This is a genomic window from Mycoplana azooxidifex (assembly GCF_014196765.1).
GTDB classification, from domain to species: domain Bacteria; phylum Pseudomonadota; class Alphaproteobacteria; order Rhizobiales; family Rhizobiaceae; genus Mycoplana; species Mycoplana azooxidifex.
The window spans coordinates 441,015-498,685 of sequence record NZ_JACIEE010000004.1 but is presented as its reverse complement, the minus strand read 5'-3'; the positions used below and the strand labels follow the sequence as shown (position 1 = coordinate 498,685).

51 protein-coding genes and 1 tRNA gene (2 of these 52 cut by a window edge) are annotated in these 57,671 nt (G+C 64.3%); 33 read left to right on the top strand and 19 right to left on the bottom strand.

The genetic code is table 11. The features are described from left to right. The 5 genes from mnmE to GGQ64_RS11495 form a co-directional block, all read left to right on the top strand. Positions 1-852: the 3' portion of a tRNA uridine-5-carboxymethylaminomethyl(34) synthesis GTPase MnmE gene (gene mnmE, locus GGQ64_RS11515; protein WP_183803982.1), read on the top strand. 468 nt of this gene lie to the left of the window's left edge; the window shows 852 of its 1,320 coding nt (coding positions 469-1,320); its start codon lies off the left edge, out of view; its stop codon occupies positions 850-852. 81 nt (positions 853-933) lie between these two features. Next, positions 934-2,814 (top strand): tRNA uridine-5-carboxymethylaminomethyl(34) synthesis enzyme MnmG, encoded by a 1,881-nt coding sequence (gene mnmG, locus GGQ64_RS11510; protein WP_425488507.1) that lies wholly within the window; start codon positions 934-936, stop codon positions 2,812-2,814. 11 nt (positions 2,815-2,825) lie between these two features. After that, positions 2,826-3,446 carry a 16S rRNA (guanine(527)-N(7))-methyltransferase RsmG gene (locus tag GGQ64_RS11505; RefSeq protein ID WP_183804299.1) on the top strand — a complete coding sequence of 207 codons (621 nt, stop codon included), beginning with the start codon at positions 2,826-2,828 and terminating at the stop codon, positions 3,444-3,446. A gap of 13 nt (positions 3,447-3,459) precedes the next feature. Further along, positions 3,460-4,254, top strand: coding sequence for a ParA family protein (locus tag GGQ64_RS11500; protein WP_183803979.1), 795 nt, complete (start codon positions 3,460-3,462; stop codon positions 4,252-4,254). A gap of 21 nt (positions 4,255-4,275) precedes the next feature. Beyond that, on the top strand, positions 4,276-5,169 hold the full coding sequence (locus GGQ64_RS11495; protein ID WP_183803976.1) for a ParB/RepB/Spo0J family partition protein: 894 nt from the start codon (positions 4,276-4,278) through the stop codon (positions 5,167-5,169). A gap of 153 nt (positions 5,170-5,322) precedes the next feature. On the opposite strand, the gene holA is transcribed toward GGQ64_RS11495, so the two are convergent. Genes holA through leuS form a run of 3 tightly spaced genes read right to left on the bottom strand, consistent with a single transcriptional unit; the run spans position 5,323 to position 9,505 of the window. Beyond that, entirely contained in the window at positions 5,323-6,357 is a 1,035-nt protein-coding gene (holA, locus tag GGQ64_RS11490; RefSeq protein WP_183803972.1) for a DNA polymerase III subunit delta, read from the bottom strand. 6 nt (positions 6,358-6,363) lie between these two features. Then, entirely contained in the window at positions 6,364-6,888 is a 525-nt protein-coding gene (lptE, locus tag GGQ64_RS11485; protein WP_183803968.1) for an LPS assembly lipoprotein LptE, read from the bottom strand. Beyond that, positions 6,875-9,505 (bottom strand): leucine--tRNA ligase, encoded by a 2,631-nt coding sequence (gene leuS / locus GGQ64_RS11480; protein ID WP_183803965.1) that lies wholly within the window; start codon positions 9,503-9,505, stop codon positions 6,875-6,877. The genes lptE and leuS overlap by 14 nt, the downstream gene beginning before the upstream one ends. Before the next feature lie 211 nt (positions 9,506-9,716). On the opposite strand from leuS, the gene GGQ64_RS11475 reads away from it, so the two are divergent. After that, positions 9,717-10,376 carry a YggS family pyridoxal phosphate-dependent enzyme gene (locus tag GGQ64_RS11475; protein ID WP_183803949.1) on the top strand — a complete coding sequence of 220 codons (660 nt, stop codon included), beginning with the start codon at positions 9,717-9,719 and terminating at the stop codon, positions 10,374-10,376. A gap of 154 nt (positions 10,377-10,530) precedes the next feature. Then, positions 10,531-12,438: a propionyl-CoA synthetase gene (locus GGQ64_RS11470; RefSeq protein ID WP_183803946.1), complete on the top strand. Its 1,908-nt coding sequence runs from the start codon at positions 10,531-10,533 to the stop codon at positions 12,436-12,438. An 80-nt stretch (positions 12,439-12,518) separates the two neighbouring features. Here the strand turns inward: GGQ64_RS11470 and GGQ64_RS11465 are convergent, their stop codons facing one another. Then, positions 12,519-13,226, bottom strand: a complete 708-nt coding sequence (locus GGQ64_RS11465; RefSeq protein WP_183803942.1) for a DUF1013 domain-containing protein — start codon at positions 13,224-13,226, stop codon at positions 12,519-12,521. A 224-nt stretch (positions 13,227-13,450) separates the two neighbouring features. Here GGQ64_RS11465 and acs point away from each other — a divergent pair, with 224 nt between their 5' ends. Continuing rightward, positions 13,451-15,406 (top strand): acetate--CoA ligase, encoded by a 1,956-nt coding sequence (acs, locus tag GGQ64_RS11460; RefSeq protein WP_183803938.1) that lies wholly within the window; start codon positions 13,451-13,453, stop codon positions 15,404-15,406. 65 nt (positions 15,407-15,471) lie between these two features. On the opposite strand, the gene GGQ64_RS11455 is transcribed toward acs, so the two are convergent. Further along, positions 15,472-15,939, bottom strand: a complete 468-nt coding sequence (locus tag GGQ64_RS11455) for a thermonuclease family protein (protein WP_183803935.1) — start codon at positions 15,937-15,939, stop codon at positions 15,472-15,474. A gap of 48 nt (positions 15,940-15,987) precedes the next feature. Next, positions 15,988-16,185, bottom strand: a complete 198-nt coding sequence (locus GGQ64_RS11450; RefSeq protein WP_183804296.1) for a DUF1674 domain-containing protein — start codon at positions 16,183-16,185, stop codon at positions 15,988-15,990. A 131-nt stretch (positions 16,186-16,316) separates the two neighbouring features. Between GGQ64_RS11450 and htpX the strand changes: the two genes are divergently transcribed. The 4 genes from htpX to purH all read left to right on the top strand — a co-directional run bounded on the left by htpX (position 16,317) and on the right by purH (position 22,218). Then, on the top strand, positions 16,317-17,294 hold the full coding sequence (htpX, locus tag GGQ64_RS11445) for a zinc metalloprotease HtpX (protein ID WP_183803932.1): 978 nt from the start codon (positions 16,317-16,319) through the stop codon (positions 17,292-17,294). Further along, a complete protein-coding gene (locus GGQ64_RS11440; RefSeq protein ID WP_425488506.1) occupies positions 17,285-18,691 on the top strand; it encodes an RsmB/NOP family class I SAM-dependent RNA methyltransferase in 1,407 nt (468 codons plus the stop codon). Before htpX ends, GGQ64_RS11440 begins: the two co-directional genes overlap by 10 nt. A gap of 114 nt (positions 18,692-18,805) precedes the next feature. Continuing rightward, entirely contained in the window at positions 18,806-20,491 is a 1,686-nt protein-coding gene (locus GGQ64_RS11435) for a heparinase II/III family protein (protein ID WP_183803926.1), read from the top strand. Between the two features lie 116 nt (positions 20,492-20,607). Continuing rightward, the gene (purH, locus tag GGQ64_RS11430; RefSeq protein ID WP_183803923.1) at positions 20,608-22,218 is read left to right on the top strand and encodes a bifunctional phosphoribosylaminoimidazolecarboxamide formyltransferase/IMP cyclohydrolase; all 1,611 of its coding nucleotides are present in this window, start codon (positions 20,608-20,610) and stop codon (positions 22,216-22,218) included. Positions 22,219-22,276: 58 nt separating this feature from the next. On the opposite strand, the gene GGQ64_RS11425 is transcribed toward purH, so the two are convergent. Then, positions 22,277-22,474, bottom strand: coding sequence for a hypothetical protein (locus GGQ64_RS11425; RefSeq protein ID WP_183803920.1), 198 nt, complete (start codon positions 22,472-22,474; stop codon positions 22,277-22,279). Positions 22,475-22,770: 296 nt separating this feature from the next. Between GGQ64_RS11425 and GGQ64_RS11420 the strand changes: the two genes are divergently transcribed. The 6 genes from GGQ64_RS11420 to GGQ64_RS11395 all read left to right on the top strand — a co-directional run bounded on the left by GGQ64_RS11420 (position 22,771) and on the right by GGQ64_RS11395 (position 28,301). Continuing rightward, positions 22,771-24,174, top strand: a complete 1,404-nt coding sequence (locus tag GGQ64_RS11420) for an aminotransferase-like domain-containing protein (protein ID WP_183803917.1) — start codon at positions 22,771-22,773, stop codon at positions 24,172-24,174. A 156-nt stretch (positions 24,175-24,330) separates the two neighbouring features. Next, entirely contained in the window at positions 24,331-24,792 is a 462-nt protein-coding gene (locus tag GGQ64_RS11415) for a cupin domain-containing protein (protein ID WP_183803914.1), read from the top strand. Positions 24,793-24,942: 150 nt separating this feature from the next. Then, positions 24,943-25,554, top strand: coding sequence for a TetR/AcrR family transcriptional regulator (locus tag GGQ64_RS11410; protein ID WP_183803911.1), 612 nt, complete (start codon positions 24,943-24,945; stop codon positions 25,552-25,554). After that, positions 25,551-26,084 (top strand): nuclear transport factor 2 family protein, encoded by a 534-nt coding sequence (locus GGQ64_RS11405; protein ID WP_183803908.1) that lies wholly within the window; start codon positions 25,551-25,553, stop codon positions 26,082-26,084. Before GGQ64_RS11410 ends, GGQ64_RS11405 begins: the two co-directional genes overlap by 4 nt. A 274-nt stretch (positions 26,085-26,358) precedes the next feature. Beyond that, a complete protein-coding gene (locus tag GGQ64_RS11400) occupies positions 26,359-26,850 on the top strand; it encodes a hypothetical protein (RefSeq protein ID WP_183803905.1) in 492 nt (163 codons plus the stop codon). Between the two features lie 209 nt (positions 26,851-27,059). Beyond that, positions 27,060-28,301 carry an SAM-dependent methyltransferase gene (locus GGQ64_RS11395; protein ID WP_183803902.1) on the top strand — a complete coding sequence of 414 codons (1,242 nt, stop codon included), beginning with the start codon at positions 27,060-27,062 and terminating at the stop codon, positions 28,299-28,301. A gap of 63 nt (positions 28,302-28,364) precedes the next feature. On the opposite strand, the gene GGQ64_RS11390 is transcribed toward GGQ64_RS11395, so the two are convergent. After that, positions 28,365-29,039, bottom strand: a complete 675-nt coding sequence (locus GGQ64_RS11390; RefSeq protein ID WP_183803899.1) for a spermidine synthase — start codon at positions 29,037-29,039, stop codon at positions 28,365-28,367. 225 nt (positions 29,040-29,264) lie between these two features. Between GGQ64_RS11390 and GGQ64_RS11385 the strand changes: the two genes are divergently transcribed. Next, the gene (locus tag GGQ64_RS11385) at positions 29,265-30,704 is read left to right on the top strand and encodes a DUF6880 family protein (RefSeq protein WP_183803896.1); all 1,440 of its coding nucleotides are present in this window, start codon (positions 29,265-29,267) and stop codon (positions 30,702-30,704) included. 25 nt (positions 30,705-30,729) lie between these two features. Here the strand turns inward: GGQ64_RS11385 and GGQ64_RS11380 are convergent, their stop codons facing one another. The 3 genes from GGQ64_RS11380 to GGQ64_RS11370 form a co-directional block, all read right to left on the bottom strand. After that, positions 30,730-30,945: a hypothetical protein gene (locus GGQ64_RS11380; protein WP_183803893.1), complete on the bottom strand. Its 216-nt coding sequence runs from the start codon at positions 30,943-30,945 to the stop codon at positions 30,730-30,732. Positions 30,946-31,073: 128 nt separating this feature from the next. After that, positions 31,074-32,273, bottom strand: coding sequence for a GGDEF domain-containing protein (locus GGQ64_RS11375; protein ID WP_183803890.1), 1,200 nt, complete (start codon positions 32,271-32,273; stop codon positions 31,074-31,076). A 264-nt stretch (positions 32,274-32,537) separates the two neighbouring features. After that, a tRNA-Ser gene (locus tag GGQ64_RS11370) sits at positions 32,538-32,627 on the bottom strand. A gap of 325 nt (positions 32,628-32,952) precedes the next feature. On the opposite strand from GGQ64_RS11370, the gene rplU reads away from it, so the two are divergent. From rplU to GGQ64_RS11350, 4 genes are all read left to right on the top strand, one after another. Beyond that, positions 32,953-33,327, top strand: a complete 375-nt coding sequence (gene rplU / locus GGQ64_RS11365; protein WP_183803887.1) for a 50S ribosomal protein L21 — start codon at positions 32,953-32,955, stop codon at positions 33,325-33,327. A 29-nt stretch (positions 33,328-33,356) separates the two neighbouring features. Further along, positions 33,357-33,626: a 50S ribosomal protein L27 gene (rpmA, locus tag GGQ64_RS11360; protein ID WP_034802646.1), complete on the top strand. Its 270-nt coding sequence runs from the start codon at positions 33,357-33,359 to the stop codon at positions 33,624-33,626. A 127-nt stretch (positions 33,627-33,753) separates the two neighbouring features. Continuing rightward, positions 33,754-34,386 (top strand): GNAT family N-acetyltransferase, encoded by a 633-nt coding sequence (locus GGQ64_RS11355; RefSeq protein WP_183803884.1) that lies wholly within the window; start codon positions 33,754-33,756, stop codon positions 34,384-34,386. Further along, entirely contained in the window at positions 34,383-34,973 is a 591-nt protein-coding gene (locus tag GGQ64_RS11350; RefSeq protein ID WP_183803881.1) for a GNAT family N-acetyltransferase, read from the top strand. Before GGQ64_RS11355 ends, GGQ64_RS11350 begins: the two co-directional genes overlap by 4 nt. Positions 34,974-35,053: 80 nt before the next feature. On the opposite strand, the gene GGQ64_RS11345 is transcribed toward GGQ64_RS11350, so the two are convergent. Then, complete coding sequence (locus tag GGQ64_RS11345; protein ID WP_183803878.1) at positions 35,054-35,914, bottom strand: endonuclease/exonuclease/phosphatase family protein; 861 nt, start codon at positions 35,912-35,914, stop codon at positions 35,054-35,056. An 84-nt stretch (positions 35,915-35,998) separates the two neighbouring features. On the opposite strand from GGQ64_RS11345, the gene obgE reads away from it, so the two are divergent. The 10 genes from obgE (at position 35,999) to GGQ64_RS11295 (ending at position 45,886) form a co-directional block, all read left to right on the top strand. Continuing rightward, entirely contained in the window at positions 35,999-37,012 is a 1,014-nt protein-coding gene (gene obgE, locus GGQ64_RS11340) for a GTPase ObgE (protein ID WP_183803875.1), read from the top strand. A gap of 1 nt (position 37,013) precedes the next feature. Next, positions 37,014-38,189, top strand: a complete 1,176-nt coding sequence (gene proB, locus GGQ64_RS11335) for a glutamate 5-kinase (protein WP_183803872.1) — start codon at positions 37,014-37,016, stop codon at positions 38,187-38,189. After that, positions 38,182-39,465 (top strand): glutamate-5-semialdehyde dehydrogenase, encoded by a 1,284-nt coding sequence (locus GGQ64_RS11330; RefSeq protein ID WP_183803869.1) that lies wholly within the window; start codon positions 38,182-38,184, stop codon positions 39,463-39,465. Before proB ends, GGQ64_RS11330 begins: the two co-directional genes overlap by 8 nt. Positions 39,466-39,480: 15 nt before the next feature. Further along, complete coding sequence (locus GGQ64_RS11325) at positions 39,481-40,110, top strand: nicotinate-nucleotide adenylyltransferase (RefSeq protein ID WP_183804292.1); 630 nt, start codon at positions 39,481-39,483, stop codon at positions 40,108-40,110. A gap of 103 nt (positions 40,111-40,213) precedes the next feature. Continuing rightward, a complete protein-coding gene (rsfS, locus tag GGQ64_RS11320; protein WP_210300233.1) occupies positions 40,214-40,627 on the top strand; it encodes a ribosome silencing factor in 414 nt (137 codons plus the stop codon). Between the two features lie 99 nt (positions 40,628-40,726). Continuing rightward, the gene (rlmH, locus tag GGQ64_RS11315; protein WP_183803866.1) at positions 40,727-41,209 is read left to right on the top strand and encodes a 23S rRNA (pseudouridine(1915)-N(3))-methyltransferase RlmH; all 483 of its coding nucleotides are present in this window, start codon (positions 40,727-40,729) and stop codon (positions 41,207-41,209) included. A 90-nt stretch (positions 41,210-41,299) separates the two neighbouring features. Next, positions 41,300-42,757 (top strand): murein hydrolase activator EnvC family protein, encoded by a 1,458-nt coding sequence (locus GGQ64_RS11310; RefSeq protein WP_183803863.1) that lies wholly within the window; start codon positions 41,300-41,302, stop codon positions 42,755-42,757. Beyond that, positions 42,747-44,069, top strand: a complete 1,323-nt coding sequence (locus GGQ64_RS11305) for a S41 family peptidase (protein WP_183803860.1) — start codon at positions 42,747-42,749, stop codon at positions 44,067-44,069. The genes GGQ64_RS11310 and GGQ64_RS11305 overlap by 11 nt, the downstream gene beginning before the upstream one ends. Positions 44,070-44,135: 66 nt before the next feature. Next, positions 44,136-45,350: a divergent polysaccharide deacetylase family protein gene (locus GGQ64_RS11300; protein ID WP_183803857.1), complete on the top strand. Its 1,215-nt coding sequence runs from the start codon at positions 44,136-44,138 to the stop codon at positions 45,348-45,350. Between the two features lie 8 nt (positions 45,351-45,358). Beyond that, positions 45,359-45,886, top strand: coding sequence for an RNA pyrophosphohydrolase (locus GGQ64_RS11295; protein ID WP_183803854.1), 528 nt, complete (start codon positions 45,359-45,361; stop codon positions 45,884-45,886). 87 nt (positions 45,887-45,973) lie between these two features. Here the strand turns inward: GGQ64_RS11295 and GGQ64_RS11290 are convergent, their stop codons facing one another. The 7 genes from GGQ64_RS11290 to GGQ64_RS11265 form a co-directional block, all read right to left on the bottom strand. After that, complete coding sequence (locus GGQ64_RS11290; RefSeq protein WP_183803851.1) at positions 45,974-49,000, bottom strand: calcium-binding protein; 3,027 nt, start codon at positions 48,998-49,000, stop codon at positions 45,974-45,976. A gap of 815 nt (positions 49,001-49,815) precedes the next feature. Then, entirely contained in the window at positions 49,816-50,301 is a 486-nt protein-coding gene (gene bfr, locus GGQ64_RS11285; RefSeq protein ID WP_183803848.1) for a bacterioferritin, read from the bottom strand. Further along, positions 50,267-50,578 carry a (2Fe-2S)-binding protein gene (locus GGQ64_RS11280; protein ID WP_183803845.1) on the bottom strand — a complete coding sequence of 104 codons (312 nt, stop codon included), beginning with the start codon at positions 50,576-50,578 and terminating at the stop codon, positions 50,267-50,269. The genes bfr and GGQ64_RS11280 overlap by 35 nt, the downstream gene beginning before the upstream one ends. A gap of 295 nt (positions 50,579-50,873) precedes the next feature. After that, on the bottom strand, positions 50,874-54,224 hold the full coding sequence (locus GGQ64_RS11275; RefSeq protein ID WP_183803842.1) for an error-prone DNA polymerase: 3,351 nt from the start codon (positions 54,222-54,224) through the stop codon (positions 50,874-50,876). Beyond that, the gene (locus GGQ64_RS11270) at positions 54,221-55,690 is read right to left on the bottom strand and encodes a Y-family DNA polymerase (protein WP_343059458.1); all 1,470 of its coding nucleotides are present in this window, start codon (positions 55,688-55,690) and stop codon (positions 54,221-54,223) included. Before GGQ64_RS11270 ends, GGQ64_RS11275 begins: the two co-directional genes overlap by 4 nt. A 10-nt stretch (positions 55,691-55,700) precedes the next feature. Beyond that, positions 55,701-56,675 carry an ImuA family protein gene (locus GGQ64_RS28195; protein ID WP_343059457.1) on the bottom strand — a complete coding sequence of 325 codons (975 nt, stop codon included), beginning with the start codon at positions 56,673-56,675 and terminating at the stop codon, positions 55,701-55,703. A 275-nt stretch (positions 56,676-56,950) separates the two neighbouring features. Next, positions 56,951-57,671 carry the 3' portion of an FAD/NAD(P)-binding protein gene (locus tag GGQ64_RS11265; RefSeq protein ID WP_183803836.1) on the bottom strand. The gene runs 650 nt beyond the window's last position, so only the last 721 of its 1,371 coding nucleotides appear in the window; its start codon lies off the right edge, out of view — the gene reads right to left on this strand; it ends in the stop codon at positions 56,951-56,953.

The following is a 57,671-nucleotide window of genomic DNA, read 5'->3' as shown; positions in this document are numbered from 1 at the left end:
GACGATTGGGCCCGGAGGCTGACCTACGCGCGGGCAATGATAGAAGCGGAACTCGACTTCGCCGATGAGGAAGATGTGCCTGGTGCGGTCGGTCAGACGGTTCGTGACGATCTTGTCGCACTCGGTGGAGAGCTTCGCGCTCATCTGGCGGGCAGCCGCACTGGCGAGATCATTCGCGATGGTTTGACCGTCGTCATCGCCGGTCCGCCGAATGTCGGCAAATCGAGCCTCATCAACTATCTGGCCAAGCGTGACGTGGCCATCGTCACCGACATTCCGGGAACGACGCGAGACATCGTTTCCGTCGATCTCGACCTCGACGGTTTCGCGGTCCGCGTGCTGGACACCGCCGGAATACGGGAGACCGACGAGGTGGTGGAAAGGGAGGGCATCCGGCGCGCCAGATCCGCAATGGCGCAGGCGGATCTGATCCTCCGGCTCCTCGACAGGGGCGAGATGCCGGGCACGGCCGATATGGAGGGGGCAGTCGCCACCATCTATGTCGCCTCCAAGGCTGACATTCATCCGCGAAGTGATGTCGCTCCTTCTGTCGTCTCCGTGTCTACTCTGACGGGGGATGGCATCGATGGGCTGTTGGAGCGGATTCGCGGACACCTGCCTCAACTGGGTCAATACAATGCCTTCGCCGTTCCTTCGCGCGACCGCCATAACGAGGCGCTGAGGTTGACGCTACGGGCGCTGGAGGAGGCACTGTCGCTCCCATTGAACGAGCTCGAGCTGCAGGCGGAAAATCTCCGGCTGGCCGCGAATGAGATCGGGAGGATCACCGGTCGCGTGGATGTGGAGAATTTGCTAGATGTGATCTTCGCAGAATTCTGCATCGGGAAGTGATTCACGTGAAACACGACTACACCATATGCGAGTCTAATCTCGTGTTTCACGTGAAACGTGGCGAGTAAACCTAAGGATATCATCGTGAATTATGATGTCATTGTCATTGGCGGCGGCCATGCCGGTTGCGAAGCGGCCTCGGCTTCTGCACGCACTGGCGCGCGCACAGCGCTACTGACCCATTCACGGGATACGATCGGCGTCATGTCGTGCAATCCCGCAATCGGTGGATTGGGGAAAGGACATCTCGTCCGCGAGGTCGATGCGCTGGATGGGCTGATGGGTCGCGTGGCGGACCGCGCCGGGATCCAGTTCCGCCTTCTCAATCGCCGCAAGGGCCCAGCGGTGCGCGGGCCGCGGACCCAGGCGGATCGCCGGCTCTATCGCGAGGCGATGCAAGCTGAGATCGCGGCAATCTCCCATCTCGATGTAATCGAAGGCGACGCGTTCGACATCGAACTCTCCGTCAACGAGCAGATCAGTGCCGTGATCGCCGGTGACGGACGCCGCATCGGTTGTGCTGCCGTCGTGCTGACGACGGGAACGTTTCTTCGTGGCCTCATTCATCTTGGATCCGAAACGACTCCGGCTGGTCGCATGGGCGAACAGCCCTCCCTGGGCCTGTCAACGACGCTGGCGCGGTTCGGTCTGCGTCTCGGTCGTCTGAAGACGGGCACGCCGGCCCGGCTATCGGGGCGGACGATTGCCTGGAACCGGATTGGCCAGCAGGCGGCCGATAGCGACCCGATCCCCTTCTCGTTCATGACGGACGCAATCACCAATCCGCAGGTCGAATGCGGCGTGACGCGGACCACATCGGCGACACACCGGATTATCGAGGACAACATCAGCCAGTCGGCCATGTATTCGGGCCAGATCAAAGGTGTCGGGCCGCGCTATTGCCCTTCGATCGAGGACAAGATCGTTCGCTTCGGTGAGCGTGACGGACATCAGATTTTTCTGGAGCCCGAGGGCCTGGATGACGACACAGTCTATCCGAATGGCATCTCCACGTCTTTGCCGGCGGCGGTCCAGAGCGAGTTCATCCGCACCATCCCCGGCCTGGAGCATGTCGAGATCCTGCAGCCCGGCTACGCGATCGAGTATGATCACGTCGATCCGCGGGAGTTGACGCTGGGTCTGGAAGTCATAAAGCTTCCCGGACTGTTCCTGGCGGGGCAGATCAACGGGACGACCGGCTATGAGGAGGCGGCGGCCCAGGGGCTTGTCGCCGGCCTCAATGCGGCGCGCAAGGTCGGTGGCCTGCAACAGCACCATTTCAGCCGCACGGACAGCTATATCGGGGTGATGATCGACGACTTGACCTCGCGCGGCGTCGCGGAGCCTTACCGCATGTTCACGTCGCGGGCTGAGTATCGGCTGTCGCTTCGCGCCGACAACGCCGATCTCAGGTTGACGCCCGTAGCGATCGAACTGGGCATCGCGGGCCACGCGCGCCGTGAGCGTTTCCTGACCTGGCAAGCCGAGCTCGACCGGTGCCGCGATCTCGTCAAGTCGCTACGGCTGACGCCCAATCAGGCATTGAATCATGGAATTAGAATCAATCAGGACGGGCAGCGACGGAGTGCCTACGAACTGCTGTCCTACAACGAGCACTCGATCAAATCGCTGGTACAGGTCTGGCCGGAATTGAAGGGGATGGACCCCCGAACCAGGGAAGCGCTTGAGATAGAGGCGTCTTATGCGGTCTATATGGATCGGCAGGCGGCGGATATTGCCGATGTGCGGCGCGAAGAGGAACGGGCGATCCCGTCCGATTTCAGTTTTGACGATCTGCCGGGCCTTTCGAATGAGCTGCGTCTGAAGTTGACGCGAGACAGGCCGGCGAACGTCGCCCAGGCCGCGCGTATCGATGGGATGACCCCAGCGGCGATCTCGCTGCTGTTGACGGCCCTGCGCCGCGCTCAATCCGACGAACAGCATCGGAGCCTGGCGGGATGAAAGCTGAGGATATCTCTCTTTCGGACTTGAATGTTTCACGTGAAACGGAGCGGCGCCTCCGCAAGTTCATCGCCCTTTTCGATAAGTGGGCTAAGACCATCAATTTGGTCGCACCCTCCACTCTGGATGACTTTGGTGCGCGGCATATCCGCGACAGCGCGCAGATCCATTCGCTCTGCCCGGCGCCGCTGACCTGGATCGATCTCGGGAGCGGCGGGGGTTTCCCGGGCATCATTACCGCAATCCTGCTTCTGGAGTCTGGCGGCGGCTGGGTTCATCTGGTCGAGAGCAGCAATAAGAAAGCGGCCTTCCTCCGGCAGGCGATCACCGAAACCGGCGCCCGCGCGAGCGTCCATCCGGTCCGGATCGAGACAGCGCCTGCAATCATCCAGGACTGCGATGCCATATCGGCGCGCGCGCTCGCTGAACTTCCCCTGCTGCTGGACTTCATCGAGCCGTGGATGAGCAGAAATGCAGATTGTCGGGCATTCTTTCACAAAGGCCGGGATTATCGAACCGAAGTCGACAAAGCGCGTGGTCGTTGGCGCTTTGATCTGATAAAACGCGAAAGCGTCGTTGAGCATGATTCTGTCGTGCTGGAAATAACGGGGCTCTCGCGCATCAGTCAGTGACGGCGGATCCAATATGGCAAGCCTATCGAACCGCATTATCACCATAGCGAACCAGAAGGGCGGCGTGGGGAAGACCACGACAGCCATCAATCTGGCAACGGCACTGGCTGCGATCGGTGAGCGCGTGTTGATCGTGGACCTGGATCCCCAGGGAAACGCCAGTACAGGCCTTGGAATCGACCGACGCGATCGCAAGCTCTCCTCCTACGATTTGTTGATGGGCACCCACGGGATCGCCGAGATCGTCCAGCAGACGGTCGTTCCGAACCTGTCGATCCTGCCTTCGACCATGGACCTTCTCGGAATCGAGATGGAGATAGCAGGCGAGAGTGACCGGGTGTTTCGCCTGAGGCGAGCCCTGTTTGCGGACGATGCGGCGGAGTATTCCTACATCCTCGTCGATTGCCCGCCTTCCTTCAACCTGCTGACCATGAATGCGATGACCGCGGCCCATTCTGTCTTGGTCCCGCTGCAATGCGAGTTCTTCGCACTGGAGGGTCTCAGCCAACTGCTGGAGACGGTGGACCAGATCCGGCGCACGGTGAACCCATCCCTGGACATTCAGGGTATCGTTCTGACCATGTACGATGCGCGCAATAATCTTGCGCTGCAGGTGGTAAACGACGTTCGGACTCACCTCGGCGAGAAGGTGTATCACACGCTTATCCCGAGAAATGTCCGCGTCTCCGAGGCCCCATCCTATGGTAAGCCGGCTATCCTCTACGATCTGAAGTGCGCAGGCAGCCAGGCCTATCTTCAGCTTGCCTCGGAAGTTATCCAACGGGAACGGCAGCGGAAGGCCGCCTGACCTCTATCGGAAGTAGAGTATATGAGCGACGACAACTCCAAGCGGAGACTGGGACGCGGCCTAGCGGCTTTGATCGGGGAAATGGACCAGCCGGTGGCGATGGGAACATCGCAGTCGGCGCCTGTCAATCCGGACCGTATGGTGCCGATCGAGTTCGTCGGGCGCAATCCGCGCAATCCGCGCCGCTACTTCGATGAATCCGAGCTGCAGGACCTCGCCGCATCGATCCGGCAGCACGGCATCGTCCAGCCGGTGGTGGCCCGCACGATCGCTCCCGAGCGCTACGAGATCATCGCCGGCGAGCGTCGCTGGCGGGCAGCGCAGCTTGCCGGCTTCGTGGAGATCCCCGTGATCGTCCGCAACGTCGATGATCGCACTGCGCTTGAGATCGCCATTGTCGAGAACGTCCAGCGTTCAGACCTGAACCCGCTCGAAGAGGCGCTGGGTTATGATCAGCTGATCGCCGAGCATGGCTATACCCAAAACGATCTCGGTGAAATCATCGGCAAGAGCCGGAGCCATGTCGCCAATAGCCTGCGCCTCCTGAAGCTGCCCGATCCTGTGCGGGACATGCTGGCGTCAGGCGCCCTTTCGGCGGGCCACGCGCGCGCGCTGGTGCCGACGTCCGATCCGGTTGGCCTGGCCAAGGCGATCGTTGCCAAGGGCCTGTCGGTGCGCGATGCCGAGCGGATGGCGCAGAACGACATCAAGGCACAGTCGGATCCGGATCACGGCCGGAAGGAAGCGGCCAGGGATGAGAAGGACGCCGATACGGTCGCGTTGGAGCGCACGCTCTCCGACAGCCTCGGGCTGGATGTGACCGTCAGCCACAAGGCGAACGGCGGCTACCTGCGGATCAACTATAAGACCCTCGAACAACTGGAAGAAATCTGCAGGCTGCTCGAGCGGCGCTGAAGCTTGAGGACGCGTCCCTCCGGGGGCTCGCAGCCTCGGCGCTGTACCCGTCAGCAGTGTGATGATCCGACCCCTGTTCGCGCACATCTCACACGGAATGGCCGAGTGTCATCGCCTCTGCGGACTACTCGCGGAGACCGTCACGGGGTTGGTTCAGCCTCGAGCCGATTGAAGTACGGTGGACAACAGCGTCTGCAAGGCGATCGTGCCTTCCAGCGACGAGCGCTGGCGGGATTGCAAGATGGCGGATTGCAATCGGGCGGTCTCCCGACGGAGGGCCGGCAGGGACCATTTCCGCAAGGCCTGCTCGACAACCGGCTTGCGACGAAAGTGAAGCTGACGACCCAACGTCGCGATGACCTGGGAGGCGTTGGTCCGCTTCTCATCCATCTCGGCGCGCATCAGTTCGAGCAACTGGAACTGCCGCAGGCAGGCCTGCAACACGAGGAAGACGGGCGTCTTCGACGACATGATCTTCTGCATGGCGCTGAGAAATGCGCCGTTGTCTCCCTTCAGGATCGCATCGACGGCGTCATCGACCGAGATGGCGCTGGCGTCGCCGATCGCGGCCATAACGTCCTCCTCCTCGACGACATTCCGGCCGTGACAATAGAGGGCGAGTTTGCGCACCTCGTTGCGCGAGGCAAGCCGGTCGCCGCCGATCGATTCCATGAGTCGCTGCCGCGCCGCGGGTACGATGCGAAGGCCGGCAGCCTCCAGCTCTGTGTCTATGAGCGTGCTGAGCGCGCGCGTATCGTCCGCATAGCAAGGTATGGCAATGGCGGCCCTCGAGCCCTCGACGGCCTTTCGCAGGCCCGCCCCTTTCTTCAGGTCACCGGCCTCGATGATCAGGCTGCAGCCCCTGGGTGGCTCCTTGTCGAGAATATCGATCGCCTCGATGAGCGGCTTCTCGTTGCCGGCGTCCTTCAGCCACACGAGCCGGTCTCCGCCGAACAATCCAATCGCATTCATCTCGTCGAGCAGGCGCCCGGGCTGCCCGACAAGGTCCGATGCGGTGGTCCGAAGGACCGAGAACGCGTCATCGAGTGGCACGCCGGTCATGCGCGCAAGTTGTCCCGCGCGTTCCGAGACAAGGCCTCGGTCGGGACCGTAGATCAGGAATATCCCGCCGGATCGCGGCGCTCGCTGGAGAAAGCCCTCGAACTCGTGAGACTTGATCTCCGTCATAGCCGGCTATCGCTTGGCAAGGGCCGCTGAAAGATCTGCGCGAATCAGCTCAGCCATCTCTCTTGCGGCGCGATTTTCCGCGTCCCGGACCGCCCTGAGCTTGGCAAATTCCTGGACCGGGAAGTCGACGAGCGCGACAACCTGCCGGCGGCCGGAGCGAATTGTTTCGCCGGATTCCACAAGCGTCAGGTTATAGTCTGCGGTCAGCACCAGGCGGCCGGCCCGCGCGACGTCGTCATCCTGCGACAAAAGAACGCCGACATCGCGGGAATTGACGTCCATCTCCAGATGATAGGTCGGGTTGGCCGGTTCGCCCCTGCCGCCCGCGAGAAGGAAGATCAGCTCGTTGCGAACCCTTTGCTCGACACGGTCCTCAGCGTCGGAAATGGAAATCGACGCCGCCGACTGGGCAACGGTCGACCCGTTCGAATAGAGCGGCTTGACCTGGCAGCCGGACAACAGAACAAGACCGATCAGGCCGGCCGCGGATGCAAACAGCCCTCTCCTGCGTGACGCCTCAGACAACAACATTCACGATCCTCTGCGGAACCACGATTATCTTCTTGGGTGTCTTGCCGCCGAGCGCGGCCTGAACCGATTCGAGGGCCAGAACGGCCGATTCAATGGCCATCTGATCCGCATCGCGGGCAATTGTCAAATCACCACGCTTCTTGCCGTTGATCTGCACAGGCAGCGTGATTTCATTCTCCGCAACAAGCGCCTCGTCATAGACCGGCCAGCCGGACCGCGCGACGAGATCATGGCAGCCTATGGTCTTCCAGCATTCTTCCGCCAGATGCGGCATCATCGGTGCGACGATAGCGATGAGGATTTCCACGGCATTGCGCAGCGCCGCGTTCATCTCCGCGTCCGACTTGCCGTCGGCGGCCGAGGTCAGCGGCGCCGCCAGCGCGTTGACGTACTCGTAGATCCTGGCGACCGCCTTGTTGAAGGCGAGCTTGTCGTAGTCCGCCTGCACCGCCTTCAGAGCCTTGTGCGCGGTCCGCGACAGCGCCAGCGCTTCACCTACGGTTCCGGCCGCGGGGGGCGCCGCGGAAAGTGCTTCGGCCGCTTCCGAGACCAGTCGCCAGACGCGCTGGACAAAACGGTGGGCGCCTTCGACGCCGGCCTCCGACCAGATCACGTCGCGATCCGGCGGCGAATCGGAGAGCACGAAGAAGCGGGCGGTGTCGGCACCGTAGGAGGCGATGATGTCGTCGGGATCGACAACGTTCTTCCTCGACTTCGACATCTTCTCGATGGAACCAATCGCGATCTCTTCGCCGGATTCGACGTGCACGGCGCGGCGCGCGCCATCTATCTCCTCGATGCGGACCTCTGCCGGCGTCACCCATTCGCGTTTCGCGCCCTCGCCGCGGCTATAGGTCTCGTGAACGACCATGCCCTGCGTGAAGAGGCCCTTGAAGGGCTCCTTCAGGTCCACATGGCCGGCCACCTGCATGGCACGGGTGAAGAAGCGGGAATAGAGCAGGTGCAGGATCGCATGCTCGATGCCGCCGATATACTGGTCGACCGGGAGCCATGCATCCGCGGCTGCGGGATCGGTAGGCCGGCTTTCCCAGGGGGCGGTGAAGCGAGTGAAATACCAGGACGAATCGACGAACGTGTCCATCGTGTCGGTTTCCCGGCGGGCGTCCTTGCCGCATTGCGGGCAGGCCACGTGACGCCAGGTCGGATGCCGGTCCAGCGGATTGCCGGGGCTGTCGAAGGTGACGTCGTCCGGCAGCTTTACCGGCAGGTCCTTCTTTGGAACCGGCACGACGCCGCAGTCCTCGCAATGGATGATCGGGATCGGGCAGCCCCAGTAGCGCTGGCGTGAGATACCCCAGTCGCGCAGGCGGAAGTTCACCTTGCGCTCGCCTTGCGGCGCGTTGCCGATCGGGGTTGCCGCCAGCTTGTCGGCCACGCTTTCGAAGGCGGCCTCGGTGGACAGCCCATCGAGGAAGCGGGAATTGATCATCACGCCGTCGCCGACATAGGCCTCTTCGCCGATGGTAAACGCTGCAGCGTCGCCGCCCTGCGGCATGACGACCGGAACGACGGGCAGGTCGTATTTGCGGGCGAAATCGAGATCGCGCTGGTCGCCGGAGGGGCAGCCGAAGATCGCGCCCGTGCCGTAATCCATCAGCACGAAATTCGCCACGTAGACCGGCAGCTCCCAGTCCGCGTCGAAGGGATGGCGGACACGGATGCCGGTGTCGATGCCCTTCTTCTCGGCCGTCTCGAGCGCGGCCAGCGAGGTGCCGGCGCGTCGGCATTCCTCGCAGAAGGCGGCGATCTCGGCATTATGGGCGGCGGCGTCCCGGGCCAGCGGATGGTCGGCGGAGATCGCCATGAAGGATGCGCCGAAGAGCGTATCGGGCCGCGTCGTGTAGACCGTGACCTCGTTCTCGTCCGTCAGTCCGGCGCGATCGCTGATCTCCCAGCGGATCGAGAGGCCCTCGGAGCGGCCGATCCAGTTCTTCTGCATCAGCCGGACTTTCTCCGGCCACTGGTCGAGATGCTCCAGGGAGTCCAGCAGGTCCTCGGAGAAGTCGGTGATCTTGAAGAACCACTGGGTCAGCTCGCGCTGTTCTACCAGCGCGCCCGAACGCCAGCCGCGCCCGTCGATCACCTGCTCGTTGGCGAGAACGGTGTTGTCGACCGGGTCCCAGTTGACCTTGGACTGCTTGCGGTAGACGAGGCCCTTCTCCAGGAAGTCGAGGAACAGATGCTGCTGGTGCTGGTAGTACTCGACGTCGCAGGTCGCGAACTCGCGCGACCAGTCCAGCGAGAGCCCCATGGCCTTCAGCTGTGCCTTCATGGAGGCGATGTTCTGGTAGGTCCAGGAGGCCGGATGGACGCCGCGCTCCATCGCAGCGTTCTCGGCCGGCATGCCGAAGGCGTCCCAGCCCATCGGATGCAGCACGTTGAAACCGCGGGCCCGCTTGTAGCGGGCGACGACATCGCCCATCGCGTAGTTGCGCACGTGGCCCATGTGGATGCGCCCGGACGGATAGGGAAACATCTCGAGGACGTAGTACTTTTCCCGCGGATCCTCGTTCTTCGTCAGGAAGACGTTCTCATCGTTCCATTTCGCCTGCCAGCGGGGCTCGGCATCGCGCGGGTTGTAACGTTCGGTGGCCATGTCGTCGATATTTCCGGAAAGATTGAAGGGCAAAGCCCATGAGAATATGTGGCGAGACCTTCACCATGAAACCGCCGTAGCGTCAAGTTTTCACGACCTTTCCGGGCCTCGAGGCGGGGCGTCCGGTCTGAGCATCCGGAGTTGGCTCCGGACTTGGCAAGACAAGGCGATTTGGTTAGGTCCGAGGCATAGATAGGTATCGGAGGCGAAAATGGAACTGGAAGAGCGCCTGAGCGAGGTTCGCAATCGCATCCGCAAGGCTGCCGCCACCGCTGGGCATCCTTTGGGCGAGGTCACGCTGGTGGCCGTATCGAAGACGTTCGATGCGGATGCCATTCGTCCTGCGATCGCGACCGGTCAGCGCGTCTTCGGCGAGAACCGGGTCCAGGAGGCGCACGGCAAATGGCCGGCCCTGCGCGCCGAGACCGGGGCGATCGAACTGCACCTGATCGGCCCGCTGCAATCCAACAAGGCCGCCGAGGCGGTGGCGCTCTTCGACGTCATCGAAACGGTCGACCGGGAAAAGATCGCGCGGGCCATCGCGTCGGAGATGGTGCGACAGTCCCGAACGGTGCGCCTCTACGTCCAGGTCAATACCGGCCTGGAACCGCAGAAGGCCGGGATCGCGCCGGACGACGTGGTTGCTTTCGTCGCCCTCTGCCGCGACGAGCTCGGGCTCTCCGTCGAGGGGCTGATGTGCATTCCGCCGGCAGACGAAAACCCGGGGCCGCATTTTGCCCTGCTGGCCAAGCTCGCGCGGAAGGCAGGCGTCGCCCAGCTGTCGATGGGGATGTCCGGAGACTACGAGACGGCAATCGCTTTCGGTGCGACCAGCGTGCGGGTGGGCTCGGCCATCTTCGGCACGCGCTGACGGCGCCGCAGATGTCTTGCGGTTGATCGGCCGAGAATCTGCACGCAAAAGGTCCTAGCCCTTTGGTCTGGCTTCCCCGTTGCGGGACTGTCTCCTATTCTCTTTGCCGGAGGTACCGTCAGCGATGGCGGTGAGATTTCGGGAGGAGATGACCATGGCGAGCAGCTATGCAGCCACCTATGCACAATGGAAGGGCGACCCCTCGGGCTTCTGGTCGGAGGCGGCGGCCGGCATCGACTGGTCCGTCGCGCCCTCGGTGGCGTTCGATGGGACCCGCGGCGTCTACGGCCACTGGTTCCCCGACGGAGAGACGAACGCCTGCTACAACTGCGTCGACCGGCATGTCGAAGCCGGGCGCGGAGAGCAGGCGGCGCTGATCTACGACAGCCCGGTTACCGGTCAGGTCGCATCGTTCACCTATCGGGACGTCCTGGCGGAGGTTCAGGCGATTGCGGCGGTACTGATGAAGCTCGGGGTTTCCCGCGGCGACCGCGTCATCCTCTACATGCCGATGGTGCCGGAGGCGGTGTTCAGCATGCTGGCCTGCGCGCGGATCGGCGCCGTTCATTCGGTCGTCTTCGGCGGCTTTGCGGCAAACGAGCTTGCAACACGGATCGACGACTGCAGGGCCAAGGTGGTGATCTCCGCCAGCTGCGGCATCGAGCCCGGACGCGTGGTCGCTTACAAGCCGCTGCTCGACGCGGCGATCGAGATCGCCAGCAACAAGCCGGACCATTGTCTCATCCTGCAGCGGCCGGAACTGGCGGCTTCGACGGTCTCGGGACGCGATGTCGATTTCACGTCGGAGGTCGGCGCAGCCAAGGCGGAGGGCACAGTGGTTCCATGCGTTTCGCTGCACGCCACCGATCCGCTCTACATCCTCTACACGTCCGGTACGACCGGCCAGCCGAAGGGCGTGCTGCGCGACAACGGCGGCTACCTGGTCGCGCTGGCGTGGAGCATGAAGCACTTCTACGGGGTCGAGCCCGGCGAGGTGTTCTGGGCTGCATCCGACATCGGCTGGGTGGTGGGGCATTCCTACATCGTCTACGGCCCGCTCCTGATCGGCGGGACGACAGTGCTCTACGAGGGCAAGCCGGTCGGGACCCCCGATGCCGGCGCCTATTGGCGGGTGATCCAGGAGCATGGGGTCCGGGCGTTGTTCACGGCGCCGACAGCCTTTCGCGCCATACGCAAGGAGGATCCCGAGGGTCGGCTCATCGCGGACTACGACCTGTCGTCGCTGCGTGCGCTGTTTCTCGCGGGCGAGCGGGCCGATCCCGATACGCTTCAATGGGCGGAACGGGTGTTGCAGGTTCCGGTGATCGATCACTGGTGGCAGACGGAGACGGGCTGGCCGATGGCAGGCAACCCCATGGGGCTCGGGCTGCTGCCGGTGAAGCACGGGTCGCCCACGGTCCCGCTCCCCGGCTACGAGATTGAGGTGCTGGACGATGCCGGCCATCCGGTGGCGCCGGGCACGCTCGGCAACATCGTCGTCAGGCTGCCGCTTCCGCCCGGATGCCTGCCCACCTTCTGGAATGCCGACGAGCGCTTCCATGCGGCGTGCCTGGCCGAGTTTCCCGGATACTACAAGACATCCGACGCCGGCTATATCGACGAGGACGGCTATGTCTTCATCATGTCGCGGACCGACGACATCATCAACGTCGCGGGTCACCGCCTGTCCACCGGCGCGATAGAGGAGGTCTGTGCCTGCCATCCGGACGTGGCGGAATGCGCGGTAATCGGGGTCGCCGATCCGGTCAAGGGGCAGGTGCCGGCAGGCTTCCTCGTCCTGAACAGCGGTGTTTCACGTGAATCATCGACGATCGAGCAGGAGGTCGTGGCGCTGGTGCGCGAGCGCATAGGCCCCGTGGCCGCCTTCAAGATGGCGATCTGCGTGAAGCGCCTGCCGAAGACGCGGTCCGGCAAGATCCTGCGGGGCACGATGCAGAAGATTGCCGACCGCGAGCCATGGAAGATGCCGGCGACGATCGACGATCCAGCGATCCTCGACGAGATAGCCGCGGTACTGGCGGCGCGGCACATCGGGGCGTGAGCGGAGATGGATGCCATCTGCGGGCATAAAAAAACCGGCCGTCGATGACGGCCGGTTTCTACATATGCGGATTGCTTCGCTCAGAAGCGGTTGTCGTCTTCTTCGTCCTCGTTGTCGGACGACTTGAGGGACTTGAGCTTGGCAAAGACGGCGTCGGCGTCGATCTCCTTCTCCTCCTCGCGGTCGCTGCCGCCATAGGGGAGCTTCTCCGTCTCGCGGGCGGATTCGAGCGTGGCGCCTAGTTCTGCGGCGGTCGGCAGGGGGCGACCCTTTGATGCACGTTCGACCTCGAGGTCGAGGTCGATCTGCGAGCAGAGGCCAAGGGTGACCGGGTCCATCGGCGCCAGGTTGGCCGAGTTCCAGTGGGTCCGATCGCGGATCTGCTCGATGGTCGACTTGGTGGTGCCGACGAGGCGCGAAATCTGCGCGTCCTTCAGTTCCGGATGGTTGCGCACCAGCCAGAGGATGGCATTCGGGCGATCCTGGCGCTTGGACACCGGCGTGTAGCGCGGCCCCTTGCGCTTGGATTCGGGCACGCGAACCTTCGGTTCGGAGAGCTTCAGCTTGTGATTCGGGTTCGCCTCGGCGCGGGCGATTTCCTCGCGGGACAATTGGCCCGTCGCGATCGGATCGAGCCCCTTGATGCCCTGCGCGGACTCGCCATCGGCAATCGCCTTCACTTCGAGCGGGTGCAGTTTGCAGAACTGGGCGATCTGGTCAAACGACAGCGCCGTGTTGTCAACCAGCCATACCGCGGTAGCCTTGGGCATGAGCAGTTGTTGAGCCATGGATACAATCCTTCTGTCCGTCCGCGCCGGTGTCGCGGGCCGTGGGGGTAAACCACTGATTTCCGGGAATTCGGCCCCTCTATAACGCCACTGTCGCAGAAATGCAATTCTTCAAGAGACAAATGACCTTTGTCTAATTGCCGGAAGTCTTTGACCTGATATGAATGGCTGATGATCGTTCGGGCCGGAGGAGCAAGGCCCGCCATGCGCATGAGGAGGAATGCATGTCTGCCAAGACCTATCCGGTGCTGAAGTCCGCCAAGAGCCGCGCGCTGATCGACAACGACACCTATCAGAAATGGTATCGCGAGAGCGTCGAGAATCCGGAGCGTTTCTGGGACAAGCACGGCATGCGGATCGACTGGTTCAAGCCGTATACGAAGGTCAAGAACACCTCGTTTACCGGCAAAGTCTCGATCAAGTGGTACGAGGACGGGATCACCAACGTCTCCTACAACTGCATCGACCGTCATCTTAAGACCCATGGCGACCAGGTGGCGATCATCTGGGAGGGCGACAATCCCTATATCGACAAGAAGATCACCTACAACGAGCTGCACGAACACGTCTGCCGGCTTGCGAACGTGATGAAGAAGCACGGCGTCAAGAAGGGCGACCGGGTGACCATCTACATGCCGATGATCCCGGAGGCGACCTATGCGATGCTCGCCTGCGCCCGCATCGGGGCGATCCATTCCGTCGTCTTCGGCGGCTTCTCGCCGGATGCGCTGGCGGGCCGCATCGTCGATTGCGAATCGACCTTCGTCATCACCTGCGACGAGGGCGTGCGCGGCGGCAAGCCGATCCCGCTGAAGGAAAACACCGATACGGCGATCGACATCGCCGCCAAGCAGCACGTGATCGTCAACAAGGTCCTCGTCGTGCGCCGCACCGGCGGCAAGACCGGTTGGGCGCCCGGTCGCGACCTCTGGTATCACCAGGAGGCCGCCAGCGTCCCGCGCGACTGCCCGCCCGCCAGGATGAAGGCGGAAGATCCCCTCTTCATCCTCTATACGTCGGGATCGACGGGCAAGCCGAAGGGCGTGCTGCACACGACCGGCGGCTACCTCGTCTATGCCTCGATGACGCACAAGTACGTCTTCGACTATCACGAGGGTGACATCTACTGGTGCACGGCCGATGTCGGCTGGGTCACCGGGCATTCCTACATCGTCTACGGCCCGCTTGCGAACCGGGCGACCACGCTGATGTTCGAAGGCGTTCCCAACTTTCCCGATGCCGGCCGGTTCTGGGAGGTGATCGACAAGCACAAGGTCAACATCTTCTACACGGCGCCGACGGCGATCCGCGCGCTGATGGGCGCCGGTGATGCCTTCGTCAAGCGTTCCTCGCGCTCCTCGCTGCGCCTGCTCGGTTCGGTCGGCGAGCCGATCAATCCGGAAGCCTGGGAGTGGTACTACCATGTCGTCGGCGACGGCCGCTGCCCGGTCGTCGATACCTGGTGGCAGACGGAAACCGGCGGCATCCTGATCACGCCCCTGCCCGGCGCGACCGACCTGAAGCCCGGATCGGCGACGCGGCCGTTCTTCGGCATCAGGCCGGAACTCGTCGATGGCGAGGGAAAGGTTCTGGAGGGTGCGGCCGACGGCAATCTGTGCATCACCGATAGCTGGCCGGGGCAGATGCGCACGGTCTACGGCGACCACCATCGCTTCGTGCAGACCTACTTCTCCACCTACAAGGGCAAGTACTTCACCGGCGACGGCTGCCGCCGCGACGAGGACGGCTATTACTGGATCACCGGCCGCGTCGATGACGTGCTGAACGTCTCCGGCCACCGTCTCGGCACTGCCGAGGTGGAATCGGCGCTGGTCTCGCACCATCTCGTCTCGGAAGCGGCCGTCGTCGGTTATCCGCACCATCTGAAGGGCCAGGGCATTTATTGCTATGTGTCGCTGATGGCCGGCCAGGAGGAGACGGACACGCTGCGGCAGGACCTGATCAAGCACGTGCGCAAGGAGATCGGGCCGATCGCGACGCCGGACAAGATCCAGTTCGCGTCCGGCCTGCCGAAGACCCGCTCCGGCAAGATCATGCGCCGTATCCTGCGCAAGATCGCCGAGGACGACTTCGGATCGCTGGGCGACACCTCGACCCTGGCCGATCCCGCCGTGGTGGACGACCTGATTGCCAACCGGCAGAACAAGGCTGCCGGCTAACCGGCATCGGTTTCGACATGGCGCGGCTGCAAAATCGCGGCCGCGCTTCTACTCCGCACCACCTGTTAGCCACCCGCATGGCAGGCTGCAGCCGGCTTCCGGCCGCCGTCGTAAGGCAGCGCCAGACCCGCCGCGATCATCTCCTGAGCCGGATTCGACCCATCCTCGAGAAACACGTCCGCGACGACCCGGCCAAAATACTTGTCGCCGGAGACGTTCGTCAGGAAGACCGTGCCGCTTGCGGGGAGCAGTTGTGCCAGATGAGCCTTGGCCTCCCTGGCCGCCATACGAATGGCGGCACATCTGGCCCTGATCTCGGGCGCATCGATCCCGCGGATACGAATCAGGACTTCCACCGTCTGTTGCGGCCATGGTCGGGCATTGACCAGGATCGTATCGCCGTCAACGATGCGCAGGATTTCGGCGGCAACAGGTCCTGCAATGCCATACCTGTCCGCTGCGGATGCCTCCGGCGTAGGGCCGAGCACGAATTGGCTGACGATGGCTATGACCAGGTGGCGGAATCGTTCCATGAAAGGAATATATTCCGCAATCTGGCGCCAATCAATAGGAAATAGTACCTAGAAATCGATGGCGCGGCCGTTGATCTCCCAATCACCGAAGCGGGCCGGGTCGAGGCCGCCGCGTCCGCCGATCTCCGGTGGCAAGGGCGCCTCTTTCTCCGCCGCGCGCCGTTCCTCCGCTTCCTTCAAAGCACGGAGCGCCGCTGGAGGAAGAACGCGGCCACCGTCGTTTACGTTGTCGTTATCGCCCTGCATCACATCGTCCTGATCGTCGGGATATTGAAAAAGGTCCAACCTTCACCATCATATAGGAACATTCTCATTGGCGGCAAAGCCTTGATTCACGTGAAACATTGCTGCGCCGCATCTCATCGGGGAGACACCTCATGAACCTCGTCCGCACGGCAATGCTGCTGGCCTTCCTGACGGCCCTGTTCATGGCTGTCGGCTTTCTCATCGGCGGCAAGGGCGGCATGATGATCGCGCTCGTCGTCGCCGCTGCCACGAACCTCTTTTCCTACTGGAATGCCGACAAATTGGTGCTGTCGATGTACGGCGCCAAGGAAGTCGACGAACGCAGCGCGCCGGAATACCACGGCATCGTTCGCGATCTGGCCGCTCGCGCCGGGCTGCCGATGCCGCGGGTCTACGTTATCGACAGCGAACAGCCGAACGCGTTCGCCACCGGCCGCAATCCGCAGAACGCAGCGGTCGCTGCCTCGACTGGCCTCTTGCACGCGCTTTCCTACGAGGAGGTCGCCGGCGTGATGGCGCACGAGCTCGCACACGTCCAGAACCGCGATACGCTGACCATGACCATCACTGCGACGATCGCCGGCGCGATCTCGATGCTGGGGAACTTCGCCCTGTTCTTCGGCGGCAACCGCGAGAACAACAACAATCCGCTCGGCTTCATCGGGATCCTGATCGCGATGATCGTCGCACCGTTTGCGGCGATGCTGGTCCAGATGGCGATCAGCCGCACCCGCGAATATTCCGCGGATCGGCGCGGCGCTGAGATCTGCGGCAACCCGCTGTGGCTGTCCTCTGCCCTCAGGAAGATCGCCGTGGCGGCCGGCCGCATTCCGAACGAGGAGGCCGAGCACAACCCGGCCACCGCCCATATGTTCATCATCAATCCGCTCTCGGGCGCCCGCATGGACAATCTGTTTTCGACCCATCCCGATACGGGCAACCGGATTGCGGCGCTGGAGGCTATGGCCGACGATATGCGCCAGGCCGTGCAGCCCCAGCCCTCGACGCGCCCGGCCGAGGCTGCTAAGGCGGGGCGAAAATCGCGTTCCGTTCCACCGACTGGCTGGGGACGCGGTGGTTCCGAGCCACCAAAGGGTCCCTGGTCTTGACATCCGACGGAAACGATTCACATCCGAAACAAAAATCCCGACCGCGGCCGGCGCCGCGCAAGGGCAACCCACGGGAAGCACCCGAGAAGACCGGCATCGCCCCCCGGCAGGTGGCCGCCCGGCTGCTTGCGGCCGTCATCGATCGGCGCATATCGCTGGACGGCATGCTGGATGCCGAAAACGGCAACACGGGATACCGCGCCCTCAGCGAGGCCGACCGCGCGTTGGTGCGCGCCGTCCTCAATACGTCGCTGCGCCATCTGCCGCGGATCCAGGCGATCATTGATTCGCTGGTGGAGTCACCGCTGCCGGAGGGCGCCCGCTCGCTCTATCATATTCTCGTGGTTGCTGCGGCGCAGATCCTCTATCTGGACGTGCCGGACCACTCGGCCGTCGACCTGGCCGTGGAGCAGGCGCGATCGGATCCGCGCAGCCGCCGGTTCTCCGGCCTGGTGAATGCTGTTCTGCGCCGCCTTGCCCGCGAGAAGGTGCCGCACCTGACGGCGACGCACACCGTTCCCGTCACGCCGCCGTGGTTCTTCGATCGGCTCTCCGAGGTCTATGGGGCCGAGCGGGCTGCGCGCATTTCCGATTCCCAGCTCGAGCCGGTGGCGATCGACCTGACCGTCAAGAGCGATCCGCAAGGCTGGGTAAGCCGGCTCGGGGGGCGCCTCCTGCCGACCGGCTCGGTGCGTCTGCCGGCTTTTGCCGGTCGCGTCCCGGACCTGGAAGGCTTCGCCGCCGGAGCGTGGTGGGTGCAGGATGCGGCCGCCTCGATCCCGGCCCGGCTTTTTCCCGACCTCGCCGGATGCCGGATCGCGGACCTCTGCGCCGCCCCCGGAGGCAAGACCGCCCAGTTGGCGCACGCCGGCGCCGTCGTGACTGCGCTGGACCAGTCGGCCAACAGGCTGAAACGGCTGGAAGGCAATCTCGCCCGGTTGGGGCTGGCTGCGGAGACGATCGCGACCAACCTGCTCGAATTCAAGCCCGAGGAGCCGTTCGACGCCGTGCTGCTCGATGCGCCCTGCTCGTCGACGGGAACGATCCGGCGCCATCCGGACGTCCTGTGGACAAAGGGACCGGCCGATATCGAGAAACTGGCCCGGCTGCAGGAACGCTTGCTGCTGCATGCGATGAGCCTGGTAAGGTCCGGTGGCCATCTGGTCTTTTCGAACTGCTCGCTCGACCCGATCGAGGGCGAGGAGATGATAGCGCGCGTGCTGGCCGGTGCGTCGGGCTGGTCACGCGTGCCGCTGGACCCTGCAGACTGGCCCGGACTGGAAGAGGCCATATCGCCCAAGGGCGAGTTTCGTACCACGCCCGACATGCTGAAAGGCGAAGAGGGCTTCCCGGGCGGACTGGACGGCTTCTATGCGGTCCTGCTCCAGAGGCATTGATTGCGGAGCGCTGCGCCGGGCATCGGCGCCTCCATCAACAATCGTTTTCTAATGTGCGAATTGACGCATGGAATCCCTGCGCCTAGTTATGGGCGGGGGAAGAGTTAATTGGCGATGCGGCTTTCAGACCGGCAACGACTGGCATATCTCTATGGACACGAGACGTGGAGGCGCTTTTCCCGGCGGCTTGCCGTCGGACGCGTGTCCGCACTGCGCTTTGCCGGCCGCACGCCAGAACGGCTCGTGGTGGCGCCGACCGATCTCAGGCCCGCCGATGCCTTTACCGCCGAAGAGATCATCGGCGGAAGGTTTCCTCTCGCCGGACGCCTGCTCGATTGCGAAGGCGAATCACCCTTCGCGCTGGAACTGCCGTCCGAGGAATTCGCCAACCGGCTGCATTGCTTCGCCTGGCTCCGCCACATGCGGGTGGCGGAAAAGGATGCGGGCTCGTTCGTGGTCCGGCGCATCATCGACGACTGGATCGCGGTCCATGGCCGGACTATCGCCGGCGTGGCCTGGCGGCCGGAGGTCATCGCGCAGCGCATCGTCGCCTGGCTCTCGCACTCTCCGGTCGTGCTTCGCGATGCGGATTATGCCTTCTACCGCCGGTTTCTGAAGAGCCTCGCCTTCCAGGTCCGCTACCTCCGCCATATCGCCGATGCGACCGCCGACGGCGAGCCGCGGCTCAAGGTCAGGATTGCGCTCGCCATGGCGTCCATCGCGATGCCGAGTTCGCCAACGAAGATCCGCCGCGCCGCGCGCGGGCTCGACCGCGAGCTCGACCGGCAGATCCTCGCCGACGGCGGCCATGTGTCGCGCAACCCACGCGTCGGGCTGGATCTCCTGTTCGACCTCCTGCCGCTGCGCCAGACCTACGTCAACCTCGGCCACGACGTGCCGCCGCAGCTCATTCCCTGCATCGACCGCATCTATCCGGCCTTGCGCTTCTTCCGCCACCAGGGCGGAGAGCTGGCGCTGTTCAACGGCGCCACCTACACGCTCGCCAACGAGCTTCTTTCCGTGCTCCGCTACGACGAAACCTCCGGCGCGCCGTTTCGGGGCCTGCCACAGACAGGCTACGAGCGGCTGGAGGCCGGCGAGACGACGATCATCGTCGATACCGGCAAACCCCATTCCGTCGCATTGTCGACGACGGCGACGGCCGGTTGCCTGTCGCTCGAGATGTCGTCGGGCAGGCATCGCTACTTCGTGAATTCGGGGCGCCCGCGTTTTGCCGGTGAAGCCATCCGCCAGCTCTCGCGGGCGACCGCGGCCCAGTCGGTCGCAACCCTGAACGATACCTCGTCGGCGCGCATTTCCGGTTCGGGTTTCCTGGGGCCGGTGATTTTCGGCGGCGTTTCCAGGGTCGACGTCACCCGCCACGACAAGGCGGACGGAGCCGACGGCCTGGTGGCCAGCCACGACGGCTACGTGGCCAACTTCGGCCTCGTCTACGAGCGGGACCTCTATCTCGGCCGCAACGGCGTCGATATTCGCGGCCGCGAGCGCTTCGCCAAGCCGGACGGCACCGCGCCCGACGGCGGCGCCAATGTCGCCGTGGTCAGGTTCCACATCCACCCGGCCATCCGGATCGTCGCGGTCGACCAGAACGAGGTGCGCCTGGTGGCCCAGGACGGCGAGACGTGGGCGTTCGCCTGCCGCGATGTCCCTGTCGCCGAGGAGGAGGACGTGTTCTTCGCGGATCCCTCCGGCGTGCGTCCGGCGCGCCAACTGACACTGACCATGCCGCTCGGCAGCATTCCCGAGGTGCAGTGGCACATGCGGCGCGAGCGCCGCTGAGGGCGGCAAAAGGACACATTTGTCGGTTTCCTCGTGTCTGCTCGTGTGTTAACGGGGCGCATGTTTCCGCCGGCGGCTCGCTCGGACGTCGGCCCCCACTCCCGGAGATAACCCCCATGGCCGTCGCTTCAAAGAAAATCCCTGCTCCCGATCGCGTCGCGGTAAAGACCGCGCTGCTTTCCGTTTCCGACAAGTCGGGGATCGTCGAACTGGCGAAGGCGCTGTCGAAGAAGGGGATCCGCCTTCTTTCCACCGGCGGCACGCACAAGGCGCTAAGCGACGCGGGCCTCGCGGTCACGGACGTGTCGGATGTCACCGGCTTCCCCGAAATCATGGACGGCCGCGTCAAGACGCTCCATCCGAATGTCCATGGTGGCCTGTTGGCGATCCGCGACGATGCCGAGCATGTCGAGGCGATGAAGGTGCACGGGATCGGCGCCATCGACCTGGCCGTGATCAATCTCTATCCGTTCGAAGAGGTTCGCGCGAAGGGCGGCGACTACCCGACGACGGTGGAGAACATCGACATCGGCGGTCCGGCGATGATCCGCGCCTCGGCCAAGAACCACGCCTATGTGACGATCGTCACCGATCCATCCGACTATGCGGGGCTGCTCGAAGAGCTGGCCGACGGCGCGACGTCCTACGCCTTCCGTCAGCGGCTTGCCGCGAAGGCCTATGCCCGCACGGCGGCCTACGACACGGCGATCTCGAACTGGTTTGCGCAGGCGCTGGACATCGCAACGCCGGCCTACAGGACGATCGGCGGCGTGCTGAAGGAGGAGATGCGCTACGGCGAGAATCCGCACCAGAAGGCCGCGTTCTACGTCACCGGGGAAAACCGCCCCGGTGTCGCCACGGCCACGCTCCTGCAGGGCAAGCAGCTCTCCTACAACAACATCAACGACACGGATGCCGCCTTCGAGCTCGTCGCCGAGTTCCTTCCGGAGAAGGGGCCGGCTTGCGCCATCATCAAGCATGCCAACCCCTGCGGCGTCGCGACGGGCCCCAGCCTGAAGGAAGCCTACAAGCGCGCGCTCGCTTGCGATCCGGTCTCCGCGTTCGGCGGCATCATCGCCCTGAACAGCCGGCTGGACGGCGAGACGGCCGAGGAGATCGTCAAGCTGTTCACCGAGGTGATCATCGCGCCGGATGCCGACGAAGCCGCTCGCGCCGTCATCGCGACCAAGCCGAACCTGCGACTGCTCGTCACCGGCGCCCTGCCCGATCCGCGCACGCCCGGCATCGCCGCAAAGACCGTCTCCGGCGGCCTGCTCGTGCAGAGTCGCGACAACGGCATGGTCGAGGATCTCGAGCTGAAGGTCGTGACCCGGCGCGCGCCGACGGCACAGGAGCTCGAGGACATGAAGTTCGCCTTCAAGATCGCCAAGCACGTCAAGTCCAATGCGGTCGTCTATGCGAAGGACGGCCAGACGGCGGGTATCGGCGCCGGTCAGATGAGCCGTGTCGATTCGGCCCGGATCGCGGCCCTGAAGGCCGAGGACGCGGCCAAGGCAATGGGGCTTGCCGAGCCGCTGACGCGCGGTTCGGCAGTGGCCTCCGAAGCCTTCCTGCCCTTTGCGGATGGTTTGCTTTCGGCGATCGCGGCCGGGGCCACCGCCGTCATCCAGCCGGGCGGGTCGATGCGGGATGCCGAGGTGATCGCGGCAGCGGACGAAGCCGGAGTCGCGATGGTCTTTACCGGGATGCGGCACTTCCGCCACTGAACCGGACCGGGAAGCCGTAAACAGCCTCGATGACGCGGGTCAGGGACGCCGCGCGGCGTTATGCACGGCCGATCCGGCTCGCATCCACCGCACGCTGGGTACCGTAGTCGCGCAGGTAGGAGAGCTGGCCGCGACGTTGCTGCGACAGGTGCCTCAGTTCGTTCTCCGAAATCTGAAAGGCGCCATCGGCGAAGGTGCCGGTATCGGACGCCTCGTGGCGATCGTTGCGCAGAACGTTCAGCAGGGTTGCAAGCATTGTCTGTCCTCCAGGTCGGCGCGTAAACGGCGGGTCGGCCGCGTCTGTTCCCTGAGTACCCGGAAAGTCACAACGGAACGTTAACTATGATTCCGCGGCCGAGCGCTTGCGGCTTTTGCGCAAGCGAAATCAGCGATGCACGAAGTGAATGCCGTCAAATTGCATTCATTCTGACCGCGGACTAGTACAGGACGAGAGACGGCTGCCGCGCCCCCGCCGACGCCGCAATTGTGCGTGACAGGCGCATTTCGCAACAATATACAGTCAATCCAAAATCGAGCCGGATGCGGAAAGACATGAAGACCTGGAACCCGGACCTCAGCCGCAGCGGCGGTCCCCGCTACATGGCGATCGCCGACGTCATCGAGATGGACCTGCGCAGTGGCCATCTGGTCGTCGGCGACCGTCTGCCGCCGCAGCGTGAGCTCGCAAAGCGGCTCGGTATCGATTTCACCACCGTGGCGCGCGGCTATCTCGAGGCGCAGAAGCGTGGCCTCGTCGGGTCGCATGTCGGGCGCGGGACGTTCGTGACCGGCGGCGCCGACAAGGAGCGCCGCGGCTTCGTTTCCGATGCGGCCCCGGATCCGCGCCGCGCCTCCGTCGTCGACTTCTCGATGAACATGCCGCCGGAACCGGACGATCCGGACCTCCTCGCCCGCATGCGCGAGGGCCTCTCGGCGGTCGCCACCAACCTCGTGTCGCTGCTGCGCTACCAGGGGTTCGGCGGCGCCGGGATGGACAAGGACGCGGCCGCCGCCTGGCTCAGCCGCCGCGGGCTCGTTCCCTCGCAGGAGCGAATCTTCGTCACGCCCGGCGCGCATCCCGCCCTGCTGGCGATCTTCGGCATGCTGGCGAAGCCCGGCGAGACCGTGCTTTCGGAAAACATCACCTATCCCGGGATGCGCTCGATCGCAGCACAGCTGCGGCTGACGCTCGCCGGATTGCCCATGGACGAGGAAGGCATCATACCCGCGGCATTCGCGCAAGCTTGCGAGGCGAGGAAGCCGAAGGCGCTCTATCTCAATCCGACCCTGCAGAACCCGCTCACCCTGACGATCCCGGAGCGGCGGCGGGAGGAGATCTGCGCCGTGGCGCGGCGCTATCACGTGCCGATTGTCGAGGATGACGCCTACGGCTTCATCCCGCTCCACGGCCCACCACCGCTGGCGGCCACGGCGCCGGACCTGACCTGGCACATCGGCGGGCTTGCGAAATGCATCGGCGCCGGATTGCGGCTCGCCTATGTCGTGGCACCGGATACCAAGGCGGCATGGCCGTTTGCGAGCGCCATGCGGGCGAACAACGTCATGGCGTCGCCCCTGACGGTGGCGCTTGCGACCCGCTGGATCGACGACGGCACGGCCGACAGCATCCTGCGCTTCATTCGCGAGGAGGCCGCCGCCCGCCAGGCGCTCGTCGCGGACATCCTGCCTGGCGGCAGCTATCGCAGCGATCCCATCAGCTTCAACATCTGGCTGCCTCTGACCGGGGGCTGGACGCGATCGACGTTTGGCAGCCACATGCGCTCGGCCGGGATCGGCGTTGTGGCCAGTGATGCCTTCACCGTCGACGGGCCGGCGCCCGAAGCGGTCCGCGTCTGCATCGGCGGCCCCATTCGTCGGGCGGCCCTCAAGGGCGCTCTGGAGTTCATGGGGCATGCCCTCGAGAGTTCGCCGGAGATGGCGGGCTCCTTCTTCTGATTGTGCATCGGCACCCGACCTCCGGGAACGGCCACTGTGCCCCGGGGAACACCGCGTGGCAGGCGGGCGGGGCATAAGTCGGTTGCGAGCCACGGTTCGCACCGACGCCGCCGCAATTGCGGCGCTGGCTATGCAACAGAGAACCGGAGACCCAGCATGAACACGTTCTCGCGCGCAGCGGCATCCCCCGCCGGACACGGAACGCCGGCGATGGCGTTCGGCAGGCATGTCATCCGCATGATGGCCGCCAACACCGGCGGGACATTCGGAATGTTCGAGGCCTTCGTCGCCCCCGGCGAAGGGCCGCCGCTTCACGTCCACGAGCGCGAGGACGAGTTCTTCCGGGTGTTGAAAGGCCACTTCGGCTTCTGGTGCGCTGGCGACTATCTCGAACTGACAGCGGGCGGATGCATCGCCCTTCCCCGCGGCATTCCCCACCGGTTCGAGAACATCGGCAGCGAGGAAGGCGCGTTGATGGTGGTCGTCACGCCGGGCGGCTTTGAGTCCTTCTTCCCGATGATCGAACTCTGCAAACCGGAAACGCCTGAACAGGTCGCTGCCGTGGCAGGCGAGTTCGGCCTCACCATCGTTGCCGGCGAGGGCCGCCAGGCTGCCTGAGCCGAACGACGCAAGCACGGGCAAACGGGAGCCGCCCGGCCCCTCCAAAGATTCCGGGCGCGTCCACGGCATGGCCTACCGCAAGCTCGACCGAATGCGCTCACATTGGCGAACGCTTGACGGACACCCTATCAGAAGGTAGGGTGTGGAATGAGCAACCTGTCCACCACCTCAGACGATATCCTGGCCTGCGCGCGTTCCCTGATCGTCGCTGGCGGCTACAACGGCTTCAGCTATGCCGACATTGCCGATGTGGTCGGGATCCGCAAGGCGAGCATCCATCACCATTTCCCCAGCAAGGTCGATCTGGTTCGAACGCTGGTTGCGCGGCATCGGCAGAATGCCGAAGCAGGATTGGCGAACCTCGAACGTCAGGTATCCGATCCGCTCGAACAGCTCCGCTCCTACACCGGGTATTGGCAGGCCTGCATCGCGGATGCGAGCGCGCCGTTTTGTGTCTGCGCGCTGCTGGCAAGCCAACTCCCCGTTCTGCCCGAGGAAGTTGGCCTTGAGGTCCGGGCGCATTTCCGCTCCCTGTCTGCGTGGCTGACTTCCGTGCTGGAGCGCGGTTCGCGCCACGGCCAACTCCAACTGGCGAGCACCCCGCGTGCCGAGGCGGAAGTGTTCATGGCGACGGTTCACGGCGCGATGCTTTCGGCGCGCGCCTATGGCGATCCGAAGATGTTCGGCGTCGTGACAGGCCCGCTTTTGGAGCGGCTCGCTTCGCACGGTCATGATCGAGACGAGAGGAGGCCAATATGAACCCCCTTGGCTCAACCGATCTGGAGAGCAGGCTCCGCACGATCGAAGACAAGCTTGCGATCTACGACCTGATCGCATCGCACCCGCCAAGTGCTGATACAGGGCATGCCGGTTACACATCGTCGGTCTACAGTGAGGACGGCGTCTTCGATCGTGGTCCGACACTGGACGGCGCCGAGGGCGCGAAGGCGATTGCCGCGTTCATACAGAGAGCGGAGCATGACGAGGCCATTCGCAGCGGGCTCGCTCATTTTGCCGGCCTGCCCCTTGTCGATCTGCGGGGCGATACCGCGGTTGTGACCTCCTACCTTATGATCGTTCATCTGGATCATGACGGCCCGCCGCGCAACCTGCCAAATCACGGCGCATCGACGGGATACCGAATACACCGGGTCGTGGTGAACCGCTGGGAACTCGAACGGCGTGATGGCCGCTGGATGATCGCGAAACGGACCCTCCTGCCCGTCGATGGATCGGACCTGCAGCAGGAATTGCTGCGTACGGGATTGAACGAGTTGTACTTTTCATAGCCGGAAAGGTCGAAATCTGGTTGTGGCCGGGCCCGTGGAGTCGGCGAAATTTGCCTTCCTGGCCTACCTACTAGTTGAGAGAATTTTCGATGACGACGGACCAGATGAATTTTTACCATGCCGGCCAGGAGCCGTTGAACGAGCCATGCGTGCGCCGTCGGTGATGATCGTGAACGGCCATCAGAGATACTGTCCGCCGCGAGTGCCGGCGCGCGCCGAGATCGACAGAACAGAACGACCCACCCTCGTCCTCGAGGACCGCAAAGGAGACGATATGTTTGGAATTTCACCACTCGGCTGGGTGCATACGCTCGGCAGCCTGCCTGCCATACCGCTGGCAGTCTACATGCTTGCACGCCACGGGCGGATCGTGCCTCGCTCGGGGCCCGGCGTCGCCTACTTCGTCTCGATGCTGATCGGGGCGGCGACGGTGTTCCTCGTCGCGCATCAGTCGGTGAGCTACGGCATCGGCGCTGCGACGATCGTGCTGCTGGTCGCCGGTTATGGTGTCTGGCGACTTTCTTGGCTGGGACGTCCTCGGAGATACATCGAGACAGTCTGTCTGAGCCTCACCGTATTTCTGCTGATGGTGCCGACCGTCAGCGAGACCCTGCGTCGTGTTCCGGACGGTCATCCCTTCGTCACCGACCTGAGCTCGCCCCTCCTTCTCGGGTCCCAGGCCAGCCTTCTCGTCATTCTCGTCATCGGCCTGACGGCGCAGGTCCTGTATCTCCGCAGGCAGGGGAGGACTGCGGCGCACCATTGACGCGATAACCAATCGCAGGCGCACGCGGTCTATGTCAGACCTACCCCTGGCCCTGCCTGGCCAGGGGTAGGTCGAGGTTTGGAGCCGATCTCGGGCGGGACTGGTCAACGGAAGAGAAAGCGACTTCCGGCAAGCATTGTAAATTTCCGTCGAACAGATGAGAGTTGGGCAGCCGGACTTCTCGGCATCAACAGCAACTCGAGGCGCTCATGTTTCCACTTTCGCACATGATGAAGTCGTTCATACGCAAGGGGTGCCTGACTGTCATCGATGCTGACGGAAAACGCCATGTTTTCAAGGGGGCGCCCGGCCCGCAGGTGACGATGAGACTGACCGACAAAAGGCTCTACCGGACGTTGGTCTTCAATGCCGAGCTTGCGGCCGGGGAAGCCTACATGGATGGAACGATGCGGTTCGAGGAGGGCTCGACGCTGCGGGATTTCCTGACGCTCTTCTCGATCAACCGGCTTTCGCTCGGTTCCTATCCGATCCAGAAGGTACTGCGCGCCATCAAGATGCGCTTCCGCAAGCGCCAGCAGTCGAACCGCAAGGGGCAGGCGCAGCAGAACGTCGCTCACCACTACGATCTCGGCAACGATTTCTACAGGCTGTTTCTCGACGAGAACATGCTGTATTCCTGCGCCTATTTCCGGGAGCAGGGCGAAACTCTCGAGCAGGCCCAGCGCAACAAACTCCGGCTTCTCGCCAGCAAGCTCGGACTGAAACCCGGAATGAAGGTGCTCGATATCGGTTGCGGCTGGGGCGATCTCGCGCTCTATCTCGCGACACTGGAGGATGTGGACGTTCTCGGCGTGACGCTTTCCAAGGAACAGCAGGCGCTGGCCACACAGAGGGCCGAGAAAGCCGGGCTTGCCGATCGCGTCCGTTTCGAGCTGAAGGATTATCGGGACGTCGAGGGGTCATTCGACCGCATCGTTTCCGTCGGCATGTTCGAGCATGTCGGCGTCCATCACTATGACGAATTCTTCAAGAAGCTGAACGCCTTGATGCCGGATGACGGCCTGGCGCTCTTGCATTCGATCGGGCACATGAGCCCGCCGGGCATGGCGAGCGCATGGCTGCGGAAGTATATTTTTCCCGGAGCCTACTCGCCGGCGCTTTCCGAAGTGTTCGAGGTTGTCGAGCGAAACAGCCTCTGGGTCACGGATCTGGAGTTTCTGCGCGTTCACTACGCAACGACGCTCGCCCATTGGGCAGACCGCTTCGAGACCAACCGCGACAAGGTGATCGCGCTCTACGACGAGCGCTTCGCACGCATGTGGGAATTCTACCTGATCAGCGCGGAGATGATGTTTAGTACCGGCAGCCAGCTCGTCTTCCATATGCAGCTGTCGCGCTCCCGCGACGCCGCGCCGATCGTGCGCGACTACATCACCGACAAGCAGCGCGACTACATCGAACGCGAGAAGACGCTCAGTCTGTCCGTGTGAACCGATACTTTGGGCTTTGCCCAGCGCTCCGGCGTCGGTGGCGGTTCGCGCATAGCCGAGATGTTACCGTTTGGTTGCCATCCACAATACATGGCGGGCGCCACCGCGTTTCCCATTGGCGCGCACGTTCACCTCGTCGGTGGCAAAGCCCACCTCCCGCAATCGACGTGTAAAAGCACTGTCCGGTGCGGACGACCAGACCGCAAGCACGCCGTTCGCGCGCAGCGCAACCTTGGCGGCACGAAGACCGCTGTGGTTATAGAGGCTGTCGTTGGAGGCGCGCGTCAACCCATCGGGACCATTGTCGACATCGAGCAGGATGGCATCGTAAGCCGTTTTCTGCGACCGGATCAGCGCGCCGACATCACCTATGCGGATATCGACACGTGGATCGTCGAGCGTGCCTTCGTGGAGACCTGACATCGGTCCCCGCGCCCAATCGACCACGGCCGGAACGAGTTCTGCGACCGTGACTCGGGCATCATCTGGCAGTCCGCCGAGGGCGGCCCGCAATGTAAAGCCCATGCCGAGGCCGCCGATCAGGATGCTGGCGTTTTTCCGCCCTGCAATCCGCTCACAGCATAGTGTAGCCAGTGCCTCTTCAGAACCGCTCAGCCTGCTGTTCATCAGCTCCGTCGAGCCGAGCATGATGGAAAATTCGCTACCGCGCTGCTTCAGGCGTAACTCGCCCCCATCGCCGGGAATGGTCGCGCGATCAAGCTGAATCCAGGGAAGCATCGGCGTATCTCGTTGTGTTGCGTTGCAGGCGTCTCGTAGCATGGGCGCGGTGCAGAAAGCACCAGAATACCTGGTGGAATACCCTTGCAGGCATGTCGCAGTCGGCGATCCTGGGCTTGCCAGCGTCGGCTGAGCTTCAGTTCATTCTGTGACTTCGCCGCTACGTTGTTGATGCGGCTCCCCGTTTGGCGATAGCTTGCGCCGAATCCAAGCTCGGAAGAACGGATGGCATCGAAGACGACACTCAACGTCAAGAACCTGGAGGCGCTTGGCGTAGAACGCCTGGCTGAACTCCTGATCGAGATCAGTACCGGAAGCGCTGCCCACAAGCGACGGCTCCGGCTCGAACTTGCCGGCACAGGACATGGCGACGAGGTTGTCCGGGAGGTCAGAAAGCGGCTCTCATCGATCAGCCGGTCCCGGACGTTCGTGGACTGGCGCAAGATCAAGACGCTAAGGAACGACCTTCAGACGCTGCGCTCCACGATTGTCAACACCATTGCGCCCAACGATCCTGACGAAGCCCTGGAACTGATGTGGCAATTCCAGGCGCCGGCAGATTCGATATTCGAACGATGCAGTGACGGCAGCGGGACGATCATCGCGATCTTCCACGACGCGTGCATGGATCTCGGCACGATCGCCGCCCAGTCGGCTGGAATTGACGGCAAGGATCTCGCCGAACGCGCCTTCCGATCGCTGAGAGACAATGGCTACGGTCAATTCGACAATCTGATCACAGCGCTAGCGCCGGCGCTCGGGTCAACTGGCCTGGACCGGCTCAAGGCCCTGTTCATGGCATGGGCGAATGAGCCGGTGGAGGGGGCGAGAGAGAAGGAACACAAGGTCACTGGATGGAGCAGCCAGGGATCGATCCATGAGGATGAGACCCCTGGTCGTCGCCGCGATATCGCCGTGCAGGTCGCCCTGCAGGAGATCGCGGACGTCCAGGGTGACGTCGACGGTTACATCGCCCAGCAGAGCGCAGCCTCGCTCGCCGTCCCGACGGTGGCAGCGGAGGTCAGCCGGCGTCTGCTTGCTGCCGGTCGTGCGCAGGAAGCGCTGGAGGCCGTCGAGCGGGTCGACACAACAGAGCCACGAGACATCGCCTACGCGTGGCAGCAGGCCAGGATCGACGCCCTGGACGCGCTGGAGCGCACGGAGGAGGCTCAGGCATTCCGCTGGCAGTGCTTCGAGCGCGCATTGGACGACCGGCACCTGAGGGCGTTCCTGAAACGCCTGCCGGACTTCGATGACCTGGAAGCCGAGGAGCGGGCATTCGCCTTTGCGCAATCTGTGCCGAACGTTCACCAGGCCCTGCGCTTCTTCGTCTCCTGGGCCACGCCAAGTGAAGTCGCAAGGCTCGTTCTACGGCGAGGCAAGGAACTGGACGGCGATCTTTACGAGCTTCTGACGCCGGCCGCCGAGGTTCTGGCCGAGAAGCATCCGCTTGCCGCGACAATCGTCCTGCGCGCGATGGTCGAGTTCGCGCTCGAACGCGCCCGCGCGGCCCGATACAAGCACGCGGTTCGCCATCTGGCCGAATGCGCGACGCTCGCCCGACATGTCGCTGACTTCGGCGAATTTCCCGCCCACGATGCATATGTCGCGGATATCAGACGGCGACACGGCAAGAAGCATGGCTTCTGGCGCCTGGTCGACTAAAGTATGTCGCGCGCAGTCGCTCGTCTTACCAGTTGCCGGGGTCGGCGGTGTGATCGATCATGGCATATTCGTCTGCCTTTTCTCGATCGAGCACCAAATCCGTCGTTGCCTTTGTCTCGTTTGTGACCCGGTAGTGGAGAGGCACCGATCCTCTACTGAGCGCGCGATACATCAGCAGGGCAGCCTCCTCGGCGGTGTCTGCTTCTATCTTGAGGGTGGTCGTGACTGTGAACGTCGGCATGGCTTGGCCTCACTGTGTGGGCATCTCGTGCAACAGGAACTGTAAGTCCTATAATGCCTGAGGGCCAGATCCGGCTATCCAGCGCGATCTCCAACAGTCGTCGGTGAAGCGCTTCCGGGCGCCGAAAACTATCCCGGCGCGTTCATGCTGCAGGCGGCGCTGTCGCTCGTTGTCGCGACAAAGTCGCGTTGGCCGCTGCGCAAAGATGAGGCAGATGCAACGCGGTCTCGGCCGGCTACCTTGGCGAGGTAGAGGGCACGATCGGCGCGCTCGATGGCGGGGTCGATCAGGGACCGCTTCATTTCGGCCACGCCGAAACTTGCCGTGACCTGGCCGGTGATACCCGCTGCGGACCAGTCGGACGCTGCCAGGTGGCGCCTGGCGCGTTCTGCCCAGCGAGCCGCGTCGTCTTCGCGCGCGCTGTCCATGAAGACGACGAACTCTTCTCCGCCAAACCGTGCGATATGCATGCGGTCGTCCTGTAGTTGCGAGAGCCTGTTGCCCACCTCGACGATCACACGGTCGCCCGTGGCGTGACCGAAGGTATCGTTGATTTGCTTGAAATGATCGATGTCGCAGAGCACGACGGCGCCACTCAAGCCAATGGCGTCGCCCGCGCCCTCGACTGCCGCGTTGAAACCGCGGCGGTTCAGAAGCCCCGTCAATGGATCTCGTCCAGCCGAATGCCTATGCCGGTCAATCGCAGCGGCAGTCATCGCGGCAATCGCGCCGAAGGGAAAAAGCAGACACACCGTAATGGTCGTGACATGCACAGAAATGTTGTAGGCGGAGTGCAGGAAGTCCGACATCGCTTCACTGGTCCTGAAGACGAACGTGAACAATATCCCTCGGATCAGACAGTCGACGACGACAAGCGCACCTGCAGCAACGAGCGCCAGATCTGCTGCAGGCTTGGCCTTCGGCGCAACCTTCCACACGGAGAAGCCCAGGAGAAAGGCAAACACCATTTCGATCAGAAACAGGTCCAGTCGAAGACTTGGTTCGACGAGGACCAGATAGGTGTGCGGCACCATGAAGCCGATGGCAACGGGACGCCGCACCGGCCACCACTTGTTTTCCGCGAAATGGATGAGAATTGCGCTCCCATAACAATAGGCTGCACCGGTATAGAAGACACCGGAGACGAATTGGTCGAAGGTTGGTTCTATCGGGAATGACGAGAGCGCAAAGCCGCATGCGGTTTGCGCGAACCCTGCCGCCCATTGCCAGGAAGAGGAAAGCCCGAGCCGCCAAAGGAGCAGAAAGAAAAACGCAAGAATCACGAAGATCGACGAGGGTAGATAGAAAATGACGTTCTGCGTGTCCATGAGGTCCGAGATCCGGTCGCTTCCGCTCTATCACACCGTGCGGAAATACAAGACGATGAAAGTAGAATGAAATCGGCGGATCATCCGCCATGCGGGCATAGCCACGCAGCTTGGACCCCAATGGGTTAATGGACAATTGCTGGCTGTAGAGCCAAGCCCTTCAGCGCAGGGGTGTGACGGGAACTTGTGTAACGGCGAGCCGCTAAGCCACCAGCCGTTTCATGCCGGTCGCCACGTTGCAAATCATTGATTATCTGGAGCTTTTGGCGGAGAGGGTGGGATTTGAACCCACGATACCCTTGCAGGTATGCCGCATTTCGAGTGCGGTGCATTCGACCACTCTGCCACCTCTCCGGATATGCTGGTCGGCGCCTGTCGACGCGGTCGGGTACATAGCGGCTGATTTGCGGCCTTGCAAGGGGCGTGGTCGCGCAAAGGTCAACTAATTCACCGGGCTGCGATGAAACAACCTTGACAGTTTCCGGAAGGTCGCCTATTGCCGCACGTACGTGGCAAAGGTCATTTGGTCGTTGCCGCGAACCTAGGTCTTTTGTCCACGATGCTTGCGTCAAGGGCAAGGCCAGTTTCACCGGCGGGCGTCATCGTTCGTCAAATTCGACTGACAAAAAGACGGCGAGTCCTTCGGGACGGAGCCGGACCGAACATGAAAGGATAAAAAATGTTCGCAGTCATCAAGACCGGCGGTAAGCAGTACCGCGTGGCAGCCAACGACGTCGTGACGGTTGAAAAGCTCGTCGCTGTCGCTGGCGACAAGATCGAATTCACCGAAGTGCTGATGGTCGGCGAAGGTGCCGACGCGACGATCGGCGCTCCCTTCGTCGAAGGCGCGGTCGTGACCGCCGAAGTCGTCGAGCAGAGCCGCGCCAAGAAGGTCATCGCCTTCAAGAAGCGTCGCCGCCAGAACTCGAAGCGTTCGCGCGGCCACCGCCAGCACCAGACGACCGTCCGGATCGTCGACATCGCGGCAGCCGGCGGCAAGGCCAAGAAGTCTTCCAAGAAGACCGAAGCCACCGCCGAAGCAGCAGCGAACTGAGATCAGGACAAGGGTAAAGGAGAACACCAATGGCACACAAAAAAGCTGGCGGTTCCTCGCGTAACGGTCGCGATTCGGAGTCCAAGCGCCTTGGCGTGAAGAAGTTCGGCGGCGAGAACGTCATCGCAGGCAACATCATCGTGCGTCAGCGCGGTACGAAGTGGCATCCGGGCGCCAATGTCGGCCTCGGCAAGGACCACACGATTTTTGCACTTACGGCGGGCAACGTGGATTTCCGTACGAAGGCCAATGGCCGCGTGTACGTGTCTGTAATGCCGAAAGCCGAAGCAGCGGAATAAGCCGGTAGCGCTCTAAAACAGCCGGCGTCTCATTGACCCGGCTGCTGCTACAGGTACCGAACCTGCAGAAACAAAAGGGGAGATGGGGCAATCCATCTCCCCTTTTCGTTCATCTGGAGGATCGAACATGTTCAGCGAAATGTTGCGGGAAGACCAATCAAGGTCTCCCGAAGAGCGGCCAAGGCCGGAACGGTCGAGGACCGATTGTCCAATCTTACTGTCGCAACGGCTCGTTCTCAGAGCCCCGCATGAAGACGACATCGACGCCCTTGCCCATCTCGCCAACAACGCCAACATCGCCACGATGGTCGCCCGCATGCCGCATCCCTATACGATCGCGGATGCCGCCGACTTCGTGCGACGCACGACAGCCGGCGCGATTGGCAAGTGCGTCTACGCGATTACCAAAGCGGACACCGGCGCATTCCTCGGTTGCTGCGGGATCGAGCCGCACGAGGACGGCAGGACGGTCGAGCTCGGCTACTGGCTGGGCGAGCCCCACTGGAACCAGGGATATGCCACCGAGGCGGCCCAGAGCCTGACGGACATGGTCTTCCGCACCCGCGACGTCGAGCAGATCGACGCGCGCTGCCGGGTCATGAACATCTCCTCTCGGCGGGTCATCCAGAAGTGCGGCTTCCAGTTCCAGGCGACCGGCATGGTGCAGAGCCTGGCGGTCGGCGGCATGGTTCCGGTCGAATGGTTCCGGCTCGACCGCAGGACCTGGGTTTCGCTGAAGAGCTGGGGGAACATCGGATGAGCGCGCTTCGTCTGGAACGGGACGTCCCTACCCTTGCCGACCCCGGCCCCTGCCCGGTCATTGCGACCGGGCGGCTGGTGCTGCGGCCGCACCGGCTCACGGATGCGGAGGCGATCGCGGTTTCGCTCGGTGATTTCCGCGTCGCGCGGATGCTGGCGCGGGTGCCGGCACCGTACGACCGGCAGGATGCGGAAGAGTGGCTGTCGGGTGTTGCGAGCGGTCTCCTGCCCGGCTGGGCGCTGGCGATCACCACCGGCGACGACGTCCATATCGGGACGGTCGGCTTCGAGCAGCGCGCCGGCGGCTGGCACCTCGGCTACTGGCTCAACCGGTTCTACTGGGGCCGCGGCTACATGAGCGAGGCGGTGCACGGCGCGATCGCGCGCTTCCTGATGCGGATGCCGGGCGTGGAACTCCGCTCCGGCGTCTTCGCCGACAACCCGGCCTCGCTCAGGGTCCAGGACAGGATCGGCTTTCGCATCACCGGGCTCAGCGAGGTCTATTCGGTCGCCCGCGGCGCCATGGTGCCGCATGTCGAGACGAGGCTTTCGCCGGGTGATTTCCGGCCGGCCGCCTTTCTGCGTTGAAGGGAAGGCCCGGGGTCGCATGCCATGGGCGGCGATCCCGGGCAGTCTGCCGGACCGGACGAATTCGACAGGGCCAGACCCTAGAGAAGCTCGAACCAGACCGGGAGATGGTCGGAACCGGTTGCGGTCTCGTCGATCCAGGCGTCCTTCAGGCGTCCGACGAGCCCGTGGCTGACGAAGCAGTAGTCGAGGAGCATCCGGTGGCCGTGGTTCTTCGGGTCGATCCAGCTGTAGCTCTCGGCCGTCCGCCTGCCGAGGCCCGCAAGCACGTCGACGGGATGGGTGGCGCGGATCTGGCGGCCATAGAAGCCGTCGACCTCGCCGACCATGGCGCAGTATTCGGGCGATTCCGGCACCATGTTGAAGTCGCCCATGAACACGTAGTCGTCGGGAAAGGGCGGCTGCGGCAGGCCGAACTCCTCGGCGCCGGAGATGGCGCCACCTTCGAGCGCGTAGGCCTGGGCGCGCTCCTTCAGGGTGCGGATCTGGTCGATCCGCTCGCTGCGGTAGACATGGTCGAGGTGGACGGAATAGACGCGCAGTGCGCTGCCGGGAGCGTCGATCACGGCCTCGGTCGCGCCACGCTGCAGGTTCAGCTTGTCGAGCGTGCGGCTGCGCGGCAGGGAAATGAGGCGCGAGGCAAGGATCGGATGGCGGGAGAAGACCATGTTGCCGAACTGGAAGCGGCGGCTGACGGCCCGGCCATCCTCGATGGTCGAGCCGGCATCGATGTCGCAGGCGGGCCAGTAGACGGAGAAATGGCCGGGCAGCAGCGCCTGCAACTCGGCCACCATGTCGAGGTTGCCGTTGCGGTGGAAGCCGCGGGTGACCTCCTGCAGGGCGATGACGTCGGCGCTTTCGATCTCGCCGGCAATGCGGGCCAGATCGAGCCGACCGTCGAGGCCGATGCCATACTGGATGTTGTAGCTTGCGAATTTCACGATAGTCTTTGACCTCTGCGGGAACCGGCTATATCGAATGCGGCGAAACGGCCATCAGGCTGCGAAAAGAAGAACGGCGAACCCATGAAGTTTCTCGATCAGGCGAAAGTCTATATCCGTTCCGGCGACGGCGGTGCAGGGGCTGTCTCGTTTCGTCGTGAAAAATTCATCGAGTTCGGCGGGCCGGACGGCGGCGACGGCGGGCGCGGCGGCGACGTCTGGGTCGAGGCGGTCAACGGCCTGAACACGCTGATCGACTTTCGCTTCCAGCAGCACTTCAAGGGTGCTACCGGCCAGCACGGCATGGGCCGCAACCGCACGGGCGCGGGCGGCGCCTCGGTGACGCTGAAGGTGCCGGTCGGCACGCAGGTGTTCGAGGAGGACAACGAGACCCTGATCATCGACATGACGAAGGAGGGCCAGCGCTTCCGGCTCGCCGGCGGCGGCAATGGCGGTTTCGGCAACGCGCATTTCAAATCCTCCACCAACCAGGCGCCGAACTGGGCCAATCCGGGCCTGGAGGGCGACGAGAAGACGATCTGGCTGCGCCTGAAGCTGATCGCCGACGCCGGCCTCGTCGGCCTGCCCAATGCCGGCAAGTCGACCTTCCTTGCCGCCTGCACGCGGGCGCGGCCGAAGATCGCCAACTATCCGTTCACCACGCTGCACCCGAACCTCGGGGTGGCGACGGTCGACGGGCGCGAATACATCCTGGCCGACATTCCGGGCCTGATCGAGGGCGCCCACGAAGGCACCGGCATCGGCGACCGGTTCCTCGGTCACGTCGAGCGAACCCGCGTGCTGCTCCATCTCGTCTCGGCCCAGGAAGAGAAGGTCGGCAAGGCCTATACCGTGGTCAAGCACGAGCTGGAGGCCTACGGCGGCGGGCTGACGGACAAGCCGGAGATCGTCGCCCTGTCGCAGATCGACGTGCTCGACGAGGCCGAGCTGAAGAAGAAGGCCAAGGAGCTGGAAAAGGCGTGCGGCCAGAAACCGCTGCTTCTTTCCGCCGTCACCAATGTCGGGATGTTGGCGGCGCTGCGCGCGCTGCGCGACGAAATCGTGCGCTTTGGAACAGAAGAGCAGGATGAGGCGTAGCATGGCCGCAATCCGCAAGGCGCTGTCGAGCCACAAGCGCGTCGTCATCAAGATCGGGTCCGCCTTGCTGGTCGATCGTGGCAGCGGTTTGAAGAAGACCTGGCTCGACGCCGTCTGCGCCGACATCGCCGGGCTTCGCGCCGGCGGCACTGAGGTGCTCGTCGTCTCCTCCGGTGCGATCGCGCTCGGCCGCACCGTCCTGAGGCTTCCAAAGGGCGCGCTGAAGCTGGAGGAAAGCCAGGCGGCGGCGGCCGTCGGCCAGATCGCGCTGGCGCGGGCCTGGTCGGAGAGCCTTTCGACCGAGGGCATCGTCGCCGGGCAGATCCTGCTCACGCTCGGCGACACGGAGGAACGTCGTCGCTACCTCAACGCGCGCGCGACGCTGAAGCAGCTGCTGAAGCTCGGCTCCGTGCCGATCATCAATGAAAACGACACGGTTGCCACCAGCGAGATCCGCTATGGCGACAACGACCGGCTGGCCGCACGCGTCGCCACCATGGCCGGCGCCGACCTGCTGGTGCTCTTGTCGGACATCGACGGGCTCTACACGGCGCCACCGCACCTGGATCCCGGGGCCGAGTTCCTCGACACGATCGCCGAAATCACCCCGGAGATCGAGGCGATGGCGGGCGGCGCTGCCTCGGAGCTGTCACGCGGAGGCATGCGCACGAAGATCGATGCCGGCAAGATCGCGACTGCAGCCGGTTGCGCCATGATCATCGCGTCCGGCAAGAGCGACCATCCGCTACGGGCGATCGCGGAAGGCGTCCGCTCTTCCTGGTTCGCGCCTGCCGGATTGCCGGTGACGGCGCGCAAGACCTGGATCGCCGGCCAGTTGCAGCCCGCCGGAACGCTGTTGATCGACGAGGGGGCGGAGGTCGCGCTGCGATCGGGCAAGAGCCTGCTGCCGGCAGGCGTGCGGACGGTCGTGGGGGCGTTCTCCCGCGGCGACACGATCGCCATCGTCGGGTCGGGCGGGCGCGAAATCGCCCGGGGCCTCGCCGGCTACGATGCCGACGAGGCGCGGCAGATCGCCGGCAAGAAGTCGGCCGAGATCGCCGGCATCCTCGGCCATGCGGGGCGCGCGGCGATGGTGCATCGCGACGATCTGGTCATGACCGGTGCCGCGCTGCGCGAGGGTGGAGTGGCGCAGGAAAGGGATGCGGCCCATGCTTGACCAGGCAGAAAAAAATCTCGACGTCGCTGCGCTGATGGCGGCCATCGGCCGCAACGCCCGTGCGGCGGCCCGGCCGCTGGCGATGGCTGCGACGGAGACGAAGAACCGCGCGCTCGAGGCCATGGCGAAGGCCATCCTCGCCGATCGCGACGCGATCCTCGCCGCCAATGCGATCGATCTTGCCAATGCGCGCGAAAGCGGCGTCGCGGCCTCCTTCATCGACCGGCTGACGCTCACGCCCGAGCGGGTCGAGGCCATTGCCGCCGGCATCCGCGCCATTGCTGCGTTCAAGGATCCGGTCGGCGACGTGATCGCGGAATGGGACCGGCCGAACGGGTTGCATATCGAGCGCGTGCGCACGCCGCTCGGCGTGATCGGCGTGATCTACGAGAGCCGCCCCAACGTGACGGCGGATGCCGGCGCGCTGTGCCTGAAGGCCGGCAATGCGGTGATCCTGCGGGGCGGGTCGGACAGCCTGAATTCCTCGCAAGCCATCCATGCCTGCCTCGTGCGGGGCCTGAAGGAAGCGGGACTTCCGGAACATGCCATCCAGATGGTGCCGGTCGCCGATCGCGCTGCCGTCGGCGCCATGCTCTCCGGCCTTGACGGTTCCATCGACGTCATCGTGCCGCGCGGCGGAAAGAACCTCGTCGCCCGGGTCCAGAGCGAGGCGCGCGTGCCGGTCTTCGCCCATCTCGAGGGGCTTTGCCACATCTATGTCGACCGCTCGGCCGATCTCGACATGGCGCGGACCATCATCGTCAATTCGAAGATGCGGCGCACCGGCGTCTGTGGTGCGGTGGAGACGCTGCTGGTCGATCGCGCCGTCGCCGCGACCCATCTGGCGCCGCTCCTTGCCGCTCTCAGGGATGCCGGCTGCGAGGTTCGCGCGACGGACGAGATCCGCGCGATCGTGGCGGGCCTCGAACCCGCGACGGAGCAGGACTGGTCGACGGAGTATCTCGACGCGATCATCTCCGTGGCCCTCGTGGACGGTGTGGCCGGCGCGATCGAACACATCAACCGCTGGTCCTCGGCACACACCGAAGCCGTGATCGCCCAGGACCAGGCGGTGGCCAACCGCTTCTTCGCGGAGATCGATTCGGCCATCCTGCTCCACAACGCCTCCACCCAGTTCGCCGATGGCGGAGAGTTCGGGATGGGCGGGGAGATCGGCATCGCCACCGGCAAGATGCATGCCCGCGGTCCCGTCGGCGTCGAACAGCTGACGTCGTTCAAATACAGGGTCCGCGGCGCCGGACAGGTGCGACCCTAGGTGAGATCGGACGCCATCGAACCGCGCTACCTGAAGATGCCCCATGTCGAGAAGGGGATGGCGGTCGGCCTGTTCGGCGGCTCGTTCAACCCCCCGCACGAGGGACATGTGCTGGTCGCCGACATTGCACTGCGCCGTCTCGGCCTCGACCAGCTGTGGTGGATGGTGACGCCCGGCAATCCCCTGAAGGATCACAGCCAGCTTTCGCCGCTGCGGGAGCGGCTCGCGCTTTCGGAAGCGATCACGCCGGATCCGCGCATCAAGGTCACGGCCTTCGAAGTGACGATAGGCCAGAATTACACGGCGCGCACGCTCGAGATCGTCCAGGCCCGCAATCCGGGTGTCCATTTCGTCTGGATCATGGGCGCCGACAGCCTGAAGAGCTTCCACCGCTGGCAGAACTGGCAGAGGATCGCCCGCACCTTCCCGATCGCGGTGATCGACCGGCCGGGCTCGACGCTCGCCTTCCTGTCCTCGGTCATGGCCAAAACCTTCGACCATGCGCGCATCGACGAGGAGGACGCCCGGGCACTGGCTTACCGCCCCGCCCCGGCCTGGACCTTCATACATGGGCCACGCTCGCCGCTCAGTTCGAGTGCGCTGCGTCAGCGCGAGGAAACAAAGAAAGACACGGGCAACAAGTAGTGTCTTGAAACCGGTACGTATTGATGCCTAAATCTATGGGTGGTTCGCTGCCAGATGCGCGAATCGCTACCGTGCCGTATCTGTTAAGTGGAAAGGATTTACTCTGACAACAGTGCACGCGAAGGGAGGCGTTCGCAACGCCCTTCCCAAAAGCGCAGGACGTGGCGACGATGCCGCCGAACGCGCTCTTCACGCGGTCCTCGCAAGCCTCGAGGACTCGAAGGCAGAAGATATCGTCTCGATCGACATTGCTGGGAAATCGGCGCTGGGCGACTACATGGTAGTCGCGTCCGGACGATCCACCCGCCATGTCGCGGCGATCTGCGACCACCTGATCACCGACCTCAAGGATGAAGGCTTGGGTTCCGCCCGCGTCGAAGGGCTGGAGACCGGTGACTGGGTGCTGATAGATGCGGGCGACATCATCGTCCACGTGTTCCGTCCTGAAATCCGCGAGTTCTACAACATCGAGAAGATGTGGGCGGCTCCGGACATGGAAGAGGGCACGTTACACTAAGATCGTCGCACCGCCCGGTTCCGGGCGTCACCTGCGGCCATGTTTTCGGCACCCTTTCGGGTGCGTGGTGTCGCTGTGTGCGTCGGAGGGGCCGGGTAGATGCGGATCGGACTTTTTGCGGTCGGACGGCTGAAGGCCGGACCTGAGAAGGACCTTGCCGCGCGCTATCTCGACCGGTTTGCGAAATCCGGACCGGCCGTGGGGCTGGAACTCGGGAAAGTTGCCGAGGTTGTCGAAAGCCGGGCCTCCAATCCGGAGACGCGCAAGCGCGAGGAAGCCGCGCTCCTGGATAAGGCGGTTCCTTCCGATGCCGTGCTCTTGCTGCTCGACGAGCGCGGCAAGGCGGTCGGATCGGAGGATTTCGCCGAGCTGCTCGGCCGCTGGCGGGATGCCGGCAAGCGGGATCTCATGATCGCCATCGGCGGTGCCGACGGGCTGGATCCGGCGCTTCACGAGCGTGCCGATTCCGTGCTGTGCCTGGGCAAGATGACGTGGCCGCACCAACTGGTCCGCATCCTGATTGCCGAACAGCTCTATCGCGCCGTCACCATTCTTTCGGGGCACCCCTACCATCGCGTCTGAGCGCGCCATCCCGTGGCCGCCCTACGGAAAATTGATTTCGATGTGCATCGGCAAATGCGCTAGACACAAGCAAACGGCAAGGCGCGCAGCATGATCACGTTCGCACCGTCCAGGAACGACAAGTGCACGGCGGCCCCGCGGGCGCGATGGCAGCGTCCGCTCGGTGCGATTACCCTCGGTCTGGCACTCGGTCTGTGGCTGGCGTCTGCGGATGCCGCCCTTTCCGCCGAGCCGACGGTGAGCCTCGCGCCGACCGGGCGCGTCGCCGCCCAAGCGGGGCCGACGGCCGATCCCGCCGCCGGGATTGCGCTGCGCCGGGACAGCACGCGCCAGGAGCTGGAGCAGCTGTCGAAGACGATCACGCTTTCGGAAGAGAAGGCGCGCGACCTGGAAGCCAGCATCGGCAAGCTGGAAAAGGATCGCGCCACCTTGCGCGAGGTGATCGTCCAGTCGGCGCGCGCGCGCCAGGACATGGAAGCAAGGATACTGGCGGGCGAAAAGCGGCTCAATGCCATGCGCGGCGACGAGGATGCCGCCCGCCTGTCCCTGCACGAACGTCGCGGACTTCTGGCAGAAGTGCTCGCTGCGCTGCAGCGCATGGGGCGCAATCCGCCGCCGGCCATCCTCGTGACGCCCGACGACGCGCTCGCCTCCGTCAGGAGCGCGATCCTGCTCGGCGCGGTGGTTCCGGGCATCCGTACCGAGACGGACAAGCTGGTCGCCGACCTGCAACGGCTGACGACGATCCGGATGGATATCGGCAAGGAGAAGGCGGACCTCGCCAGCGCGATGGCCAGCAAGCTCGAAGAGGAGAAGCGCTCCGAACTGCTGATCGGGCAGAACGAGACGCTCGCTGCGGAAAACGCCCGCACGCTCGAGGCCGAGCGGAGGCGCTCGGAGGAGCTTGCGGGACGGGCCACCAGCCTCGAGGGCCTGATCGGCAGCCTCGAGGACGAGATCACCTCGGTGCGCGAGGCGGCGGCGCTGGCGCGTCTGCAGGAGGCCGAGCGGGCGCGCCAGACCGTGGAGGAGCGGGCGCGGGCGCGGGAGGCTGCGCTCTCGGCATCGCCCGACAAAAACCGCATTGCTCCCGCATATCCATTTTCCGAGTTGCAGAAGCGCCTGGCCTATCCGGTTGCGGGTGAGCCGGTGCGGCAGTTCGGCGATGCGGATGGTACGGGCCATTCCGCCCAGGGGCTGATTCTCGCGACAAACCCGGGTGCGCTGGTGACAGCGCCTGCCGATGGGTGGGTGGTGTTCGCGGGCATGTTCCGAAGCTACGGGCGGATGGTCATCCTGAATACCGGCGACGACTATCACCTCGTGCTTTCGGGCATGGATCAGGTGAATGTCAGGGAAGGCCAATTTGTCGTGGCGGGTGAACCCGTTGCGGTGATGGGGGCGAAAAGAGTGGCGAGTGTAAATGCATTGGCGCTGGAAACGGATCGGCCGACGCTTTACATTGAGTTTCGAAAGAATGGCAAACCGGTTGATCCTCGGCCGTGGTGGTCTGCTACAGTGTCTGGAAAGGTACGCAATGATTCGTAGGGCTTCCCTTGTTCTCGTCGGGGCACTGATGGGTGCCACGGCCATGAGCGCAGTCTATTCGCTGACTGTGCCGGCCGAGGCGGCCGGTGCATCGACCTATCGCGAGCTGTCGATTTTCGGTGACGTGTTCGAGCGCGTCCGCGCGCAATATGTGACGCCGCCGAAGGAAGACCAGCTGATCGAGAACGCCATCAACGGCATGCTGTCCTCGCTGGATCCGCATTCCTCCTACATGAACTCCAAGGACGCCGAGGAAATGCGCACGCAGACGCGTGGCGAGTTCGGCGGTCTCGGCATCGAAGTCACCATGGATGAAGAGCTCGTCAAGGTCATCACGCCGATCGACGATACGCCGGCGGCACGCGCGGGCGTCCTTGCGGGCGACCTGATTTCGAAGATCGATGGCGCCGACGTGCGCGGCCTGAAGCTCGAGGAAGCCGTCGACAAGATGCGCGGCAAGGTCAATACGCCGATCAAGCTGACGATCCTGCGCAAGGGCGCCGACAAGCCGATCGAGCTGACGATCATGCGCGACATCATCGCGGTGAAGGCCGTCAAGTTCCGCGTCGAGAACGACGTCGGCTACCTGCGCGTCATCTCGTTTACCGAAAAGACCTTCGACGACCTCGAGGCGGGCATCGAGAAGATCAAGGCCGATGTTCCGGCCGACAAGCTGAAGGGCTACGTGCTCGACCTGCGCCTCAATCCGGGCGGCCTGCTCGACCAGGCGATCAATGTTTCCGATGCCTTCCTGGAGCGCGGCGAAGTGGTTTCGACCCGCGGCCGCAACGAGGACGAGACCCGCCGGTTCAACGCCTCCCCGGGCGACCTGACCGACGGCAAGCCGGTGATCGTGCTCGTCAACGGCGGTTCCGCATCGGCATCCGAGATCGTGGCCGGGGCGCTTCAGGACCTGCGCCGTGCGACGGTCGTCGGTACGCGCTCATTCGGCAAGGGTTCGGTGCAGACGATCATTCCGCTCGGCGACGCCGGTGCGCTACGGTTGACGACGGCGCTCTACTACACGCCGTCCGGCAAGTCGATTCAGGGCACCGGCATCACGCCCGACATCGCCGTCGAGCAGCCGCTGCCGCCAGAACTGCAGGGCAAGCTCGAGACTGCCGGCGAATCGGGCTTGCGCGGCCATATCAAGGGCCAGAGCGAGAGCGACGAGGGTTCGGGCTCGGCAGCCTATGTGCCGCCGGAAGCCAAGGACGACCTCCAGCTTCAATATGCGCTCGAACTGCTGCGCGGCCAGAAGACCGACCCCTCCTTTCCCGCCAGTCCGGAAAAGGCAGAGCTGAAGAACTAGTGCTGGAGCCCGGGTCGATATCGCGTCGATCCGGGCCTGCTCCTTCAAGGTCAGGGCGGCCGTTTCTTGGGAACCGATCTCAACGCACCCCTCGGTCAGAACCGGAAGGTGTCGCCCGGCCGCAAACGCGCGTCCCGCGTCAGCGCCGCGCGCCTCGCAGCCGCCTGTGCCATCGTCGCCGTGCTCGGCGGATCGCTGTGGAGCATGCTTGCCCCCCGAGGCCCCTTCAAGACACGGCAACCGCTCGAACAGCAGACGGCGCAGGCCGATGGACCCACCGCTGGGAATGCTGAGGGCGGCGCAGCCGGCGGAAATCCCAGGGACAAGCCGGGCGTGCGCCGCGAGAGCGGCCAGTCCGGCGCCGAGATCGAGGAAACCCGCAATCCGGACGGCAGCATCGTGCGGAAGTTTACGCCGAAGGCGCGCGACGGCTCGGGCCCGCTTGTTCTCGACGCCAGCCGGGTGGGCCAGGATCCTCGCTCCGCCGCCTTTCCCAATGACGACCTGATCGAGAACACCGCGTTCGGCAAGCTGCCGATCGTCGGCCCAGACGGGCTGCGCCCGGTCGAGCAATATGCCCGCCCCTGGTCCGGCGCACGCGGCACGCGCATTGCGATCGTCGTCGGTGGGCTGGGGCTCAGCCAGACGGGCACCCAGCGGGCGATCCGCGACCTGCCCGGCGAAATCACGCTGGCCTTCGCCTCCACCGGAAACAGCCTGCCCCGCTGGATGCAGGAGGCCCGCCGCGAGGGACACGAGATCCTTCTCCAGGTTCCGCTGGAACCGTTTGACGATGCCGACGGCGATCCCGGAGCAGACACCCTGCGCACCGATGCGGGCGCCGAAAAGAACCGTGACGAGCTTCATCGCGCCATGGGCCAGATCACCAACTACACAGGCGTCATGAACTACATGGGCGGCCGGTTTCTTTCCGATGCGGACGCGGTCGAGCCGGTGATGCGCGACATCGCCGATCGCGGGCTGCTCTTCCTCGACGACGGTTCATCGGCGCAGTCGCTGTCGGGAACGGTGGCGGGCGCGCTGGACATGCCGCATGCCTTCGCCGACATCCAGCTCGACGGGACGCTGTCGCGCGAGGCCATCCTGCGCAAGCTCGACGAACTCGAGCGCATCGCGCGCCGCAACGGAACCGCGATCGGCGTGGCCTCGGCCTTCGACGAGAGCGTCGCGGCGATCGCCGATTGGAGCCAGGAGGCGAGCCGGCGCGGGATCGAGATCGTCGGCGTCGCAGCACTCGCCGACAAGCCTTCCAAGCAATAGGATCTACGATGAGCAAGGACAAGAAGAAGCCAGTTTCGGCAGGCGACCTTCCCTATCGCCCGTGCGTCGGCATCATGGTGCTGAACCGCGACGGGCTGGTCTGGGCGGGGCGGCGTATCGCGATTGGCAATTCGGAGTATGACGGTTCGCCGCAGCTCTGGCAGATGCCGCAGGGCGGCATCGACCGCGACGAGGATCCGCTGGTGGCGGCCAGGCGCGAGCTCTACGAGGAAACCGGCATGCAGACCGTGTCCCTGCTCGCAGATGCCGGACGATGGATCAACTACGACCTGCCGGCGCATCTGATCGGCATCGGCCTGAAGGGCAAGTACCGGGGCCAGACCCAGCGCTGGTATGCCTTCCGGTTCGAGGGAGACGAAAGCGAGATCGCGATCAACCCGCCGCCGGGTGGGCATGAGGCGGAATTCGACGCCTGGGCGTGGAAGCCCATGCACACGCTGCCGGAGCTGATCGTTCCGTTCAAGCGCAAGGTCTATGAGGAGGTCATCGCCGCCTTCACGCATCTTGCGCCCTGAGGAGCAAAGGCAGGACAACGCCACGCTGCACAAAGATGGAGCCGCCCCGATGCCGGGGCGGCTCCTTCGCATTTGACCCGCGCGAGATCAGAGGAAGCTGAAATCGTCGACAGTGATCTTGTTGATGCCCTGCAGCGTGGCAACGAGCTCGAGATCGGCATCTGCGCCCTTGCCGTCGGCATCGAACCAGAGGCGTCCATTGTCCGATTCGAATAGGAAGGTGCCCTTGCTGCTGCTGGAGACAGGGTCGGCTCCGACGACAAGCGTGACGGTCTTGTCGGCCGCCGAAATGCCGTAGGCTGACTTGGAGATGACGAGCTTGTCCTGACCACGCGTGAAGTCGGTGATCACGTCGCCTTCGCCGTCGCGCCCGGCGCTGTCGAAGACGAACTGGTCCTTGCCGGAGCCCCCGGTCAGCCAGTCGTCGCCGGCGCCGCCGATGAGCTTGTCGTTTCCGGAGCGTCCATCGAGGATGTCGTCCGACCCGTTGCCGTAGAACACATTGTCGGTGGCGTCGCCACGGATGGCGTCGTCATTGGAGCTTCCCTGCACGATCTCGATGTTCTTGACCGTCAGGCCAAGGGCGAAGCCCTTGTTGGTCGCCTGGTTCTGCAGGTCGAGCACGATCGAGCGGCTGCCCTCTCTGAAGGACAGCGTGTCGGTACCGGTTCCCCCGTCGAACACGTCCTTGCCGGTAAATTCGGTGCGGATCAGCCGGTCGTTGTCGGCATCACCATACAGCAGGTCGTTGCCGGAGCCGTCCTCAAGCCTGTCCGCCCCGGCACCGCCGCGCAGGGTATCGTTGCCGGCGTTGCCCTTCAGCCAGTCCGCCAACGCCCCGCCGGAGACCGTGTCCTTGGCCTTGCCGCCGTCGTATTCCAGCGTTTCGAAGCCCTTGACGGTCGTCGTCGCATCGACCTTCACCGTCCAGGGCGAGAACTTGAAGGCGATATCCTTCGTCTGTTCGGTCATCAGCAGGTGCAGGTCATCGGTGCCCTCGCCGCCGTCGGCCGTGTCGCCGGCGCCGGCATAGACATCGTCATTGCCCTTGTCGGCATAGAGGCGGTCCTTGCCCCCGGTCAGGTTGGGGCCATCGCCATAGAGGGTATCGTTGCCGTCCCCGCCATAGAGCGTGTCGTGGCCGGAATCACCGGAGAGCGTATCGTTTCCGCCGCCGCCGGTGAGTGTGTCGTTCCCGGCGCGACCTCGCAGATGGTCGATCAGTCCGCCACCGGTAAACACGTCCTTGTCGCTGCTGCCGACGAGCGAGACGCGCTCGACATTCTTTACCGTCACCGGAGCGTTCGTGACCGTAACGGACGGTGCAACCTTGTAGGTGATGCCTTGCGTGTACTTGCTGAAGTCGATCGAGGCGAAATCCGTTCCGGTGCCGCCATCGAGCGTCAACCTGCCCGTCGAGGCCTCGCGCCTGAATTCGTCGTCACCATCGCCGAGCTTGACGTTATAGTGGCCGGTCGCCTTCGCTCCATCCCGAACCCAGACGTTATCCGATCCGGTACCCGCGTCGATCGTGTTGGAGCCGCCCGAATCGCGGATGTCGTCGTTGCCGGCGCCGCCGGTCAGCTTGTCTTTGCCTTCTCCACCGTCCAGCAAATCGCCATAGGCCGTGCCCAGCAGCGTGTCGTCGCCGGCATTGCCGAAGAAGCTGACGCCCTTCGCGGATCCGACCGACTTCACAACGTCGTTCCCGGAACCGAACTCGACCTGGAAATATTCGAAATTCTTCATGGATGTACCGTCGGTCAGCGATGCCGTCGAACCGCTGACGGAGAAGGTCTGGCTGGAGGTCAGCGACTTCCGGTCGACATAGACCCGGTCCGACTGCGCGCCGCCGTCCGCCTTGTCCGCGCCGCCGTCGCCCAGGTAGACCCGGTCGTTGCCGTCGCCGGCGACAACGGAATCCTTGCCGGTGCCGGCCCGAAGCTGATCGTTGCCGCTGCCGCCGTTGATGGTGTCGTTGCCGGCGCCGGCGTCGACAATGTCCTCGCCACTGCCGGTGGTGATGACGTTGGCGCCGGAACCCGTCGCATAAATGCTATAGTGTTCGATGCCCTTGAAGGTCGTGCCGCCGGAGAGGGTATTTGCCTGCGTCGGGAGCTTTGCGGTGAAATTGCCGGTGAATTTGGTAACGACGAGGCGGTCGCTGCCGGCGGTGTCGGTGATGGTGTCCTTGCCGTCGCCGAAAGCGTAGTTGTAGGTGTCGTTCCCGCTGTTGCCATAGACAATGTCGTTGCCGAGTCCGCCCGTCAGCGTGTCGTCGCCGATGCCGCCGTAGATGGTGTCGTTGCCGGCATCGCCATTGATGCTGTCGTTGCCGTTGTCGCCATAGAGCCGATCGTTGCCGTCGCCGCCGCTGACGATGTCGCCGTCGTCACCGCCATAGACCTTGTCGTCGCCGTCGTCACCGGAAAGGATATCGATACCCTTTTCGCCGTAGAGCGTATCCTTGCCCTCGTCGCCATTGAGGATGTCGATGCCGTAGCCACCATAGAGTGTGTCGTCGTCCTCGCCGCCACTCAGGATGTCGCTGCCGCGTCCGCCCTTGAGCACGTCCTTGCCGGCGCCGCCCGTGAACATGTCGGAATAGTTGCCACCCGTGATGTTGTCGGCGAAGTCGGTGCCGGTGATCTGGTAGCTCTCGACGTAGCTCGTCCTGAGGTTGCCGAGGAGGGTCTGCGGCGTAATCCAGTCCTTGATGACGAGGGACAGGCCGCTGGTGTGGTCGCTGTAGTCGACGATCAGTCGGTCGATGCCGGAGCCGCCGTCCAGGATGTCGCCGCCGATCTCGCTAAGATCGCCGGCCATCAACGTGTCCTTGCCGGAGCCGCCATTCAGGCGGTCGGCGCCAAGTCCACCGATGAGGATGTCGTCGCCGCTGTCGCCATTCAGCGTGTCAGCGCCGACATCACCCATGATGTAGTCGCCCTGAAAAGATCCGTTGAGCTGGTCGTCGCCCTCGCCCCCCATGATCGTATCGCCGCCCATACCGCCGTCGACGATATCGGCGCCGGCGAGCGCCATGATCATATCGCCCTCGTCGAGGTCGGTGCCTTTCAGATTGTCGGCTCCCATCGAGCCCATGATCGTACCCATCCGTCTCTCCTGATGTTCGGTTACGGAAATTGAAATTTCCGGGCAAAGCAGCAGAGGCCGGCCCGGTTCGAGGTGGAGGTGCGGCGCGCGGGCGAACGTCGCCGCGATGCGCGCCATTTTGCTTTCACTTCACTGCACCTGATCGTTCCTCCACCGCGCCGGACACGAGGTCCGGCATCGCGTTCGGCGCGGGATGCAACCGATCGCGTCGCCATATTGTTGAAAAATACGGCGACCCCTGTTCCTGCGGGAACTGACAGTTGCGCGCCGATACACGCAGCGGTCGAGCCGCCGAACGAGAACACAGTGAGGGGCAGTGATTTGCGGGGCAGCGCTCGAGGGCGCGCGAACGCCGCCCAACTGGAAATTGTGGTCGGCCCAGCGCGATATACCGTGTTTGACGGGCGAGCGCGAAGAAGGACGTCGCCTCACAGTAACGGCGCGACGGGCAATCATTTGCAGGTCTTGGGATCGGGTGCGGCCGGGCCGGTCAGACCGGGTGTCGTCAAGCGGAGCCTGGCGGGCGCGGGCCTCCGGGGCTTCGCCCAACGGGCCGGCCGCAGACGAACAGGGCCGCTACGCACAGCGCTTTGTGCGACAGGCGATGCTCGGTTCGGCACGAGCGAACCGCTGACGGGGAGGTTTCGGCTGCGGAGTCACCACCCGACGTCCAGTCTTAGCGCGCTGTGAAGGGCGCTGCCGCATCTGCGCCGCGAGGCCCGAGGAGACCGTTTCGGCCGTGCCGGATCAGGAACGGAAAATCCCCGGCATGCGTGCCGGGGATATCCAGAATGCGCGGTGGCGGGAGCCGTGCGTTATTCCGCCTCGTTTGCCGGGGCGGCGTTGAGCTGGCCGTATTTCTCGGCGCCGAGCTTGTCCAGGAGGTCGAGCTGTGTCTCGAGGAAGTCGATATGGCCTTCTTCGTCGGCGAGGAGTTCTTCGAAGAGCTTCATGGAGACATAGTCGCCGGCGTCATGACAGATGTCGCGGGATTTCTTGTAGGCCTTCCGGGCGTCATATTCGCCGGCGAGATCGGCTTCGAGGACTTCCTTGACGTTCTGGCCAATCCGCAGCGGTGCAAGCGTCTGCAGGTTGGGATGGCCTTCGAGGAAGATGATGCGCGCGACCAGCTTGTCGGCATGGTGCATCTCCTCGATGGACTCGGCGCGTTCTTTTTTTGCGAGGAGGGTGTAGCCCCAGTCTTCCAGCAGGCGGTAGTGAACCCAGTATTGATTGACGGCGCCGAGTTCTAGGAAGAGCGCCTCGTTAAGCTGCTCGATTACTTTTTTGTCGCCTTTCAATGTCCGCTCTCCTGTTGTCTTCATGGAACTGTTTGAGGCGGATCATGAAATCAAATATCTCGGCATCCGTCGAGTGGCGCTCGGCGTGATAGCGTTCGGTCGTCCGGATGATGATGTCGACGACATTGGGGAAACAGCCGCAGCAGCGCCCGCGTTTCTCCATCGCATGGTAGACTTTCGCAGGCACGATCAGTTGCCAACGGTCCTGGTCGAGGAACTCGTTGATGACGTCCACGATCTCTTTTTCACTGATGAAGTTACAGCTGCAAACCAGCATTCGTTCTGCCTACCATGCGCAATGCCCTGATTTCCTGCGATTAAGCAAAAGGGGATATTTGCTGTCAAGATAAAACAGGTCAGCCTTGCTGCCGCGCTCTTTATATTGGTTCTAAACCTGACAATTTCTTTCGCCTTTTCAAAAAGTTGCGAGCTCGCGTACCGCCATTTTCAATCCGGCGCACCCTCTCTTGTGGACGATCACTTTTTGTTGCATCGGCGCCTTTTCCACCCCTGGGGACAGAGCTCGGCCAGCAGCCGGGTCCTGTGAAAGACTGGTGTCCAATCCCCGGCCGTCACTGGAAGTTGCGCCCCTTCGGCATGACGTCGGCGTCCCGTCGCAGTTCGGACTGCATGTCCCGCTCTTTACTTGCTTCACGGCCGGCCAGCCGCAATTGCCGCAGCGCCCGTTTCTCGCGTGCCTCCTCGTCGACCGGATGCAGGATCTCGTCGGCCCGGCTCATGGCTGCGAAGCTGCGCAACTCGCTTTTCAGCAGGCCGAGCGCCTGCGTCCAGTCTTCCATGTGTTCGGCCACCACGTGAATGACGCCGCTTTCGCGCTGCAGCCGACCGCGCACCCGGACAAGGCGCGCGCCCATCACCACGCGGCGATATTTCTCCATGGTCTTCTTCCAGATGATGATGTTGGCAATCCCGGTTTCGTCCTCGATCGTCATGAAGACCACGCCCTTGGCGGAACCCGGCTGCTGGCGGACGAGGACAAGCCCTGCCACGGTGACGAAGCTGCCCTTTGGCGCCGTCTCCAGCCCGTCGTTGCGCGTGATGCCCTGGCGGGCGAAATCCGCGCGCATGAACGAAACCGGATGCGCCTTGAGCGACAGCGTCAGGTAGCGATAGTCGTTCAGCACATGTTCGCCCTCCGGCATCGCCGGCAGGAGCACCTGTGGCTCCGGCCGCAGCTCGTCCGTTCCGGCCCGTTCGAACAGCGGCAGCGCCTCCGATCCGCTCGCCTCGTCGAGCGCCTTGACGGCCCAGAGCGCGGTGCGGCGATCGAGGTTCATCGAGCGGAAGGCATCGGCGTCGGCAAGCCGTTCGAGGGCGCTGCGCGAGAGACCGGAGCGGAACCAGAGATCATGCACGGAGCGATAGCCCTCGCCCCGTTTCTCGACGAGGGTCGCCATGTCCTCTTTCCTCAACCCCTTGACGAGCCGGAAGCCGAGCCGGACCGCCTTCTGCGACTTTATCACGTCATGCATCTCGCGATGGCGCGGGGCGATCGCGGCCCGGTCGAAGGTAGTGTCCCCCTCGAGCGTACAGTCCCAATCGGAGTGGTTGGCGTCGACGGCGCGAACGCAGACCCCGTGCTCGCGCGCATCGCGCACGAGCTGGGCGGGGGCATAGAAACCCATCGGCTGCGCATTGAGGATCGCGGCACAGAAGACATCCGGATAATAGGCCTTCAGCCAGGACGAGGCATAGACGAGGAGTGCGAAGGAGGCGGCGTGACTTTCGGGAAAGCCGTATTCGCCGAAGCCCTCGATCTGGCTGAAACAGCGCTCGGCGAATTCGCGCGTGTAGCCCTTGCCGAGCATGCCGCCGACCATCTGCTGGCGGAAATCGCCGACCTGGCCGGTCCGACGGAACGTCGCCATGGCGCGGCGCAGCTTGTCGGCCTGGGCGGGCGAAAAGTCGGCCGCGGTAATGGCGATCTGCATGGCCTGTTCCTGGAAGAGCGGAACGCCGAGCGTCCGCGCCAGCACGGCGCGGATCTCTTCCTTCGGATAGAGCACCTCCTCCTTGCCCTCCCGCCGCTTCAGGTAGGGGTGGACCATGTTGCCCTGGATCGGTCCGGGGCGGACGATCGCCACCTCGATGACGAGATCGTAGAATTCCTTAGGCTTCAGGCGCGGCAGCATGCTCATCTGCGCGCGGCTCTCGATCTGGAAGACGCCCAGCGTGTCGGCGCGGCAGATCATGTCGTAGACCTCGGGCCTGTCGTCGACGTAGATCTTCGCCAGCGTCTTGGGCTCGTCGTAGTGGCTCTTCAGAAACTTGAACGCCTTGGCGATGCAGGTCAGCATGCCGAGCGCCAGCACGTCGACCTTCAGGAGCTTCAGCGTGTCGAGATCGTCCTTGTCCCATTCGACCATGTAGCGGTCGGGCATGGCCGTCGGCATGATCGGAACGACCTCGTCGAGCCGGTCCCTGGTGATGAGGAACCCGCCGACATGCTGGGAGAGGTGCCGCGGAAACTCCAGCAGCCGGCCGGCATAGGACAGCACCTTCTCCGTGGTCGGGTCCTTGGTGTCGAGGCCCGCGGCCTTGACCTGCTCGACCGAGAAGGAAGACCCCCAGCCCCAGATCGAGCCTGAAAGGGCGGACTGCACGTCGTCTGAAAGCCCGAAAGCCTTGGCGACCTCGCGACCGGCGGAGCGGCCGCGATAGCTGATGACGGCTGCGGCCAGCCCCGCATGCTCCTTTCCGTAGGTCTTGTAGATATATTCGATGACCTCCTGCCGGCGCTCGTGTTCGAAATCGACGTCGATATCGGGCGGCTCGTCGCGGTCCTCGGAGAGGAAGCGGTCGAACAGCAGCGTGAACTGGTTCGGATCGACTTCGGTAATGCCCAGGCAGTAGCAGACCGAGGAGTTGGCGGCCGAGCCGCGCCCCTGGCAAAGAATGTCCCGGCTGCGGGCGAACGCGACCAGCTTGTGGACCGTGAGGAAATAGGGCTCGTACTTCTTCCTGCCGATGAGCGCGAGTTCATAGGAAAGCCGTTCCTCCACCTTGCCGGGAATGCCGCCGGGATAGCGCCGCGCGGCGCCTTCCCGCACGAGCCGCAGCAGCGTCTCTGCCGGGGTCGAGCCCTCGTCGGATTCGTCGGGATACTGGTGGCTGAGTTCCTCCAGGTCGAACGCCAGGCCGGAAAAGAAACGCTGCGTATTGGCGATCGCCTCGGGATAGTCGCGCAGCAGCCTCGCCATCTCGGCATGGCCCTTGAGGCAGCGCTCTGCATTGGCCTGGCGCTGGAAGCCGAGCGCGTCGATCGGCTTCTTGCGGCGGATGGCCGTCACCACGTCGGCGAGCGGCCGGCTTTCGGCCACATCGTAAAGCGGATCGTTGCTGGCGATCGTGCGAACGCGGGCCTGTCCCGCCAGCTGTGCGAGCGCGGCGAGGTCGTGCCGGTCGAAGCCGTCGCGGCGCGGCACCAGCGCCAGATAGAGCCTGTCGCCGGCATGCTCCCGCAGACGGGCCAGCAAGCCCTTCAACGGTTCCACCTCGGGCCGGCCGGCGGCCGGCATGACGGCGAGCTGGAGTTCGGCCTGCCATTCCAGGAGGTCGGCCAGGAAAAGGGTGCACTCTCCCTTCCGCGCCCGCAGGTTGCCGGTGCTCAGCAAGCGGCAGAGATGCCCCCAGCCCCGGCGGTTCTTCGGATAGGCGAGGATATCGGGCGTCCCGTCGGCAAAGACGAGACGGGCGCCGGGCCGGAACGAGGCGTACTGCTCGAAACGGGCCTTGTTGTGCGCCCGCACGACGCCTGCCACCGTGTTGCGGTCGGCGATGCCGAGGCCGGCAAGGCCGATCCGCCTGGCGGTTTCCACCATGGTCTCGGCGGAGGCGGCGCCTTCGAGGAAGGAGAAATTGGTGCGCGCGCCGAATTCGTAGAAGGTCGGGGCGGTGCTCATGCGAAGACACCGTGGATGAACCAGCGGGGAAGGGCCGCATCGTCCGCGTAGATCCCCTCGCGGAAAAGCCAGTAGCGGCGGCCGGCATCGTCCTCGACACGGAAGTAGTCGCGGGAGGGGTGGTCCTCGCCATCGATCCACCATTCGGCGGCGATCCGCTCCGGCCCTTCCGTCCGGGTGATCCGGTGAAAGCTGCGGCGCCAGCGGAAGGTCTTCGGGGCATCTTCCGGCACGCCGGCCACGGTCTCGACCGGTTCTGGCGGGGCGAACAGGCGAAGGGGCCGATCGCCCGGATGACGATCTCCGGGCGGCGTGGATGCGGCCCGCCTTTCCGTCGCGGCGTCCCGTTCGCCCTCCCAAAGGTCCAGGACGGAGACAAGGTGTGCCGCGCGCTCCGGCACATGGCTTTCGGGCAGGGTGACGGCGAGCAGGCTTTCCGGGCCGAAGCGGGCCACGACCCGCTCGGCGAAGGCCGAAAGCGAGCGGTTGCCGTCTGCTCCGGCGGAAAAGCCCTCCTGCACCGTTTCGAAAACCTCGCTCCTGAGCACGCACAGGCGCACGATCTCGAAGCCGTAGCCGGCGTCCAGGTCGTCATGCACGGCGGCAAGCCGCTCGCGGAAGACAAGGGCGATGCGGTGGGGATCGCGCAAGGGGGTGGAGGTCGCCGCATGGATACGGAAGACCCGGCCATCGACCCGAAAGAGCAGCAGCGCGAACAGGCGACCACCCTCGCCGCGCCGCTCGAGCCCTTCCTTGAGGGTGCCGGCGAGGTGGGCGGTGAGCGCCAGGATGTCGTCCTCGGAGTGGATAGTGTCGAAAAGCCGGCGCTCGGCCGACAGCATCGGCACCGGCAGGCGCGGCGAGACCGGCTCGTCCTCCAGCCCCAGCGCCTGGTCCAGGCGCAGAAGCGGCAGCGGGCCGAAGCGGCGGGCAAGGGGCGCGCGGGGCAAGGGGAAAAGGTCGCCGACCGTCTTCAACCCGACGCGGCCGAGCGGGCCGACCACGTCTTCGGGCAGGCGCAATGCCGCGACCGGCAGCGGGGCGAGCGTCTCCAGCGCCGCATCGGGATCGATCACGCCGCCATCGCCGAAATGGGCGGTCGCCCAGGACAGGCCGACGGAAGATGAAATCGCCCCGCGGGCCTCGATGCCGAGCGTGAAGAGCGAGGACAGCACGCCGTCGAGCAGCGCCCGTTCGCCGCCATGCAGATGGGTGCAGCCAGTGATGTCGAGATGGAGCCCGTCGTCCCCGTCCAGGGCCACGAGCGGGGTGTAGCGGTCGCACCAGTCGGCAAGCGCCTCGAGGAGGGCTCGGTCCGCCGCAGGGTCTGCGGGAAGGACATCCAGCGACGGGCAGATGGCGCGCGCTTCTGCGACCCCCTGCCCCTTGCGCAGGCCGATCCGCTCGGCCTCCCGGTCGAGGAAGGCGATCTGGACGGCCGTGCCGCTGCGGCCGGCGAAAGCCATGGGCGGATGGTCAGGGCGTCCCCTCGAAAGCCACGACCGCCCCCAGCGCGCTCGCGCCACCCGGTCGGTGGGAAGATAGGGAAACCAGAGGCAGAGGCTCCTGTGTTCGCTGTTCCGGGCGAGGAGCGACGGGGTGGGATTCGAGGCGGGGTTCGAGGCGGCGAAAGCGGCGGTCATCGGGGTTCCACTCCAGGAGTATGCCAAGCGGGTCGGCGATCTTGCTTTTCTCCGGCGTGACGAGAAAAGCGGGGTTGCCGAGGCTGTCGGGAAGCATCGACCCGTCCGGCAGCGGCCGTTCGCCGGCAGGCGCCGGATCGACGCGAAGACGAGAGAGCGCGCTGCTCGCCTCTTCCACGCCCGCCTGGCGCAGCAAAAGCAGAAGCGTGCCGTTCGCCCTGGCGCGCAGCTGCAGGCGGCGGCTTTCCGTCAGGCCGAAGCAGTCGGGATTGCCGCGGATCTCCAGGATCACGGCCGAAAAGGCGGAAACGCCGAGCGCCGTCTCGGCGATCCAGAGTGCATCTTGAACCGTCCGCGGCCGGGCGAGAAGAAAACGTGCCGGATCGAGGCCGTGCTTCCTCAGTCCCGGCGCATAGGGCGTTCCGGCCTCCGAAAGCGCCAGGGCTTGGCCGATCCAGAGGGTCGCCCCGGTGCCTTCCTGCTCCTGCCGCATCGCGGCCAGGGCAAGCGAAAATCCGCTCGCAGCCCCCATGTCCCGGGTCTGGGGGTTACGAATCTCGACAAGACCCCGGTCCGGAAGGCCGCCCTCGAACACGGTATCCAGACCGTCTGTTTCGCCGGCACGGTGCGCGCTCGGATCGTCGCCAGGCGGCTGGGACGGTGACGGCGACTGGGGCTGAGACTGGGGCGCATCCCACTGCCAGCGCTGCTTGCGCGGGACGAGGCCCGGCCCGTCGGCGTTCTCTATGCGCGCGATGGTTTCGCGCAGCGCAAAAAGCTGCTCGCGCGCCAAGGCAGGCGTTGCCATGACGTTCATTCCTTTATTTGTTCCTGTTATGTTCTTATGGATTCCAGAACGGGAGAAAAGAGTCAACGGCAATTTGAGCCGGAGCGATCACATCTGGCCCTATCTTCGCGGCAGAAAAGATCGGAATATGCAGGCCATTGAAATAAAAGGAAAAGCAGGAAAGGACGAAGACGTCCGTCGCCGGCTGCCTTCGCCTGTCCGCATCCGCGTTTCCGCTCGGGCATTTCTCCCCGCGCCGCTGCTGCGGCGGCGGCGATGCCAGGTAGGGTTCGTCCTTAGGCCCCGGTGCGGGATGAAACGTCGGTACGCAAGGCGTCGAGCCCGGTCGCCGCCCGATAGATCTGCCGGACCGTGTCGGCGAACAGCCGGATATCGGGCCTGAGACAACCGGCGGCCCGGCCAAGGACATGCAGGCCGGAAACAGCCGTGCCCCATCGAATCAGTCTTCCATCGTCTTCCACGTGCATGGCCGGTCCCTGCTCGGGCAGCAGGCCGTCTGCCGGCCGGGCTATGTCCTCCCTGCAGTCGATCAACCGTCCGGGCATGACCTCCGCCCTCCGGCTGCCCTTGCGCCTGACGAGGACGCCGTCCGCCACCTCGCCGATGACGCGGGCGTCCACCAGCTCGGTCGCAGGATTGCGTAGGTCGCGCAGGAGCCTGCCGTGCAGTTCCGGTGCGATCCTCTCGGAGCGGATACGATGCAAGGCGCGCAGATGGCGCCAGTAGCGCTTGCGCGCTTCGAGCGGAAGCGCGCGCCAGAAGGCGGGCCATTGGCAGTTCAGGCCATCGGTCACCGCCTGCCAGGTGCCGCCGGCCTCGACGTTGCGGGCGCTGTCGGCGCGCAGATGGCGCAGCGTCTCGGCAAGGCCCGTCGCTGCCGACATTGCCGGCGTCAGCGGATCGACGAGCCTGGCTGCGTGCGGCTCGGGGAGGCGGCCGCCCTCCGAGAGGATACGGATCCGGCCCGAATGGCCGCTTGCCCGCAGATGCAGCAGG

Coding starts and splice junctions, on each gene's coding strand:
- GGQ64_RS11500 (WP_183803979.1), top strand. CDS start 3,460: ATGGCAAGCCTATCGAACCGCATTATCACCATAGCGAACCAGAAGGGC.
- GGQ64_RS11495 (WP_183803976.1), top strand. CDS start 4,276: ATGAGCGACGACAACTCCAAGCGGAGACTGGGACGCGGCCTAGCGGCT.
- holA (WP_183803972.1), bottom strand. CDS start 6,357: ATGACGGAGATCAAGTCTCACGAGTTCGAGGGCTTTCTCCAGCGAGCG.
- lptE (WP_183803968.1), bottom strand. CDS start 6,888: ATGTTGTTGTCTGAGGCGTCACGCAGGAGAGGGCTGTTTGCATCCGCG.
- leuS (WP_183803965.1), bottom strand. CDS start 9,505: ATGGCCACCGAACGTTACAACCCGCGCGATGCCGAGCCCCGCTGGCAG.
- GGQ64_RS11475 (WP_183803949.1), top strand. CDS start 9,717: ATGGAACTGGAAGAGCGCCTGAGCGAGGTTCGCAATCGCATCCGCAAG.
- GGQ64_RS11470 (WP_183803946.1), top strand. CDS start 10,531: ATGGCGAGCAGCTATGCAGCCACCTATGCACAATGGAAGGGCGACCCC.
- GGQ64_RS11465 (WP_183803942.1), bottom strand. CDS start 13,226: ATGGCTCAACAACTGCTCATGCCCAAGGCTACCGCGGTATGGCTGGTT.
- acs (WP_183803938.1), top strand. CDS start 13,451: ATGTCTGCCAAGACCTATCCGGTGCTGAAGTCCGCCAAGAGCCGCGCG.
- GGQ64_RS11455 (WP_183803935.1), bottom strand. CDS start 15,939: ATGGAACGATTCCGCCACCTGGTCATAGCCATCGTCAGCCAATTCGTG.
- GGQ64_RS11450 (WP_183804296.1), bottom strand. CDS start 16,185: ATGCAGGGCGATAACGACAACGTAAACGACGGTGGCCGCGTTCTTCCT.
- htpX (WP_183803932.1), top strand. CDS start 16,317: ATGAACCTCGTCCGCACGGCAATGCTGCTGGCCTTCCTGACGGCCCTG.
- GGQ64_RS11435 (WP_183803926.1), top strand. CDS start 18,806: ATGCGGCTTTCAGACCGGCAACGACTGGCATATCTCTATGGACACGAG.
- purH (WP_183803923.1), top strand. CDS start 20,608: ATGGCCGTCGCTTCAAAGAAAATCCCTGCTCCCGATCGCGTCGCGGTA.
- GGQ64_RS11425 (WP_183803920.1), bottom strand. CDS start 22,474: ATGCTTGCAACCCTGCTGAACGTTCTGCGCAACGATCGCCACGAGGCG.
- GGQ64_RS11420 (WP_183803917.1), top strand. CDS start 22,771: ATGAAGACCTGGAACCCGGACCTCAGCCGCAGCGGCGGTCCCCGCTAC.
- GGQ64_RS11415 (WP_183803914.1), top strand. CDS start 24,331: ATGAACACGTTCTCGCGCGCAGCGGCATCCCCCGCCGGACACGGAACG.
- GGQ64_RS11410 (WP_183803911.1), top strand. CDS start 24,943: ATGAGCAACCTGTCCACCACCTCAGACGATATCCTGGCCTGCGCGCGT.
- GGQ64_RS11405 (WP_183803908.1), top strand. CDS start 25,551: ATGAACCCCCTTGGCTCAACCGATCTGGAGAGCAGGCTCCGCACGATC.
- GGQ64_RS11400 (WP_183803905.1), top strand. CDS start 26,359: ATGTTTGGAATTTCACCACTCGGCTGGGTGCATACGCTCGGCAGCCTG.
- GGQ64_RS11395 (WP_183803902.1), top strand. CDS start 27,060: ATGTTTCCACTTTCGCACATGATGAAGTCGTTCATACGCAAGGGGTGC.
- GGQ64_RS11390 (WP_183803899.1), bottom strand. CDS start 29,039: ATGCTTCCCTGGATTCAGCTTGATCGCGCGACCATTCCCGGCGATGGG.
- GGQ64_RS11385 (WP_183803896.1), top strand. CDS start 29,265: ATGGCATCGAAGACGACACTCAACGTCAAGAACCTGGAGGCGCTTGGC.
- GGQ64_RS11380 (WP_183803893.1), bottom strand. CDS start 30,945: ATGCCGACGTTCACAGTCACGACCACCCTCAAGATAGAAGCAGACACC.
- GGQ64_RS11375 (WP_183803890.1), bottom strand. CDS start 32,273: ATGGACACGCAGAACGTCATTTTCTATCTACCCTCGTCGATCTTCGTG.
- rplU (WP_183803887.1), top strand. CDS start 32,953: ATGTTCGCAGTCATCAAGACCGGCGGTAAGCAGTACCGCGTGGCAGCC.
- rpmA (WP_034802646.1), top strand. CDS start 33,357: ATGGCACACAAAAAAGCTGGCGGTTCCTCGCGTAACGGTCGCGATTCG.
- GGQ64_RS11355 (WP_183803884.1), top strand. CDS start 33,754: ATGTTCAGCGAAATGTTGCGGGAAGACCAATCAAGGTCTCCCGAAGAG.
- GGQ64_RS11350 (WP_183803881.1), top strand. CDS start 34,383: ATGAGCGCGCTTCGTCTGGAACGGGACGTCCCTACCCTTGCCGACCCC.
- obgE (WP_183803875.1), top strand. CDS start 35,999: ATGAAGTTTCTCGATCAGGCGAAAGTCTATATCCGTTCCGGCGACGGC.
- proB (WP_183803872.1), top strand. CDS start 37,014: ATGGCCGCAATCCGCAAGGCGCTGTCGAGCCACAAGCGCGTCGTCATC.
- GGQ64_RS11330 (WP_183803869.1), top strand. CDS start 38,182: ATGCTTGACCAGGCAGAAAAAAATCTCGACGTCGCTGCGCTGATGGCG.
- rlmH (WP_183803866.1), top strand. CDS start 40,727: ATGCGGATCGGACTTTTTGCGGTCGGACGGCTGAAGGCCGGACCTGAG.
- GGQ64_RS11310 (WP_183803863.1), top strand. CDS start 41,300: ATGATCACGTTCGCACCGTCCAGGAACGACAAGTGCACGGCGGCCCCG.
- GGQ64_RS11305 (WP_183803860.1), top strand. CDS start 42,747: ATGATTCGTAGGGCTTCCCTTGTTCTCGTCGGGGCACTGATGGGTGCC.
- GGQ64_RS11295 (WP_183803854.1), top strand. CDS start 45,359: ATGAGCAAGGACAAGAAGAAGCCAGTTTCGGCAGGCGACCTTCCCTAT.
- GGQ64_RS11290 (WP_183803851.1), bottom strand. CDS start 49,000: ATGGGTACGATCATGGGCTCGATGGGAGCCGACAATCTGAAAGGCACC.
- GGQ64_RS11280 (WP_183803845.1), bottom strand. CDS start 50,578: ATGCTGGTTTGCAGCTGTAACTTCATCAGTGAAAAAGAGATCGTGGAC.
- GGQ64_RS11275 (WP_183803842.1), bottom strand. CDS start 54,224: ATGAGCACCGCCCCGACCTTCTACGAATTCGGCGCGCGCACCAATTTC.
- GGQ64_RS11270 (WP_343059458.1), bottom strand. CDS start 55,690: ATGGCTTTCGCCGGCCGCAGCGGCACGGCCGTCCAGATCGCCTTCCTC.
- GGQ64_RS28195 (WP_343059457.1), bottom strand. CDS start 56,675: ATGGCAACGCCTGCCTTGGCGCGCGAGCAGCTTTTTGCGCTGCGCGAA.